Source organism: Kitasatospora sp. NPDC002551, from assembly GCF_040296005.1.
GTDB lineage: Bacteria > Actinomycetota > Actinomycetes > Streptomycetales > Streptomycetaceae > Kitasatospora.
The window spans coordinates 115,344-162,308 of sequence record NZ_JBEOWI010000012.1; the positions used below are offsets into that span (position 1 = coordinate 115,344).

42 protein-coding genes (1 of these 42 cut by a window edge) are annotated in these 46,965 nt (G+C 75.6%); 16 read left to right on the top strand and 26 right to left on the bottom strand.

What is annotated here, in order from left to right; translation table 11 throughout:
- Positions 1–129 carry the end of a nitric oxide synthase oxygenase gene (locus ABT093_RS14170; RefSeq protein ID WP_350563976.1) on the top strand. Its footprint begins 1,116 nt before the window's first position, so the window shows 129 of its 1,245 coding nt (coding positions 1,117–1,245); its start codon lies beyond the left edge, outside the window; its stop codon occupies positions 127–129.
- Here ABT093_RS14170 and ABT093_RS14175 read toward each other — a convergent pair.
- Complete coding sequence (locus ABT093_RS14175) at positions 72–767, bottom strand: TetR/AcrR family transcriptional regulator C-terminal domain-containing protein (protein WP_350563978.1); 696 nt, start codon at positions 765–767, stop codon at positions 72–74. The genes ABT093_RS14170 and ABT093_RS14175 overlap by 58 nt on opposite strands.
- A 139-nt stretch (positions 768–906) precedes the next feature.
- On the opposite strand from ABT093_RS14175, the gene ABT093_RS14180 reads away from it, so the two are divergent.
- The 5 genes from ABT093_RS14180 (at position 907) to ABT093_RS14200 (ending at position 6,690) form a co-directional block, all read left to right on the top strand.
- Positions 907–2,055, top strand: a complete 1,149-nt coding sequence (locus ABT093_RS14180) for an acyl-CoA dehydrogenase family protein (protein ID WP_350563979.1) — start codon at positions 907–909, stop codon at positions 2,053–2,055.
- Between the two features lie 77 nt (positions 2,056–2,132).
- A complete protein-coding gene (locus ABT093_RS14185) occupies positions 2,133–3,320 on the top strand; it encodes a thiolase family protein (RefSeq protein ID WP_350563980.1) in 1,188 nt (395 codons plus the stop codon).
- Between the two features lie 141 nt (positions 3,321–3,461).
- Positions 3,462–4,220 (top strand): 3-oxoacyl-ACP reductase FabG, encoded by a 759-nt coding sequence (gene fabG / locus ABT093_RS14190; RefSeq protein ID WP_350563982.1) that lies wholly within the window; start codon positions 3,462–3,464, stop codon positions 4,218–4,220.
- A gap of 112 nt (positions 4,221–4,332) precedes the next feature.
- On the top strand, positions 4,333–5,715 hold the full coding sequence (locus ABT093_RS14195) for a S53 family peptidase (RefSeq protein ID WP_350563984.1): 1,383 nt from the start codon (positions 4,333–4,335) through the stop codon (positions 5,713–5,715).
- Positions 5,716–5,994: 279 nt separating this feature from the next.
- Entirely contained in the window at positions 5,995–6,690 is a 696-nt protein-coding gene (locus ABT093_RS14200) for a hypothetical protein (RefSeq protein ID WP_350563986.1), read from the top strand.
- A 74-nt stretch (positions 6,691–6,764) separates the two neighbouring features.
- Here ABT093_RS14200 and ABT093_RS14205 read toward each other — a convergent pair whose 3' ends face one another.
- The 18 genes from ABT093_RS14205 to ABT093_RS14290 form a co-directional block, all read right to left on the bottom strand.
- Positions 6,765–6,947 carry a DUF397 domain-containing protein gene (locus tag ABT093_RS14205; protein ID WP_350563988.1) on the bottom strand — a complete coding sequence of 61 codons (183 nt, stop codon included), beginning with the start codon at positions 6,945–6,947 and terminating at the stop codon, positions 6,765–6,767.
- A complete protein-coding gene (locus ABT093_RS14210; protein WP_350563989.1) occupies positions 6,944–7,828 on the bottom strand; it encodes a helix-turn-helix domain-containing protein in 885 nt (294 codons plus the stop codon). Before ABT093_RS14210 ends, ABT093_RS14205 begins: the two co-directional genes overlap by 4 nt.
- A gap of 409 nt (positions 7,829–8,237) precedes the next feature.
- Complete coding sequence (locus tag ABT093_RS14215; protein WP_350563990.1) at positions 8,238–9,395, bottom strand: DUF6183 family protein; 1,158 nt, start codon at positions 9,393–9,395, stop codon at positions 8,238–8,240.
- Between the two features lie 53 nt (positions 9,396–9,448).
- Entirely contained in the window at positions 9,449–9,943 is a 495-nt protein-coding gene (locus tag ABT093_RS14220) for a hypothetical protein (RefSeq protein WP_350563992.1), read from the bottom strand.
- Positions 9,944–9,949: 6 nt separating this feature from the next.
- Entirely contained in the window at positions 9,950–11,815 is a 1,866-nt protein-coding gene (locus tag ABT093_RS14225; RefSeq protein ID WP_350563993.1) for a hypothetical protein, read from the bottom strand.
- A gap of 831 nt (positions 11,816–12,646) precedes the next feature.
- Positions 12,647–16,609 carry a BTAD domain-containing putative transcriptional regulator gene (locus tag ABT093_RS14230; protein ID WP_350563995.1) on the bottom strand — a complete coding sequence of 1,321 codons (3,963 nt, stop codon included), beginning with the start codon at positions 16,607–16,609 and terminating at the stop codon, positions 12,647–12,649.
- On the bottom strand, positions 16,609–17,085 hold the full coding sequence (locus tag ABT093_RS14235; protein WP_350563997.1) for a hypothetical protein: 477 nt from the start codon (positions 17,083–17,085) through the stop codon (positions 16,609–16,611). The genes ABT093_RS14230 and ABT093_RS14235 overlap by 1 nt, the downstream gene beginning before the upstream one ends.
- Positions 17,086–17,243: 158 nt before the next feature.
- The gene (locus ABT093_RS14240; protein ID WP_350563998.1) at positions 17,244–17,747 is read right to left on the bottom strand and encodes a TadE/TadG family type IV pilus assembly protein; all 504 of its coding nucleotides are present in this window, start codon (positions 17,745–17,747) and stop codon (positions 17,244–17,246) included.
- Positions 17,744–18,121, bottom strand: coding sequence for a TadE/TadG family type IV pilus assembly protein (locus ABT093_RS14245; RefSeq protein WP_350564000.1), 378 nt, complete (start codon positions 18,119–18,121; stop codon positions 17,744–17,746). The genes ABT093_RS14240 and ABT093_RS14245 overlap by 4 nt, the downstream gene beginning before the upstream one ends.
- A gap of 38 nt (positions 18,122–18,159) precedes the next feature.
- Positions 18,160–18,438 carry a hypothetical protein gene (locus ABT093_RS14250; protein ID WP_350564001.1) on the bottom strand — a complete coding sequence of 93 codons (279 nt, stop codon included), beginning with the start codon at positions 18,436–18,438 and terminating at the stop codon, positions 18,160–18,162.
- 60 nt (positions 18,439–18,498) lie between these two features.
- Positions 18,499–19,377, bottom strand: coding sequence for a hypothetical protein (locus tag ABT093_RS14255; protein ID WP_350564003.1), 879 nt, complete (start codon positions 19,375–19,377; stop codon positions 18,499–18,501).
- Positions 19,374–20,402 (bottom strand): type II secretion system F family protein, encoded by a 1,029-nt coding sequence (locus tag ABT093_RS14260; protein WP_350564004.1) that lies wholly within the window; start codon positions 20,400–20,402, stop codon positions 19,374–19,376. The genes ABT093_RS14255 and ABT093_RS14260 overlap by 4 nt, the downstream gene beginning before the upstream one ends.
- Positions 20,399–22,033: a TadA family conjugal transfer-associated ATPase gene (locus tag ABT093_RS14265; RefSeq protein WP_350564006.1), complete on the bottom strand. Its 1,635-nt coding sequence runs from the start codon at positions 22,031–22,033 to the stop codon at positions 20,399–20,401. Before ABT093_RS14265 ends, ABT093_RS14260 begins: the two co-directional genes overlap by 4 nt.
- Positions 22,023–23,426: a hypothetical protein gene (locus ABT093_RS14270; RefSeq protein ID WP_350564007.1), complete on the bottom strand. Its 1,404-nt coding sequence runs from the start codon at positions 23,424–23,426 to the stop codon at positions 22,023–22,025. The genes ABT093_RS14265 and ABT093_RS14270 overlap by 11 nt, the downstream gene beginning before the upstream one ends.
- 1 nt (position 23,427) lies before the next feature.
- Complete coding sequence (locus ABT093_RS14275) at positions 23,428–24,321, bottom strand: SAF domain-containing protein (RefSeq protein WP_350564009.1); 894 nt, start codon at positions 24,319–24,321, stop codon at positions 23,428–23,430.
- A gap of 67 nt (positions 24,322–24,388) precedes the next feature.
- Positions 24,389–25,327 (bottom strand): hypothetical protein, encoded by a 939-nt coding sequence (locus tag ABT093_RS14280; protein ID WP_350564011.1) that lies wholly within the window; start codon positions 25,325–25,327, stop codon positions 24,389–24,391.
- On the bottom strand, positions 25,321–26,058 hold the full coding sequence (locus ABT093_RS14285) for a hypothetical protein (RefSeq protein WP_350564013.1): 738 nt from the start codon (positions 26,056–26,058) through the stop codon (positions 25,321–25,323). Before ABT093_RS14285 ends, ABT093_RS14280 begins: the two co-directional genes overlap by 7 nt.
- A gap of 24 nt (positions 26,059–26,082) precedes the next feature.
- Positions 26,083–26,979 carry a hypothetical protein gene (locus tag ABT093_RS14290; RefSeq protein ID WP_350564014.1) on the bottom strand — a complete coding sequence of 299 codons (897 nt, stop codon included), beginning with the start codon at positions 26,977–26,979 and terminating at the stop codon, positions 26,083–26,085.
- Positions 26,980–27,350: 371 nt separating this feature from the next.
- Here ABT093_RS14290 and ABT093_RS14295 point away from each other — a divergent pair, with 371 nt between their 5' ends.
- The 3 genes from ABT093_RS14295 (at position 27,351) to ABT093_RS14305 (ending at position 29,811) form a co-directional block, all read left to right on the top strand.
- The gene (locus tag ABT093_RS14295) at positions 27,351–27,782 is read left to right on the top strand and encodes a pyridoxamine 5'-phosphate oxidase family protein (RefSeq protein WP_350564016.1); all 432 of its coding nucleotides are present in this window, start codon (positions 27,351–27,353) and stop codon (positions 27,780–27,782) included.
- A 138-nt stretch (positions 27,783–27,920) separates the two neighbouring features.
- The gene (locus ABT093_RS14300; RefSeq protein ID WP_350564017.1) at positions 27,921–28,373 is read left to right on the top strand and encodes a MaoC family dehydratase; all 453 of its coding nucleotides are present in this window, start codon (positions 27,921–27,923) and stop codon (positions 28,371–28,373) included.
- A gap of 250 nt (positions 28,374–28,623) precedes the next feature.
- Positions 28,624–29,811: an MBL fold metallo-hydrolase gene (locus ABT093_RS14305; protein ID WP_350564055.1), complete on the top strand. Its 1,188-nt coding sequence runs from the start codon at positions 28,624–28,626 to the stop codon at positions 29,809–29,811.
- 26 nt (positions 29,812–29,837) lie between these two features.
- Here the strand turns inward: ABT093_RS14305 and ABT093_RS14310 are convergent, their stop codons facing one another.
- The 5 genes from ABT093_RS14310 to ABT093_RS14330 form a co-directional block, all read right to left on the bottom strand.
- Positions 29,838–30,806, bottom strand: a complete 969-nt coding sequence (locus tag ABT093_RS14310; protein WP_350564019.1) for a DUF389 domain-containing protein — start codon at positions 30,804–30,806, stop codon at positions 29,838–29,840.
- A gap of 72 nt (positions 30,807–30,878) precedes the next feature.
- The gene (locus ABT093_RS14315) at positions 30,879–31,238 is read right to left on the bottom strand and encodes a hypothetical protein (protein WP_350564020.1); all 360 of its coding nucleotides are present in this window, start codon (positions 31,236–31,238) and stop codon (positions 30,879–30,881) included.
- Positions 31,239–31,303: 65 nt separating this feature from the next.
- Positions 31,304–31,828 (bottom strand): TetR/AcrR family transcriptional regulator, encoded by a 525-nt coding sequence (locus ABT093_RS14320; RefSeq protein ID WP_350564022.1) that lies wholly within the window; start codon positions 31,826–31,828, stop codon positions 31,304–31,306.
- Positions 31,829–32,018: 190 nt separating this feature from the next.
- Complete coding sequence (locus ABT093_RS14325; RefSeq protein WP_350564023.1) at positions 32,019–34,787, bottom strand: DUF6493 family protein; 2,769 nt, start codon at positions 34,785–34,787, stop codon at positions 32,019–32,021.
- On the bottom strand, positions 34,784–36,196 hold the full coding sequence (locus ABT093_RS14330; protein WP_350564025.1) for an SWIM zinc finger family protein: 1,413 nt from the start codon (positions 36,194–36,196) through the stop codon (positions 34,784–34,786). The genes ABT093_RS14325 and ABT093_RS14330 overlap by 4 nt, the downstream gene beginning before the upstream one ends.
- Positions 36,197–36,354: 158 nt before the next feature.
- Here ABT093_RS14330 and ABT093_RS14335 point away from each other — a divergent pair, with 158 nt between their 5' ends.
- Both ABT093_RS14335 and ABT093_RS14340 read left to right on the top strand, forming a co-directional pair.
- Positions 36,355–37,275 carry an acyl-CoA thioesterase gene (locus ABT093_RS14335; protein ID WP_350564027.1) on the top strand — a complete coding sequence of 307 codons (921 nt, stop codon included), beginning with the start codon at positions 36,355–36,357 and terminating at the stop codon, positions 37,273–37,275.
- Between the two features lie 125 nt (positions 37,276–37,400).
- Positions 37,401–38,054, top strand: coding sequence for a TetR/AcrR family transcriptional regulator (locus ABT093_RS14340; RefSeq protein WP_350564029.1), 654 nt, complete (start codon positions 37,401–37,403; stop codon positions 38,052–38,054).
- A gap of 68 nt (positions 38,055–38,122) precedes the next feature.
- Here ABT093_RS14340 and ABT093_RS14345 read toward each other — a convergent pair whose 3' ends face one another.
- A complete protein-coding gene (locus tag ABT093_RS14345; protein ID WP_350564031.1) occupies positions 38,123–39,442 on the bottom strand; it encodes a sulfite oxidase in 1,320 nt (439 codons plus the stop codon).
- 380 nt (positions 39,443–39,822) lie between these two features.
- On the opposite strand from ABT093_RS14345, the gene ABT093_RS14350 reads away from it, so the two are divergent.
- From ABT093_RS14350 to ABT093_RS14365, 4 genes are all read left to right on the top strand, one after another.
- On the top strand, positions 39,823–40,623 hold the full coding sequence (locus ABT093_RS14350; RefSeq protein WP_350564032.1) for an alpha/beta fold hydrolase: 801 nt from the start codon (positions 39,823–39,825) through the stop codon (positions 40,621–40,623).
- A 49-nt stretch (positions 40,624–40,672) separates the two neighbouring features.
- Entirely contained in the window at positions 40,673–41,047 is a 375-nt protein-coding gene (locus tag ABT093_RS14355; protein ID WP_350564034.1) for a MerR family transcriptional regulator, read from the top strand.
- A 197-nt stretch (positions 41,048–41,244) separates the two neighbouring features.
- Positions 41,245–42,888, top strand: coding sequence for a BCCT family transporter (locus tag ABT093_RS14360; protein WP_350564035.1), 1,644 nt, complete (start codon positions 41,245–41,247; stop codon positions 42,886–42,888).
- 148 nt (positions 42,889–43,036) lie between these two features.
- The gene (locus ABT093_RS14365; RefSeq protein WP_350564036.1) at positions 43,037–43,222 is read left to right on the top strand and encodes a hypothetical protein; all 186 of its coding nucleotides are present in this window, start codon (positions 43,037–43,039) and stop codon (positions 43,220–43,222) included.
- 764 nt (positions 43,223–43,986) lie between these two features.
- On the opposite strand, the gene ABT093_RS14370 is transcribed toward ABT093_RS14365, so the two are convergent.
- Entirely contained in the window at positions 43,987–45,783 is a 1,797-nt protein-coding gene (locus ABT093_RS14370) for a DUF2398 family protein (RefSeq protein WP_350564038.1), read from the bottom strand.
- A 294-nt stretch (positions 45,784–46,077) separates the two neighbouring features.
- Here ABT093_RS14370 and ABT093_RS14375 point away from each other — a divergent pair, with 294 nt between their 5' ends.
- Positions 46,078–46,821: a lysoplasmalogenase gene (locus tag ABT093_RS14375; protein WP_350564039.1), complete on the top strand. Its 744-nt coding sequence runs from the start codon at positions 46,078–46,080 to the stop codon at positions 46,819–46,821.
- The last annotated feature ends 144 nt before the right edge of the window (positions 46,822–46,965 follow it).

A 46,965-nucleotide genomic window follows, 5' to 3' on the forward strand; every position in this document is an offset into this window, starting at 1 on the left:
CCGACACCCGCCGACTGGAGCTGGATCGTGCCGCCGGTCTCCGGCGGGCTGACCCCCGTCTACCACCGGTACTACGACCCGGTGGACCCCGCGCTGCGCCCGGCGTTCGTGGCCCGCGAGCCCTGGTGACCCGGCCGCTCCAGCCGTTCGAAGCGCAGCTCCAGGCCGTCGAGGAGCGCCTCCAGGCCCGTCTCGAAGGCGCCCTCGTCCACCGCCGCCCGGTGCTCGGCCAGCCGGTGCGCCTCGCCGAGGTGCGGGTAGTCGGCCGCGTCGTACACCCCGGCGTCCTCCGGGAAGCCGGCCGCGAAGGAGGCCAGCGCCGAGCCGGTGACGAAGTACCGCATCAGCGCGCCGACCCTGGTCGCCTGCCCGCGCGGCCAGCCGGCCTCGACCAGGTGGCCGAAGACGGCGTCGGCCAGCCGCAGCGCGTTCGGCCGCCGCCCCGGCCCCTGGGCGAGCACCGGGACGATGTTGGGGTGGGCGGCGAGCGCGGCGCGGTAGGAGCGGGCCCAGTCGCGCAGCGCCCGCGGCCAGGGCGTGCCGGGCGCGAACATCGACAGGTCGACCTCGCCCATCACCCCGTCCACCACCGCGTCCAGCAGCTCGTCCTTGGTGGCGAAATGGTTGTAGAGGGAGGGCCCGCTCACCGAGAGCTCGCCGGCCAGCCGGCGGGTGGAGAGCGCGGCCAGCCCCTCCTCGTCGACCAGGCGCAGCGCGGCGGCGACGATGCGTTCGCGGTTGAGCAGGGGGGTGCGCGGGCGGGGCATCGGCGCGGTTCCTCCGGTGGGTGCGTCCGGTCGGGTGGGGGGTGGACCGATTCTGGCAGGTGCCCCTTCCCAGCGCGGCCGGTCGGGGCTACAGTCCCCTCGTAAAACTTGCAGCGCTAGTTTAACCGGGAGCGCCCCGATGGACCTCGAACTCTCCGGGGAACAGACCGCCGTCCGCGCACTCGCGGCCTCCTTCACCGACCGCGAGATCGTGCCGCACGCCGCCGCCTGGGACCGCGCCGAGTCGGTCGACCGCGCGATCGTCGGCAAGCTGGGCGGCCTCGGCTTCCTCGGCCTGACCATCCCCGAGGAGTACGGCGGCAGCGGCGGCGACCACCTCGCCTACTGCCTGGTCCTGGAGGAGCTGGGCCGGGGCGACTCCGCCGTGCGCGGCATCGTCTCGGTCTCGCTCGGCCTGGTCGCGAAGTCGGTCAACGCCTTCGGCAGCGAGGAGCAGAAGCGGCACTGGCTGCCCCGGCTCACCTCCGGCGCGGCGCTCGGCTGCTTCGCCCTCACCGAGCCCGGCACCGGCTCCGACGCCGCCAACCTCACCACCCGGGCCGTGCGCGAGGGCGAGCACTGGCTGCTCAGCGGCACCAAGACCTTCATCACCAACGGCACCTGGGCCGACGTCGCGCTCGTCTTCGCCCGCACCGGCGAGAGCGGCCACCGGGGCATCACCGCCTTCCTGGTCCCCACCGAGCTGCCCGGCTTCACCCGCACCGAGATCCACGGCAAGCTCGGCCTGCGCGGCCAGGCCACCGCCGAACTCTCCTTCGACCGCGTCCGGGTGCCCGACAGCGCCCGGCTCGGCGAGATCGGCAAGGGCTTCACCGTCGCCATGGCGGCGCTCGCCAAGGGCCGGATGTCGGTCGCCGCCGGCTGCGTGGGCATCGCCCGGGCCTGCCTGGACGCCGCCGTCCGCTACGCCGGCGAGCGCGAGCAGTTCGGCGCGCCGATCGCCTCGCACCAACTGGTGCAGCAGTTGCTCGCCGGGATCGCCGTGGACGTCGAGGCCGCCCGGCTGCTCACCTGGAAGGTCGCCGACCACATCGAGCGCGGCCTGCCGTTCGCCACCGAGTCCTCCGTCGCCAAGCTGTTCGCCAGCGAGGCGGCGGTGCGGGCCGCCAACAACGCCCTCCAGGTGTTCGGCGGCTACGGCTTCATCGACGAGTACCCCGTCGGCAAGTACCTGCGCGACGCGCGGGTGATGACTCTCTACGAGGGCACCAGCCAGATCCACCAGTTGCTCATCGGGCGCGCGCTCACCGGCGTCAGCGCCTTCTGACCCACGTTTCCTCGTTCCCGAAAACTCGACACCTCGACACCTCGACACCTCGACACCTCGACAAGGAGCCCGACGTCGTGCGTCCTGTCTACTTCGCCGCAGCCCGCCGCACACCCATCGGCCGGCTGCGCGGAGCGCTCGCCACGGTCCGCCCGGACGACCTCTCGGCCACCGTGCTGCGCGCCCTGCTCGCCGGCCTGCCCTCCCTCGACCCGGCCCGGATCGACGACGTCTACTGGGGCGCCGCCAACCAGGCCGGCGAGGACAACCGCAACGCCGCCCGGATGGCCGTGCTGCTCGCCGGGCTGCCCGACAGCGTCCCCGGCGCCACCGTCAACCGCCTCTGCGCCTCCGGCCTGGAGGCAGTCACCATGGCCGCCCGGGCCATCGGATCCGGCGAGGCGGACGTCGTGCTCGCCGGCGGCTGCGAGTCGATGACCCGCGCCCCCTTCGTCCTCCCCCGCCCCGACGAGGCGCTGCCGCACCGGATCGAGACCTTCGACACCCGGCTCGGCTGGCGGCTCACCCACCCCCGGATGGCCGAGCTGCACGGCGTGCTCTCCATGGGAGAGACCGCCGAGGAGGTGGCCGCCCGGTTCGGCATCACCCGGGAGCGGCAGGACGCCTTCGCGCTGCGCAGCCACCAGCGGGCCGCCGCCGCCCGCGAGGACGGCCACTTCGACGCCGAGTTGGTCCCGGTCGAGCGGCCCGACGGGGTGAGTGTCGAGGCGGACGAGTCGATCCGCGAGGACACCAGCCTGGAGAAGCTGGCCCGGCTCAAGCCCGCCTTCCGCCCCGGCGGCACGGTGACGGCGGGCAACGCCTCGCCGATGAACGACGGCGCGGCCGGGCTCGTCCTGGTCAGCGAGGAGGCGCTGCGCGAGTTCGGCCTGGAGCCGCTCGGCCGGTACGTGGCCGGCGCCTCGGCGGGCGTGCACCCGGACGTGATGGGCATCGGGCCGGTGCCGGCCACCCGCAAGGCGCTCGCCCGGGCCGGCTGGACGCTGGACGCGGTCGAGGAGGCCGAGCTGAACGAGGCCTTCGCCGCCCAGGTGCTGGCCTCCGTCGACCAGTTGGGGATCGACCCGGAGCTGGTCAACCCGACCGGCGGCGCGATCGCGCTGGGCCACCCGCTCGGCGGTTCCGGCGCCCGGATCCTCACCACCCTGCTGCACCGGATGCGCCGCACCGGCGGGCGCCGGGGCCTGGCCACCATGTGCGTGGGGGTCGGCCAGGGCACGGCGGTGCTGGTGGAGTCCGCCTGAGGGCTGAGGGCCGGGGGCCGAGGGCTCACGACTGACAACTGACAAATAACAGATGACAGCTGACAGATTTCAGATAACAGATTTCAGATAACAGATTCTGTCAGCTGTCAGCCGGACCTCCACCTCCCGAGGAGCAGCACCATGACGCGTTTCGCAGGCAGGGTCGCCGTCGTCACCGGCGGCGCGCAGGGCATCGGCGCGGCGACCGCGCGCCGGCTGGCCGAGGAGGGCGCGGCGGTGGCCGTGGTCGACCTCTCGGCCGAACGGGCCGCCGGGACGGCCGGGGAGATCACCGCCAAGGGCGGCACGGCCCGGGCGTACGGCTGCGATGTGGCCGACTACGACGCCGTCGAGGAGGTCTTCGCCCGGATCGCCGAGGACCTCGGCGGCCTGCACATCCTGATCAACAACGCCGGGATCACCCGGGACAACCTGTTCTTCAAGATGCCCAAGGCAGACTGGGACGCGGTGCTGACGGTCAACCTGACCAGCGCCTACAACTGCAGCCACGTGGCGCAGAAGTACATGGTGGCGCAGAAGTGGGGCAAGATCGTCTCGCTCAGCTCGCGCTCGGCGCTCGGCAACCGCGGCCAGGCGAACTACGCCGCCGCCAAGGCCGGGATCCAGGGCCTGACGGCGACCCTCGCCATCGAGCTGGGCCCGTTCAACATCAACGTCAACGCGGTGGCCCCCGGCTACATCGCCACCGCGATGACCGCCGCGACGGCCGCCCGGGTCGGCGCCACGGCCGAGGAGCACCAGTCCGAGGTGTCCGCCCGCACCCCGCTGCGGCGGGTCGGGCAGCCGGAGGAGATCGCCTCGGTGGTCGCCTTCCTCGCGAGCGAGGACGCCTCGTACGTCAGCGGCCAGACGCTGTACGTCAACGGCGGGGCGCGCTGACACGGGCTGACACGGGCAATTCTTCTGACGCCGGGTCAGCAGACCGTCCCTGGTGGTGGGTTACCTTCGCCGGGGACGGTCCCGACCTCTTCCCAGCGCCCCGAGGAGCCCGATGGCAAGCCCGCACCCCGTTCGCCGTGCCCTGGCCCTGCTCGCCGTCGGGGCCACCGCCCTCGCGGCCGGCGCCGTCTCCACCGGCACCGACACCCGCGCCTCCGCTTCCGCCGCCGCCCCGGCCGCCCACCGCGCCGCCGGCGTCCACGTCCGCCCCGCCTCGGCCGGCCGGGTGAGCGCCGTCGGCCGCACGGCGCCGCTGAGCACCTCGCAGTGCCTCGGCGAACTCGGTATCCACTGCTACTCCCCGCTCCAGTACCGCGAGGCCTACAACCTCGGCCCCCTCTACCGGGAGGGCGTCACCGGCAAGGGCCGCACCATCGTCATCGTCGACTCCTTCGGCTCGCCCACCATCCAGCACGACCTGGAGGTCTTCGACCGGCAGTGGGGCCTGCCCGACACCCAGGTCGAGGTGATCAAGTGGGGCGACGTCCCACCGTTCGACCCCACCAACCCCGACCACACCGCCTGGGCGGGCGAGGCCACCCTCGACGTCGAGTACGCGCACGCCATCGCGCCGGACGCCCACATCATCCTGGTCGAGACCGGCACCGCCGAGACGGAGGGCACCACCGGCCTGCCCGAGATGATGGACGCCGAGCGGGCCCTCATCCGCGCCGGCCGGGCCGACGTCGTCTCGCAGAGCTTCGGCGCCACCGAGAACACCTTCCCCGGCTTCGACGAGGGCGACTTCCGCTCGCTGACCGACCTGCGCTACGCCTTCGAGGAGGCCGCCGCGCACGACGTCACCGTGCTCGCCTCCTCCGGCGACGCCGGCGCCACCGACTACCAGCAGAACGGCACCGACCTCTACCCCTACCGGGTCAACTCCTGGCCCTCCTCCGACCCGCTGGTCACCTCCGTCGGCGGCACCCAGCTCACCCTCGACGACGCCGGCCGGCGCACCGCGCCCGACAAGGTCTGGCACGACGCCTACGGCGCGGGCGGCGGCGGGGTCTCCGGCGTCTTCGAGCGGCCGCTCTACCAGGCGGGCGTCGCCGCCGTCACCGGCAACCACCGCGGTACCCCCGACATCAGCATGAGCGCGGCCGTCGACGGCGGCGCGTGGACGTACGAGTCCTACGACCCCGCCCGGGCCGGCTGGCACCTCACCGGCGGCACCAGCGAGGCCGCGCCGGTCTTCGCCGGCGTGGTCGCCCTCGCCGACCAGCTCGCCGGCCACCGCCTCGGCCGGCTCAACTGGCGCCTCTACGCCCTCGATCTGCTCCCGGCGCAGCGGAGCGGCCTGGTCGACGTGACCACCGGGGACAACTCCTGGGACGGCGTCACCGGCTACCGGGCCACCAGGGGCTACGACCTCGCCAGCGGCCTCGGCACCATCGACGCCCACCGCTTCGTCCACGCCCTCGCGGGCCGCTGAAGCCGGTTGCGGAAGGCCGGCCCCGGGCAGGTCGGAGTTCGGTGGTGCCCTGCGGGTTCCCATGGTCCGGGCGAGGCTGCGCATGGGGGCGACGGCTTGCACCGCGTGGTGCAGGCCGTCGCCTTCCTGTCGGCGCTCTCGGACGCCGGGCGCAGGAGACACTCTGGTCGCGCAGAAACAGATCTGACACGATCTCACCCGAATCAGCGCAAGCTGTGGAGCTTTCGAGAAGATCTGAGGCCGACTTTGAAGACCTTACGCAACCGCATACCGCATCTGGTGGCGTTCGCGCTGCTGCTCCTGGGAATGATGACCGGCGCAACGGCGCAGGCACAGGCGGCTCCTCAGCAGGTCACCGCCAGCAGGACCATCTGCTCCAACGAGCCCGTCCCGACCGGGTGGGTCATCACGCACTCGTCCGGCAGCCGCAACTGTCCCAGCACCCGCGTCGAGTACTCCATCAGCGATTCGAGCGGGCAGACGTACTTCGACGTGTGCTCCTTCTCGCCCATCCCGGCGGGGTGGGCCGTCACGGGCTCGTACAGCGGCAGCATCAAGTGCGCCGGAAGCGGCGTCGACTACACCATCAAGAACACGGCCGGCCTGACCACCCCGCTCAGTGTGTGCTCCTTCTCGCCCATCCCGACCGGGTGGGTCGTCACGGCCTCGTACAGCGGCAGCCGCACCTGCGCCGGAAGCGGCGTCGACTACACCATCAGGAACACCGCCGGCCTGACCACCGCCTGGCCGTGCTCCTTCTCCCCGATCCCCACCGGATGGGTCGTCACGAGCGCGCGCAGCAGCACGACCTGCGCCGGAAGCGGTGTCGAGTACACCATCGAGAACATCACCAACAAGACGTCCGCCGTGGTGTGCTCCTACTCCCCCCGTCCGGCGGGGTGGGTCGTCACCGGCTCGTCCAACAGCAACGTCTGCGTCGGCACCAGCTACGTCCTCTCCATCAGCAGGACCTGACCAGCGGGTCGGCTTCGACCAGACCCGAGCCGCAGAGCGGCCGTCCGCCGACCGGCGGACGGCCGCACGCACCGTCAGACCGACTGCGCGAACTCGACGAAGGACTCCCAAGCAGCCGACGAAAAGGTGAGCCGAGGACCGGACTTGTCCTTGGAATCACGCACCAGGACGGATTCGGTGGTCTCGGCGACCTCGACGCAAGCGCCGCCCTCGCCGCCGCTGTAGCTGCTCTTGAACCACACCAGATCGCCGCTCATCGCTCTCCCAGCATCTTCTCGATCAACGACAGGGAATCCTGCGGAGAGTGCGCCTGCGCCCTGAGGGTGCCGTACCGCACGTTCAGGAGACGGACCTCCTCCGCATCCGTGATGAGCCTACCGTTCATCTGGACTTCCATATAGCCGGTCTGCGGGCGTCCCTTTGGCGTGATCAAGATGAACGAACCGTCCATGCCGGCGTTCTCGGCGCGGTCCATCGGCATGATCTGAAGCGTCATACCACGGGTGTCCCCGATCTCCAGGAACCGTTCGAGCTGCCTCCGGTGCACCTGCGGACCACCGAGCCTCCGGTGCAAAACACCCTCGTCGATCACCCAGCTGAAGACCGCATGGGGCCACCGGGCAAGGATCTCCTGTCGCGCCATCCGGGCCGCCACCCGAATCTCGACCATCTCCTCCGCCAGCAGCGGCTGCCGCATCCGGAACACCGCCCGGGCGTAGTCCTCCGTCTGGAGCAGTCCCGGCGCCAGGTAGGCACTCCAGTCATGGTGTTCGAGGGCCGACGCCTCCAGGGTGGCGTAGTTCCGGAACCACTCGGGGTGCCGCACGCGCACCCTGGCCTTCGCCCGCTCGATGTCCTCCGCGATGACGAGCAGCAGCCCTCTCGCGTCCAGGACCCTCTCCGCCGCCACCAGCAACTCCCGCTGCGGCGTCCGCTTGCCCTGCTCCACCGCGCCGATCAGGCTCTCGGTGTAGCCGACCTCCTTGGCGAACTCCTTCTGCGTCAGCCCCGCCAGCTCACGCAGGACCTTGATCTGCCGACCGATCGCCCGCAGGAAGTCCGACAACCCCGACAGGTCCTCGTCCAACAGCGGACGCGTCACGTCGCTGCTCTCGCCGCCGCCCTGAACCTCATCCATTTCGGCCTCCCCTGCTCTCCGCCACGCCGCACTGTCCGCACACGCGCAGGCACGCACCGTGCCCGCCGAATGCATCGTCAGCGTAGTCCGGGAGAAAGCCTGTTCCCCCACGGCCCTGCAGCTCCCCTCGACGCACCTGAGTCACCTTCCACCTCCGAGGGCCGCCACCGGGCCGCCGTCCCCCCGGACCACAGGCGACCACCCCGATGCTCAACTCCCTTGGGCTGACGGCTCTTCCACTCACATCACCCGCAGTCGAGGAGCCAACTGGCACGCCGGGGCGCGGGTTCCCTTCGCACCTCGCGCTCACCCCCGCGCGCCGGGCGTGCACCACCGTGCTCCGCACCTGCCGGTGGTCGTGGGCGGGCATGACGGAGTGGGAAGTCGGACCGGCCGACTTCCCACTCCGTCAGTCAGTGGTCGTCGCGGCCAGGACGGCCAGCCGGCGGCGGTCCGGGGCAACGGCCAGCACGCCCAGGTCCCACACCACCCGGTGGAACCACGGAGTGGCGGCACCGAACCGGTACCAGGCACAGCCCCGGACGTACTCCTCGACCTCGCCCGCCGAGGCGTCCGCCGGCGCCCCGGCGAGCGCGGCGAGCGAGCGCCACGCGCGGAGCCGACCGTACGCGCCGTAGCGGCCGGGCGCGTACGCGCCGCCGGTGGAGGCCGCGGCGAACAGCACCTGCCAGACCTCGGCCGGCTCCACCGCGACCATCCCGAAGGCGGTCTCCTCGCCCGGCCCCGGCAGGTCGCCCAGGTCCACCAGGCAGTCCAGGCCCAGCGCGACGAGGGCGCCGGGCACCGCGTCCGGTTCCAGGGGGTCCGCGAAGGCGAAGGTCCGCGCCTCGACACGGCCCTCCGGCTCCTCCGGGTCGTCGGACCAGTCCGCCACCGCCGCAGCCATCGCGGCGGTGGCGGCGGCGGTCGTCGTCTCCACCGCCGTCGGCACCCGGGTGTCCAGCCGGGGTGCCGGGTGGCGCTCCTCCGGGTCCCAGTACGGCAGCCCGTGGCTGCTGCCGTCGACCGAGTAGTGCGGCAGGTCCGGCTCCCGTTCCGCCGCGATCGGCGCCAACGGCAGGCCGCCCAAGGGGTGGTCGCGCCAGTGCGGCGAGGTCGCCCACCCGGCGATGCCCGGCATCTCCGCCACCGGGACGCCCCTGATCACCAGCTCGTGGACCAGACAGGCCCGCAACTCATCCGAGACGGCCACACCCCCAGAGCCTCCGTCGAACACCACGGTCAGGTCCTCGGGTCGCCGGCAGGCCGCCAGCATCGAGGCGACGTAGCGGTCGAACGCCGGATCGTCCGGCCTCCCCGCGGCGAGCATCCGTACCAGCTGCCCGACGGGCTCGGCCCCCGGCGTCACCGCGAGCAGCCGCACCAGCCGGTCGAAGAGGCTGTCGAACTCCGTCGCCGAGCGGTGGTGTCTCGCCAGCCCGATGCCGAGGTCCGCCACGAAGGCCACCTCGCCGTGCTTGAGCCGACGGCGCGCCAGCCTCTCCAGCTTCAGAGCGTTCCGGCTGGTCAGCGGCTTCGCCAGGATCTTCGACAGCGCATCGTCCACGGCGGTGAGCATAGGTGGCCGCCGGTCCGTGGTCGCCCGGTTTTCCCGGTCCGTCAGTGCTCCGGCGCCCGGTCCCGGGCCATCGCCCGGGCCTCCCACGGCTCGAACCCGCCCCCGAAGACCCGTGAGTCCCGCCACGTCCCCTCCCCAGCCAGCGGGACGCCCAGCAGCACATGCCCGCCCGACGGCGACAGGGTCACCTCGACCTCACTGGCAATGACGGCCTGGAGGAACTCAAGCACGAGGCACGTCGGCACCCAGTCGAAGACGTAGTCGTCGAACACGATCCGGCAGGCGTTGTGGCCGTCCACCACCATGACGATGAAGAAGTGCTCCTCCGAAGCCTCCAAGCGGAGGTCGACGAGTCGTGGCGGCTCGACCGGCACCACCTCCACCGACTCGAAGAGGCCCGACGCCTCGACCTCCGCGACGAACGCGGCCACGTCCGTCGGCGGCCAGGGCTCACCGGTCCGCCGGGAGCGCTCGGCGTGGCGGCGGTTCGCCTGCCACCGGGCGAAGGCGTTCGCGACCGCCGCCAGAACGCCCAACCCGGATCAGGCGGAGTCGGATCGAGGGCCGGCGAGTGTCGCGAGGTGGCGTTCGGCGGCGCGGAGCTTGCGGCCGTCGGGGCCCGGGAGGTGGGCGCGCAACTCGATGATCTCCGGGGCGATCCGGAGGGCCTCGGCGCGGTCCCGGATCGCCCGCCAGCAGGCCTCGGCGTTGGTCGCCGCGTGCTGGGTCTCCGGGTGCTCGGCGCCCTGGGTGCGGAGCAGGGAGAGGGCGACTTCGCGATAGAGGTCGGCCGCCTCGGCCGGCCGCCCCGCGAGGCGGGAGACGTGGGCACGGACCTGACGGACCTGCAGCACCGGAGCGGAGACCGGGCCGTGCTCGGCGATCGCCTCCAGTTCGAGGGCGAAGGCCAGGTCGGTGGCGGCCGCGTGGTCGCCGGCGTCGGCGCTGCGGACGATCCGGCCGATCACCTCGCGGTAGTCGGCGCGGGGCTCGGTGAGGTCCGGGGCCGGGGCGGCCTCGGCGGGGGCGGCGGGCTCGGCGGGGGCGGCGGGCGCCTTCTCGTCCGTCGGGAACGGCTCGGGCTCGGGCTCGGGGACCGACTCACGGGCCGGCTCCGGCTCGGGGGTCGGCTCGGGCTCCGGGGCCGGCTCCGGCTCGGGGGTCGGCGGCTGCCAGGCGCCGGCCTTCACCAGGTCGACGGGGTGCGGCGGGAGCGGCGGCGTGGGCGGCACGCCGGGCTTGACCAGGCTGACCGGCCCCTCGACCACCGGCGCGGCGGCAACAGCAGCCGCAGCAGCAGTGGCTTCGGCGGCGGCCGGCTTGTCCAGGACCACGGCCGGCCGGGGCGCCGCGTCACGCGGCGGCTCGCCCCACGACCGGTCGTCCGGCCAGGCGGCCTCCTCCTCGGCGGAGGCCGCGGCTGGGCGGGGCAGCATGGCCGCCGGGCTCGGCCCCTCGTACGGAACGGCGTCGACGAGCGGGCCGTCGCCGCGCCGGGCGGTGTTGCGGAACACCGGGCGGTCCGGCGCGTGAGTACTGAGCACGATCACGTCGGGGCGGAGCACCGAGTACACCTGCTGGCGCAGCTGCTCCGGAGCCAGGACCGCCTCGGCGCCCGGGCGTCCACCGTGCAGGGCCTCGATCAGCGCGCGGGTGAAGGTGCCGATCTGCTCCGGATCGGGGCTGATCACCGCCCACAGCGGCAGGCCCTCGCCGAGCGGCGAGACGGTGCCCTGGAGCAGCGGCCAGGCGTTCTGATCGGCACTCAGGTCGGCGATGACCAGGGTCTGCCAGTCCGCCGGGCGGTGCCGCAGTTCGCCCGCGATCGCCTGCCAGGCGAGGCCGTCCTGGCGGATGCTGCCGGGCTTGGAGTCCCGCAGGGTGAGGTGGAGCTGGCCGCCGCGCTTGTCGGCGAGCAGGTGGCCGCCGAGGTGGACCAGCAGCGGCCCGGGGTGACGGGCGGCGGCGCGCAGGTGGGCGAGGACGGTGTGCGGGTCGCTGGCGCCGGGCAGGTGGACGGCGTCCACCGCGTCGGCGGCGAGCAGCACCTGCGGCGAGACGGCGGCGAGCATCGCGGACAGCACCGGTGCCTGCGCCGCTCCGCCACGACCCCAGGTGCGGCGGCCGGACGTGCCGTAGCCGCCCTCGACGACCAGGATCCGGCCGCGCGGCCCGCCGGCCAGCCCGCCGATGCCGGGCAGGCCGTGCGCGGGGGTGGCGCCGGGCGGGGTTCCGAGGGCGGCGCCCATGGCCGGCATGCCGGTGACGGTCCATCCGGTGGGCGCCGCGGGCGGTCCGGGTACCGGGCCGGGGGGCTCGTACAGGGCGGCCGGGCCGGGCGGGTGCTCCTCGTAGGCGTTGCGCGCGGACGGCGGCGGCACGGCGTCCCGGGGACCCGCGTCCGGCACGGGCTCGGGACCTCCGGGGACCGCCCTCGTCTCCGCCATCTCCAGGTCACCGCCCCGCCCCGCCGCCCAGCGGCGTTCTGCTGCCTCGTACCCCGCGTGGTGCCTGTCACCACACCGGTGTGCGCCACCCTACGAGATCCCGCCACACCCGATCCAGGCCGGGTCGACCTTGCGCGCCCCCCGCCGCCCCGCCCCTCCGAGTGACCACCACGCAACAGCCCCGAAGCCAGGCTCCGAGCTTCTCCCCAACAGGCAATCACCCACCGCACCGCGCCCACCGAAGTGCCCGGAGGGGCACAGCGACACCGGACCCCACATGCCCCGGGTACCCCACCGAGCGAGCAGAGGCCGCCCCGCCTGTCGGAGCGGGAATTCGGCCAAGCCGACCTCCAACAGGCAGGGCTGCCGCGCGGGATGGAGGTGGACCAGAAGCCGGGAGATCGGCCGAGCCGACAACCCACTCCAACAGGCCGGACAAAGCGGTGGCGAGCCAGGACGCCCTGGAAGTCGACCAGGCCGACTTTCCGCTCCGACAGGCGGGGCGGCCGTCGGGTGCGAGGCCGCCAGGCAAGGTGCAGGTGGGTCAGGACGCCCATGAGGTCCGCTCGCCCTTCCACTCCAGCGGGGTGGGTGGCACGCCGGGCGGGATGGAAGCGGGCCAGGAAGCTCAGGAGATCGGCCGCCAGTGAGCAGGGCCGCGCCGCCACCGGGCAAGGTGGGGGCGGGCCCGGGAAGCACAGGAAGTCGACCAGGCCGACTTCCCGCTCCAGCAGGCGGGGTGGTGGTGGAGTAGGAAGTCGGCTGGGCCGACTTCCTACTCCGGGGGCGGGGTCAGGAGCCGGCGAGGAGGTCGCGGAGGAGGGCGACGGTGTCGGCGTCCAGGTCGCGGCCGGTGCGGCGGCTGAGGGCGTCGAGGCGGTTGACGGCGCGCAGGAGCTGGTCGCGGGCGCCGGCGGAGGCGTAGGCGTAGAAGAGGTCGCGGTGGAGGAGTTCGACGTCCGGGGCGACGGCGAGGCCGCGGAAGACGGCGGCCTCGGCGCTGCGGTGGTCGCCGTACTGGAGGCGGCGGGCGGCGAGTTCGTGGGCGGTGTCGACGATCGCGGCGATCATGTCCTGCCGCTCGCTCTCGGCCCAGCCGAAGGCGGCGGGCGGGGCCTCGGCGAACGGGGCGCCGCGGACCAGGGCGAGGGCGTGGGCGAGGGCCGCGTCGGCGGTGGCGCTGGTGCTGCGCATGCCGCGCCGGTAGAGGCTGCGGAACTCGTCCCAGTCGCAGGTGACGGCGGGCGCGAAGGTGTAGCCCTCGGTCGAGTCGGTGGCCAGGAACGGCCGGCCGTCCGGGGCGTTGCCCAGCCAGGCGGCCAGGTCGGCGAGCTTGTCGGGCAGCGGACCGCGGGCGTCCGGGGTGGTGGGGTGCGGGTCCAGGTGGGCCGCGCCGGGGTGGAGGTCGTGGTCGAGGGCGAGGTGGTCGGCGCCGGGGCGCAGCACCAGGTAGGCGGCGAGCTCGGTGAGCCGGAGGACCGCACCGGGTTCGGCGCTGCCGCCGGTGCCGGCGACGTCGACCGGGCCGAGCAGGCGGATCCGGGGGGTGCTGCGGGTGGCGTGCGCCTCCGGGGAGCGGAGGATGGCGAGCAGGTCGTCGCTGTCGCTGCGGCCGGGGGTGGTGCGGGCGACCGGGGCGGACGCGGCCGGGCCGGGCTCGGGGCGGGCGGGGACGCGCGGGTCGGCGGCCGCGGGCGGCGCCGGGGCCGGGTCGTGCGTCGGCACCGGCTCGGGCACCGGAGCGGGGGCCGGGGCAGGAGCGGTCTCGGGAACGGGGGCCGGCTCGGGGACGGCGGTCGGGACGGGCGCGGCGCCGAGCGCGGGCACCGCGGCCACCGGTTGGACGGGCGCGACGGCGCCCGGCAGGCCGAGGTTCTGCGTCGTCTCGTCCCCATCACCGGAGTCGGAGCCGGAACCGGAACCGGTGTCGGTGCCGGAGCCCTCCACCGCCGGCTCCCCGGTCGCCGGGGCGACCGGGAACGCGGCGGCCGGGCCGGTCGGCACGGCGGAGGCGCCGACCTGACGCCCGAGGCCGTTGATGAGGTGCCGCGGAGCCGGCAGCGCGGCCGGTCCGGCGGCGGCCGGGATCGGCGCCACCGGGTCGGTGCCGGCGAACGGGCTGACGCCCGTGCCGATCACCCGGGCCAGCAGGCGCGGCCCGGCCGCCCCCGGGCCGCTGTCGGTGTCCTCGTCCGGATCGTCCGCGGCGTCCAGCGCCTCCAGCGCGGCGAGCGAGAAGGCCGCCGGGCCGTCCGCGCCCGGGCCGCCGGCGGCGCCGACGCCCGCGAGCACCGGCACCGGCAGGTCGGCCGGCTCCAGTTCCTCGCCGTCCAGGGTCCAGGCGGGGGCGGGGTGCTGGGTGATGTCGTCGGCGGTCCGCAGCAGCTCGGTGACCTGCTCGTACTGGCCGGTGGTCAGCCGCTGGAGCTCCAGGGTGAGGTGCAGGCCGGGGATGACGGCCTGGCCGGTGGCCGGGAGGGTCCAGCGGGCGACCGGGCCGGTGCCGCGCTCGGGCGCCCGGGTGATCACGGCGACGCAGGTGCGCGGGCGGGCGTCGAGCAGTCGGCCGAGCTCGGCCGGCACCTCCCCGCCGGGCTGGTGGGCGCAGAGCACGATCTCGGGGACCCAGGACTCGTCGGCCAGGCCGCGGCTGCGGGCCTCGCGGGGGCTGGCGGCCTCGGCGGCCACCAGCGTCGCGCGGGCCTTGGCGGTGCGCGGTCCGAGGGCGGCGAGCGCGGCCTCCAGGGTGGTGTGGCGGTGGATCCGCTCGGCGGCGGGGCCGCTGATCGGCACCTCCTCGGCGAGGTCGACCAGGTGCAGGTGGAGGCGGTCGGCGAGCGGGCTGTGGGCGAGTTCGAGGGCGAGGGTGCGCAGCACGTCGCGGGCGTCGTCCGGGTGGCCGGACAGGTGCAGCAGCCGGACGGTCTCCAGGTCGGCGAGGACCACGGAGCCGTCGGCGGCGGAGCCGAGGGTGACCAGCGCCGGGTAGGGGGCGGCGGTCTTGCGGGCCTGGGACGGGGAGAGCAGGCCGTCGGAGTCGGCGGCGCACCACCAGATGTTGGGCGCGTGGGCGGCGCGGAACGGCGCGATGGGGGCGGCGGCCCCGGAGAGGTGGAGTTCGATCGTGCGGCCGGGGGTGATCCGGGCGGCGACGATCGCGGGCAGCCGCTTGCCGCCGCGCACGGTGTTGCGGGCCATGCTGCGCAGGGCGCGGTCGAGCAGGTCGAGGCCGGCGTCGTCCTGGCGGGCCTTCAGCTCGGCCTCGAAGGCGGCGGCGGGGGCGGCGGGCAGGGCGATGCGCTGCAGCGGGCGGCGCAGGCGCAGCTGGCCGCCGCGCTTACGGGCGACGGCGCCGACCATGATCGCGGCGAGCAGCACGCCGACGGTGGAGGCGGCGAGGGCCACCGTGTAGTCGTCGTCCGGGGCCTGCTCGGCGTGGGCGGCGGGCGCCTGCGCGTCGGCCTGCGGCGCGGGCGGCTGGGCCTGGGCGGGCGCGGACGCCGGGGCCTCGGCCGGGGCCGGCGCCTCGGCGGCGGGCGGCTGCGCGGCGGGCGTCTTGGCGGCCGGCGCGGAGGGCGCCTGGGTGCCCGGTGCGGGCGGCGGCGGGGTCGGAGCCGGGGCGGGCTCGGCGGCCGGCGCGGGCGCCTGGTCGGGGGCGGGCGCCGGCGCCTGCGCGGCCGCGCCGGGAACGGTGAGGACCATGCCCGGCACCACGACGTTCGGGTCGGTGAGCCGCTCCCCGTCCGGTGCCTGTGCGCCCTTGTTGGCCTCGAACAGCCGGGGCCACGCCTCGGCGTCCCCCAGCGCCCGCTCGGCGATGGCGGACAGGCTGTCGCCGTCCTGGACCGTGACGGTGCCGCCGGCCTGGGCGCTCTGCGGTGTCCCGGCCTGCGCGGGAGCCGGCGCGGGCGCGGGGGTGGCGGCCTTGGCCTCGTCGGGCTTGGCGTCGGCCGGCATCAGCAGGGTCCACCCGGGCTGGATCGGCCGGTCCGCGTCGAAGCGGGTGCCCGAATCGTCCATCGCCCGGCCGTCGTTGAGCTTGGCGATCTCCACCCACCGCTCCCCCGAGCCCAGTTGGCGCTCGGCGATGGTCCAGAGACTGTCGGCGGGACGGCTGTCCCGCACGGTGTAGGAGGCCTGCTGCTCGGCGCCGGGCGCCGCCGACGGCGCCGCCTGCGCGGCGGGCAGGGCGGCGCGCTGCGGGCCGGCCGTCACCGAGGCCGCCGCGGCGGCGGGCGCCGGGGCGTGCTCGGCCGTGGCGGCGAAGGCCCCGCCGGCCACCGGCAGCAGCGCGATCACCGCGCCGACCAGGCCGGCCGCGGCCCGCTGGCTCCAGCCGAAGGCCGGGATCCGCCGGGCCACCCGGCCGCGCAGCTGCGCCGGGATCTCCAGCAGCACGGAGAACGCGAAGCAGGCCCAGCCGACCCAGCCGACCACCACCAGCAGCCACAGGAACAGCCGCCCGTCGTCGGGGCTGGTCAGCAGCGCGCCGAGGCCGTCGGGGGCGAGCTCGCCCATGTCGGCCACCGCGCGGGTGCCGTAGAGCAGCAGCGCGGGGACGCCGACGAGCAGTCCGAGCAGGGTGATCAGCGCCGCGAGCGCGGCGAGCACGGCGCCACCCCGGCCACGCCCGCCGCCGCCCGCCCGGTGGGACGGCTGCGGCGCCGGCCGACGGCCGGACGCGGGGGTGGTGGTGGGCACACCCCGGGCCGGACGCCCGGCACGGGTCTGGTCCTTGACGCGTGGCGCGGCCATCAGTCGGTCTCCGCTTCCTTGACTCCGTGGACGAGGGTGGCGCTCCCCTTGCCCGTGACCTTCACCAACCCGAGGTCGCCCAGCATGATGGGGCGGAACTCGGCCCGCACCGTGATCACGACGGTGGCGCCGTCGTCCAAGAACTCCACCTTGTAGGCGTTCAGGCCGAACAGCTTGAGGTAGCTGTTGGCCGCCTCCTCGACGTACGCCCGCTTCACCTTGTAACCCTCGCCCTGCAACAGGGCCGCCTCGTCGAGCTGCTGACCGCCCACCCGGGCGGCCTCCTGGGCGTAGCCGTCCACCCGCTCCGCCAGCCGCAGCTTGCCGCCGGCGTCGATGACCAGGGCGATGACCAGCACCACGTAGCCCGCGCACATGGCGACGAAGATCGACAGCGCGCCCCGGTCGGTGCGTGCGCCGAACGGCCCGCCGAGCCGGGCGCGGCGCAGTTGCCGCACCGCGCGTCCGCGTGCCATGGCCTTCCCTCCCCACCGGTCCGTCCGCCCTCCCCAGGGCGCCCTCCGCATGCGTCTCCCCCGCCCGACGGCTCCCCAATCCCCGTCCGGCCCGCTCGTCCTCACAACCCCGTCACCACCCGACCCACGACCTGACACATCCTCACCCACCGGCCGGCTCACCGCCCGCGGTACCGGTCGACCACCGAGACGAACCGGCCGGTGAGGGTCTTCGACAGCGGCACGCTCGGCCCGCCGACCAGGTCGCCGAGACCCACCTCGCACCGCACCGTCACCTCGACCGTCGCCAGCGTCGTCCCGTGGCTGACCAGTTCGCCGTGCCGGACCTCCACCTCGCTGCTCCGGCAGTGCACACCCTGCTGCTGCATGGCGTCCTCGGCGGCCTTCTTCGCCACGCCGTCCATCCCGTCGGCGCTGCGCGCCAGCGAGGCCGTCCGGGCGGCGGAGCGGGCCGCCGCCTCCACCGTGCCGGCGGCGGTCTGCACCCGGCCCGCCGCGACCGCGACCAGGATCAGCGCGACCACGGCGGGCGCGACGATCGCCGCCTCGATCGCGGCGCTGCCGCCGTCGCGCCCGCGCGCCGACCGGCCGGGCAGGCGCGCGGCGAACCGCCGCACCCACCCGGCCGGCCGCGCGGACCGGCACCGCACCCGAGCGCTCACGGCCCCACCACCTCCGGCGGGACGAAGCGCTCGCGCGGTGCCTCGGCGAACTGGGTGACGGTCGGCGACGTGATGAACGGCACGATCACCGGCGCCTTCACCTCGACGGTCACCCGGATCAGCTCCGGCGAACTGCCGTCCGTGACGACCCGGTGCTCCCGGCTGCCCTGCCGGTTGAGGAAGTCGTCCGCCTGCCGGCGCGCCGCCTCGTTCTTCTGCTCGTCGCTCCGGTTCCCCTGGATCCGCCCCGCGTCGACGCCCTCGCGGGCAGCGCTGAGCGCGAGTTGGCGCTGGTACCACCACAGCCCGGTCTGGGCGACGGCCAGGACCAGGAGCAGGACGACCGGGAAGACGATGGCCAGGCTCAGGCTCATCGACCCCCGGTCGGAACGGCGGAGGCGACGACGGCGGGTCACTTGGGGCCGTTCTCCCCGTGGTAGTCCGGGTCCTCGTTGACCTTGCCGACGACCCTGTCCTTGAGGCCCACCAGCGCGAACGTCACCAGACCCGCGATGAACACCAGCGCGATGACGGCGAGCGCCAGTTCGATGCTGATGGCGCCCTTGTCGCCGCGGGCCCGGGCGGCCCTGGCCCGGCCCATCCGGATGTGGAACAGCAGCAGGGCGAGCTGAATGGGCAGCAGGGTCGCGCCGGCCAATCGTCCGATCAGTGCTTTGAGATGAGCGTTCATCAGAGTGCTCCCAGGGATGTGGTGTGGTGACGGAGGTTTCGGCCTCCGCGGTGGTGCTGATCAGTTGAGCATCTTGTAGAGCGCGGGAAAGATGATCAGAACGGTCATCAGCATCGTCAGGGCGGAGCCCGGCGCGACCATCCGCTCGCTGTCGGCGTTGGCCCGGGCCAGGTCCTCGGCCATCAGCTCGCCGCGGAGGCCCTTGGCCCGGGCCCGCAGCGTGTCGTAGACGGCTGCCCCGTCGGTGCCGGAGATCCGCATGATGTCGGCGAGGTCCTGGAGCGGGGTCAGACCCAGCTCCACGGCCAGCGCGTCCAGTCCGGCCCACGGCGGCAGCCGGTCGGTGGCCGCCCGGTCCAGCGCGTCGCGGATCCGGAGGAACACCGCACCCCGCCCGACCGCGGCGGCGCGGCGCAGCGCCTCGGCCGGGCCGAGGTCGGCGGCCCGCTCCATCGCGACCAGCTCCAGGTAGGCGGCGATGCCGTGCAGGTACTCGACCCGCGCCTCCTTGGCCTCGCCGCGCACGATCGCGTCCGGGACGAACCAGAGCATCGCGGCCAGCAGCGGCCCGACCACCAGCGGGAGCGCGAACGGCAGGTTGACGTCCATCAGCAGCGCCGCCACCACCAGGTAGGGCGGCAGCACCAGGCCGAGCAGGGCGAACAGCAGCTTGTGCGCCATGAACCGGGCCGGGGTGCGGCCGATCAGGGCGAGTTCCCGCTCGGGAACGCGCACCCCGCGCAGGCGGACGGAGCGCTCGCCGATCCGGTCGAACCAGCGCGGCCGCTCGTCCGGGTCGGGGGTGCGGTCGGCCGGGGAGCGGTGCAGCCGGTCCAGGGCCTGGCCCAGGTCGGGCGGCGCGGGCCGGAGTTCGGCGATCAGCATGGCGACGCCGCCGGCCGCCACGGCACCGGCCAGTACGGACCACGGGGAGATCATCGCGCCTCCCCGAGCAGCCGCGCGCCGCTGTCGGCCCCGGCCGCGGCGCCGGGATCGGGCGCGTCGCCCGCATCGTCCGTGCCCTGCGCGCCGCCCGCGCCGCGCCGACGCCGCAGCGACCGGCCGGGACGGCTGCGCCGGTCCGGCTCCAGCAGCCGCGGCACCGGCGGGTACGAGGCCAGCGCCCGCATCCAGGCGATCACCGCGACGAACAGCGCACAGACCACGCCGAGCACGATCTGCCCGAGCGCGGTGCTGTACGGGCGGGTGTACTCGGTGTTGAACGAGCCCACCACCACGACGAACAGGATGATGCCGACCAGCCAGCGGATGGTGGTGCGGTGCTTGGCCCGGTCGGCCTCGATGGTGCGCCGCTGGCGGACCTCCTCGCGCACCGAGTCGGCCATGTCGGCCAGCGCCCTGGCCAGGCCCGGCCCGCTGTCCCCGGCCCGCAGCAGCAGCGCGGCCAGCACCTTGTCCGCGGTGGCGTCGGCCATGCTGTCGGCGAACAGGCGCAGGGCCTCCTCCGGCCGCCAGCGGGCCTGCAGCCGGGCGGCCAGCTCGCCGACCTCGGCCTCGATCGCGGCGGGCGCGGTGCGCCGGCTGGTCACGATGGCCTGGTTGAGGCCGACGCCGAGCAGCAGCACGTCGGCGATCCGCTGGGTCCACTCGGACAGCGCCTCCAGGCGCTCGATCCGGTCGGTGTCCGAGCGGGTGGCGTCGAACAGCCAGGGCAGGCCGAACACCCCCAGCGGCACCAGCAGCACGGTCAGCGGGATGCTGGTGAACAGCCAGGCGAGCGGCGCCCCGATCAGCGCGAGCGGCACCTGGACGCGGCGCAGCCGGGCGACCCGGTGCGAGGCGGTGCCGGGCGCGCCGTACCAGAACACGTGCAGCCGGGAGGCCAGCGGGTTGGGCTCGTGGGCCTCCTCCTCCCCGGCCGGGTCGCTGCCGCGCGCCCAGACCGCCAGGGCGACCAGGCCGGCCGTGAGGGCCAGCCCGCAGAGGACGAAGAGCGGCATCATCGGGCGCCACCGCCGATCCGGAGCTGCAGCGGTGCGGCCCAGCTGCCGTACCGGGAGCCGAGCAGCGCGGCGTCGAAGCCGGCCCGGCGCAGGTCGTCCAGGCACTGCGGCGGGGTGTGCGGGACGGCGCGCGGCTCGCCGAGGTCGGGTCGCGGCCCGAACACGGTGTTCAGCGCGGGCCGGCCGCTCTCCCCGAGACCGGCGACCTCCAGGACGTGCGAGACGAAGCGGTGCCGGCGTCCGCCGACGTGCGTCTCGTCGACCATCGCCACGTGCACGATGAGGTCGACCGCGTTGGCGGTGAGCCGGTAGGCGAGCGCGTCGGTCATGTGCGAGCCGTACTCCAGGCAGAGTTCGGCGATGCGGTCGACGACCATGTGCGGGCCGCGCGCGTGCAGGGTGCACATCGAGCCGCCCTCGCCGTTGGTCATGACGCGCAGCATCGGGACGACCTCGCCGGAGCGGACCTCGCCGACGATGATGCGCGAGAGCGTCATCCGCAGCGCGGCCGGGATGAGGTCGCCGATGGTCAGCTCGCCCGCCGAACGGCCGTCCACCCGTTCGCCGTTGCCCTCGCGGGCCTCCATCGGGACGACCTGGCGCAGGTGGCCGAGGGTGTGCAGCCAGAGCTCGAACTCCGACTCCAGGGTGCCGATCCGCTCGTCCGGCGGGATCTCGGCGGCCATCGCGCGCAGCAGGCTGGTCTTGCCGACGCCCTGGGTGCCGGTGATCATCACGTTCTTCCGGGCCCGGATGGCCGAGGCCAGGAAGGCGGCGAGGGTGGTGTCCAGGGTGCCGAGGCGGACCATCTCGGGCAGCGTCGCCGAGGCCACCCGGTGCCGGCGGATCGCCACGTACGGGCGCGGGGTGACCTCGGTGAGCGCCTGGAGGCGCATGCCGCCCTCCAGGCGCAGGGCGAGGGTAGGGCTGGCGGTGGACAGGGTGCGCTCGCCGCCGCCGTGCTGGCGGGCCAGGTCCTGGAGCAGTTCGACGAGTTCGGCGTCGCTGTCGGCGACCGGCGGGACCTGGCGCAGCGGCTGGTGGACCCGGGAGACCCAGACGTCGTCGCAGCCGTTGATCAGGATGTTCTCGATCTCCGGGTCGTCGAGGTAGGGCTGCAGCCGACCGGCCCGGAACAGCAGGTCGAAGACGGCCTCGGCGAGCGCGCGGTCCTGCTCCCTGGTCGGCGGGATGCCGTGGGTCTGGGCGTAGGCGTCGGACCAGCGGGCCACGGCCTCCTCGATCAGCGCGCGGCCGCGCTGGCGACGGGTGGCGCGGTCCGGCTCGGTGCCGGAGCCGGCGGTCAGCCGGGTGATCTGCTGGTGCAGTTCGGCGGCGACCTGGCGCTTGATCTCGCGCGCGACCTGCGGGTCGACGGCCGGGCGGGTGCCGGCGCCGCGCAGGTCGAGCGAGGGCAGCGCGGAGGGGACGGCGGTGGGCGCGACGGTCGGCACGGCGTGGCCGGCCGGGGCCTGGGGCTGGGCGTAGGCCTGGGCGGCCTGCGGCTGCGGCTGGTCGGCCGGGGCGACCCGGCCGGGTGCCACCGGATGGACCGGACCGGGCAGCGGCGTCGCCCAGGGCAGCGCCGCCGGGTCGGTCGCGGGCTGCTGGTGCAGCGGGCTACCGCGCACGGAGCACCTCCCCGTCGACGGGCTCGTGGTGGGCTTGGGCCCCCGGGTACGGCTGCCCGGGGTGGGGCTGTCCGGCCTGGGGCTGTCCTGTGTGGGGCTGCCCGGCGTGGGGCTGTCCCGGGTACGGCTGGGCGGCGGTCGCCTCGGCGCCCGGGTAGGGCTGCCCCGGGTACGGCGCCGCCGGCTGCGGCGGGCCGCCGTGCCCGGGGAACGGCGCGGGCGCGGCGGGCTGCGGCGCCAGCCCGGCGAGCGGCGCCACCGGACCGGTGGTGATCACCGGCGGCACCGGGCCGTACGGCTGCTGGTGCTGCTGGTGCTGCGGGTAGTGCGGCTGGGGCTGCTGGTACGCCTGGGACGACCCGTACGCCTGGGACGACCCGTACGGCTGGGCCGACTGCGGCGGCGGGACCTGCTGACCCGGCTGGACCGGCTGGCCCTGCTGCCCCGGCGGCGCGGGCTGCGGGACGGCGCCCGGCGCGGGGCGGGCGTAGTCGTACCCCGCCGCGTCCGGCTGCGGCGCGGACGCGGCGACCGGCCCCGGGGCCGGCACCGGGGCCGGCGGCGTCGGCGCCCCCGCCGCGAGCTGCGCCGGCTGGACCGGGGCGGGCGCGAGCCGCTGGCGCCGCCGGCGGACCGCCAACTGGATCTCGTCCGCAGCCGAGCGCGCGGTGCGCATCAGCTCCGAGCGGACGAACCGCCGGTCGGTGACGTCCCCGCCGTCCGACAGCACCCGGGCGGTGCGCTGCGCGTGCGGCAGCAGCCCGAGCACCGGCAGCCCGAACTCCCGGGACACCTCGGCCCCCGAGTACGGCCCCTCGGCGATCAGCAGCAGGCCCAGCGCGTCCGCGCCGGTGCCGGCCGTGGCGAGGTCCTCGGCCAGCAGGGTCAGCCGGGGCCGCACGGCGCTCAGCCCGCGCAGGGTGGTGCGCACCGTGGCGGCCACCACGTCGGCCCGGCGGGCCAGCACCGCGCTGGTACCGGTCGCGCCGGAGCGGCCGAGGTCGAGGATCACGTCGTAGCCGTGCGGCTCCAGCCCGTGCAGCACCTCCATCAGCGGCTCCCAGGTGTAGGCGAGGCCGGGCGCCTGGGTGGAGTCGGTGAGGCCGGGCAGCAGCAGGCGTTCGCCGTTGCCCTCCGGCGAGATGTCGATCAGCTGCTCCCAGATGGCCTGGGCGAGCAGCCCGCGCCGGTCGGCGACGGCGAGGTTGCGCAGCCCGTAGACCGCCTCCACCCGGCCCTCCAGGGCGCCGGCCAGCACGGCGCCGCCGTCCGGGTCGCACTCGACGAGCAGGATGCGGCGGCCGGGCCGCAGCGGCCAGGCCAGCAGCAGCGCCAGCGCCGTCGTGGTCGCGCCGGGTGCCCCCGGAGCGCCGACCACCGCGATGACGGCCATGTCAGTTCCCACCCGCCCCGGCCGGGGCGCCGGACGCGGCGGGGGCCGCGGGCGCGCCGGACGCGGCGGGGCGCGCGGAGGTGGACTGCGCACCGGAGGCAGGGGCGCCGGAGGCAGGGGCGCCGGACGCCGCCGCCCCGGTGGCCGGGGCGCCCGGGGCGGAGGCCCCGGCGGCGGGCGTGCCGGCCGCCGCGCGCGGGGCCACCACCACCTGGATCCGCCCGGTGGACACCCAGGCGGCGAGCTTGCCCGCCTCCGCCTGGTCGACGACGGCGTCGAAGACCTGGCTGCCGTCGGGGTCCACCCGGCCGACCGCGTAGACGGTGGCGGCGAGCGACTCGGACCGCGCGCCGTCCGGGGTGTAGACGACGATCACCGGCTGCCCGGGCTGCAGCCGGGTGGCCGGCAGCTGGGTGCGCCGGGCCGAGACGCCGACCAGCAGCTGACCGGGCTTCAGGACGAGCGACTGCGCGAGGTCCGCCTTGGTCAGCAGCCCGCCCCGGTGGAGGTCGGTGGTGGCCCGCATCCCGACCGCGCTCGCCCGGTCGGCGGCGTCCAGCGGCTTGAGCGCCGGGTCGCTCGCGATCCGGACGACCACCAGGTCGGCCTCGGTCAGCGCCTGGCCCCACGGCACGTCCCGGGCCAGCGCCAGCACCGCGACCCGCTGGCCGGTGCTGTTGTACAGCACCGCGCCGCCCAGCCCGCCGGCGGCTATCAGGGCCACCGCCATCGCCAGCACGGCGGGGCGCCGGCGCCGCGCGCCGAGCGTCCGCCCGGGGGTGCGGGGCGCCCCGCGCCGCTGCTCCGGCACGGCCGCGGGGGCGGACGCGGCGGCGCCCGCGCTCGCCGTGGCGGTCGCGCCGGGGCCGGGCGTGGCAACTGTACGGTTCTCCACCGGGCTTCGGCCTTCCTGCATCGTTCGTCGGGGTTTGCTGTGCGTGCCGCCGTGGTCGGCGGGCGGGCTAGTTGAGGACCTGGACCTCGGCGACCCGGAAGCTGACCTGGTCCACGTGGACCCGGATCTCGATCGGGTCGACCTTCGTGCCGTCGGACACCTTCACGTCGTTCATCCACACGACCTCGACATTGCCGGTGAACAGGCCGTTCTTCTTCGTACCGGAGCCGGTCTTGAAGACGTGGCCGCAGGTGGGCGACGGGGCTGCGCCGTACTTGACGTCATACGGGGTGCCGACCGCGGCCTCTCCCTTGCAGGTCACCTTGGTGCCGTCGCCGAGGTCCCACTTCACCGAGGCCACCCGGGGGGTGACCGTCACCTTGAGAGTGCCCAGGTCCAGCACGTCCGTGGCCGGCTTCTTCGGGTCCTCCAGCCAGAGCCAGACGTTCCCTCCCACCACCGGGTCCTTCTTGGGCGCGAACCCGAGCACCGGGGGCTGGAAGTACATCTTCTGGTGGACGTACCGGTCGGCCTCGGCCCGCGGGTCCGGCGGTGCGGGAACGGGCGCCTGGGCGAGGAACTTCGACTCGGTCGGAGTGATCGAACCGTCCGAGGAACGGCAGGTCACGTTGTAGACCGTCCCGTCCTTGGGGTCATGTCCCTCCCAGCTCCGATCCCCGGCCGGGGGCTGCGGGTTGAGGGCCCGGTAGTAGCAGCCGCTGCTGGCGCTGAACCAGCCCAGCTCCGGGTCGTTGCAGGCGAGGACCTGACCGTTCCAAACACAGAGCTGCGGCCCCGAGGTGCCCCCACCCCCTCCTCCGCCACCGCCGGAAGGAGGTGGCGTGCTCCCGTGCTGGCCCCCGTCGTTGCAGATGACGGTGATCTCGCAGTGCGTCGCGCCCCCCGTGGGGTTGGGAGGATCGGCCGCCGCGGTGCCCGTCGGAGCCAGGAGTAATCCGGCGAACAGCGGCGTGCCGATCACCAATCGCCGTACCGGTTTCAGCATGTGCGTCCCACCTCCCGCTTGAACTCGTTGATCAGCCAGCGCGTCTGGAACAGTCGCAGGGAAACGGTCGCCACGTACCGGTTGAGCCGGTCAGGCGGATCCTTCACCGCGAGCGTGGCGGCGTCCGCCTGGTGCCACCCGGACACGTCCAGGCAGTCCTCGATCACGGCGGTGTGCGGATCGGCGGTCAGGTCGAGGGACTTCACCACCGCGGAATTCCGCGGCTCACCCGTCATCACCAGTTTCGCCTCGTGCAGCTGACGGAGATTCACCAGGGCTTCGGTCAGCGCCTTGCCCGAGGCGAAGATCTCGAATCTGGAACCGTCCGAATCGGCCCTCCCGAACGCCTCCGTCTGCGCCTGCCACCAGTCCTGATAGGCGCTCAGGGCCGCTCTCGCGGCGGCCCCTTCGGGCCCGTCGGTCGGCGCGTTCCCGACGTTTGCGGAACCACCCGAAGGAGGGACCGCCGTCACCCCCGCAACCGTGGGCGCATTCGTCCCCAACCGATCGGTGGAACCACCGGACCCGCTGCCCGCGCAGCCGCCCAGCAGCAACGCCAGAACCAGCCCACCGGCCCCAACGGCCCCAGGGCGCAACACAATTCCGCGCTGCCGCATCGCCCCACCTCGTCGCAGCCGACCCCGGGTGTGGTCCGGGGTCGCCAGAAGAATTCCGCCGTCCCGCCGGCGCTCTCCCGCGAACATCGATTCTTCGCCAAACCGGGCCTTCACGGCAACACCTCGGGCTTCCTGACCTTACGCGGAAGGCGGATCCGTCGGTGTGTTTTCCCGCCACAGAAGGGCCAACAGTTCCTCGGAAAGCGACAATCCGGCCAATGCGCCCCGAACCGCCGCCCGATTGCGCATCAGAAGGCGCCCGCCCTCCGGCGGAACGAGCAGGCGCACACCCGGCGCGTCGTGCTGGTTCGACGGCGCACCGGCGCCGGTGCCGTCGTGCGGGGCGCCGCCGTCGAGCAGGGCGCCGACGGCCGGCTGCAGCTCGTGCGGTCCGACGGCTGCGGGCGCGCCCGGGACGCCCTGACGGAGCACGGTGGTGAGCGCCTGGCTGAACGAGCCGGGGCCGCCCGGCAGGACGGCGTCCCGGCCGCGTCTGCCCGGGGTGTAGCGGCCCGGCGCGTGGCGGCCGATCCGCCCCCAGAGCGGGACCCGCGGGTAGCTGAGCAGTTCGCCCGCGCCGTCCTCGCCGCCGCCGCGCTCCAGCGCCGCCCAGGTGTCCTTGTCGGCCACCGCGTCGACCAGCAGCAGCGCCTCCTCCTGGTCGCCGTGCACCATCGCACTGACCACCCAGTCCCAGGCCAGACCGCGCCGGTAGGCGTTGTCGGCGGTGGAGCCCGCCGTCACCAGGGCGAGCCGGCGCCCGCGCGGGTCGGCCACCAACTGGCCCACCAGGCAGACCAGCAGCCAGCGCCCCGGACGGGCGGCCGCCTCCCGGACGGCGGTGAGCATGGTGTTGGCGTCCGCGCGCGGGTCCACCACGGCGACCCGGCTGCCGGCCGCGCCCGCGTCGAAGCACATCCCCGGCAGCACCTCGGCCAGTAACCGGGCGCCCCCGGCCGCCTGCGCGGACGCCCCGAAGGCGCGGTCCGGCCCGCCGTCCGCCCCGATGACCACCAGATCGACCCCGCTTGCCACCCGCACCGCCCCCTCCTGCCCGGCCCCGGCCTCCCGGAGCCGCCGAACCGTTCCGCCGTCCGCTGCGCCGTCCGCCCCGGCCCTGCCGCGCGCCGTCCGCCTGCTGCGGCGGCGCCGTACGGCCCCCGGCACGCCCGGCGTGCCCCGGTGCCACCGCCGGGCAGGCTACCGTCCCGCCCCGCCGCCACCGGGACTCCGGGTCGGCGTTCCGGGCCGGATCCCGCGTCCGGCCGACCACCCGGGCGCCGTCGGGCACCGTCCGGGCACCGTCGCGGCCTTCCGGCGGGCGCCGGGAGGCGTGCCGCAAGGCCCTGCCGCACCGGGACCATGGGCCCTGTCGGTCCGCTCCCGGGAGGGGGACCATCGGACCCATGGACCGTGACGACCAACTGGAGGAACTCGGCGCGGACACGTGCCTGCGCCTGCTCAGCACCGTGCCCGTCGGACGGGTGGTGTACACCGAGCACGCGCTGCCGGCCGTGTTGCCGGTCTCCTTCGAGGTGGCGCCGGACGGGCGCCTGCTGCTGGCCGTGCGCCGGGGCAGCGCCACCGCGCGCGGGTTGGACGGCACCGTGGTCGCCTTCCAGGCCGACCAGCTGGACCCGGTCACCCGGACCGGCTGGAGCGTGCTGGTGCACGGCCGGGCGGACGTGCTGCGCGATCCGGAGCAGGTCCGCCGCGCGCTGCGCTCCGGCCTGCGGCCCTGGGTCGGCGAGCCGGACCCGATGTTCGTCTCGCTGGTGCCCGAACTGATCAGCGGCCGCCGGCTGAGCCCCTCCGGACGCCCGGTCCCGCACTCCTGACGGCCGCCGCCCGAGCGCGGGCGGGCGGCCTTCCGGGGAACCCCTGACAGGTGACCGGCGAGTAGGCATACTCTGCGGAGTTCGCAGCACCAGCAGCACCCGCACCGCCGACCCTCCCGCCTGCCCCAGGAGCGCCCTGTGACGACCTTCGCCTCCCTCGCCGAGCTGACCGCCGCCGTCGGCACCGAGCTGGGGACCAGCCGGTGGCACACCGTCGAGCAGGCCCGGATCGACCTGTTCGCCGAGGCGACCGGCGACCACCAGTGGATCCACGTCGACCCGCAGCGGGCGAAGGAGAGCCAGTTCGGCTCGACCATCGCGCACGGCTACCTCACGATGTCGATGATCCCGGTGCTGGCCAAGGAGTGCTACGGCGTCGAGGGCGTGCGGATGGCCCTCAACTACGGCTCGGAGAAGGTCCGCTTCCCCGCCCCGCTGCCGGTCGGCACGGCGATCCGGGCCAAGGCCGAGCTGGTCTCCGCCACCGAGGTGCCGGGCGGCGTGCAGGCGGTGGTCCGCTTCACCATCACCAGCGCGGAGAGCGCCAAGCCGCACTGCGTCGCCGAGACGATCACCCGTTTCTACGCCTGATCACGGGGGAAGGCCCCTGGTCGGCGGACGGCGGCCGCCGCTCGCCGGGTCCGGAGAGCCGAGCACGAGTAATCTCCGACGAGATGGTTGTCGTACCGAACCGGCGCGCCGGTCGGCGGTACGCGCCCCGGCATGCCAGGTATCCGTTGCCGTCCTTGGAGGTGCCGTGCCCCGCCCAGCCGCCCCGTGGTACTCCCGCGCCCTCGGCCTGTCCTCGGCCCTGTCCGCCGCCCTCGGCGCGTCCCCCGGCCTGGCGGGACTGCCCCGGGCGGCCTGGCACCGGGTCCGCACGGACGCCTTCGGCGCCGAGCCGCGCGGCGAACGGCTGGCCCGGATCCGCCGCTCGCCGCAGTTCACCGACGGCGCCTTCCGCAACCCCGTTCCGACCCGCCGGCTGGTCTCCGCGCGCAGCCCGCTGGAGATCACCCGGGCCCAGCTGGCGGCCGACCGCGCCCGCCGGCTGCCGGCCGCCGCCGTGCCGCTGCACCGGCTGCTCCCCGCCGACCTCGCCGAGCCGCCCGCCTCCGGCCTGCGGCTCACCTGGCTCGGCCACGCCACGGTGCTCGCCGAGATCGGCGGCCGCCGGGTGCTGTTCGACCCGGTCTGGGGCGAGCGCTGCTCCCCGTTCTCGTGGACCGGGCCCAAGCGGCTCCACCCGGTGCCGCTGCCGCTCGCCGAACTCGGCCCCGTCGACCTGGTCGTCGTCTCCCACGACCACTACGACCACCTCGACATGGACACCGTCCGGGCGCTGATCGGCACCGGCGCGGCCTTCGCCGTCCCGCTCGGCGTCGGGGCGCACCTGGAGCACTGGGGGGTGCCGCCCGGCCGGATCGTCGAACTCGACTGGTGGGAGTCGGCCGAGGTGGCCGGCCTCACCCTGACCGCCACCCCCGCCCGGCACTACTGCAGCCGCGGTCCGCGCACCAGCCCGCTGTTCCTCTGGGCGTCCTGGGTGGTGGCCGGCGGCGGGCGCACCGTCTTCCACAGCGGGGACACCGGGTACTTCGCCGGCTTCGCCGAGATCGGCCGCCGGCTCGGCCCGTTCGACGCGACGATGATGCAGGTCGGCGCGTACAGCGACTTCTGGCCCGATGTGCACATGACGCCCGAGGAGGGCGTGCGGGCCCACCTCGACCTGCGCGGCGAGCTGCTGCTGCCGATCCACTGGGCCACCTTCAACCTCGCGCCGCACCCGTGGGAGGAGCCCGCCGAGCGGGTGGTCGCCGCCGCGCGGGCGCAGGGTGCCCGGGTGGCGGTGCCGCGGCCCGGCAAGCCCTTCGAGCCGGCCGCGCCGCCCGCGCTGCGGCGCTGGTGGCGGGCGGTGGCCGCGCCACCCCGGGACGGCGCGGCGCTGGTGGTGCCGGACGGGCCGCCGGCCGCGGCGGACGGCTCGCGGTCCCGGGCGGCGGCCGGGGGCGACGGCGTTCCGGTCTGACCAGGCGGACAGGCGGATCCGGCCGTTCAGGCGGACCGGCGACTCGCGGCGGACCGGCGGCTCTCGGCGGCCCGGGCGCGGATGCGCCGCCAGGCGCCCTGCTGCACCAGCAGGGTGAGCACCCCGGCCAGCACGATCCCCGCCATGTTCAGCAGCAGTTGCAGGCTGGAGCCCCAGAACTGCCGGAAGTCCCCGTAGCCGAGGGCGACCGCCGCGTTGGCGGCGGCGGGCACCGTGGTCACCGAGATCGCCACGCCGACCAGCATGCCGGCCTTGGCCGAGGTCAGCGAGAGCAGCCCGGCGATGCCCGCGAGGAACGCCACCACGAAGGAGGTGGCGTCCGGCTGCCAGATGAACGAGGTGTTCGGCCGGGCCGCGTCGAACCGCTCGTGACTGAACAGCCCGAGACCGTCCATCAGCAGCGAGAACGCGACGGTCAGCGCCATCGCCACCGCGAAACCGGCGACCAGCGCGTTCAGGGAGCGCAGCGCGGGCCGCGCGCGCCGCTGCACCAGGGCCACGCAGAGTCCGGCGAGCGGCCCGAACTCCGGCCCCACCGCCATCGCCCCGACCACCAGGATCGCGCTGTCCAGCACCGCGCCGCAGGCGGCCAGCATGGTCGCCACGGTGAGGAAGGCCAGGTAGACGCCGGTGAGGGTGGACTCCTCGTGGGTGATCTCGGAGACCGACTCCCACACCAGCGCGTCCGCGCCCTCGCCCGGGGCGAGCCGCTCGGCCTCGTCGGCGGCGGCCGAGATCGTCAGTTCGACCTCCTGGACGTCGATCGCGCCGCGGTCGGGCAGCCCCGTCGCGCGCAGCCCGGCCAGCACCTCGTCCGCCGACTCGCGGGCCACGTCGCACAGGACGACGTCCCCGGCGGGCCGGACGGCCGCGTCGGGCAGCAGGACCACGTGGGTCACGCCGACGCAGTCGTCCAGGCAGGTCAGCACGGTGTCGCGCAGGTCGACGGGGACGATCAGACGAAGGTGCAGCACGGGTGCTCCGGTCGGGGGGCGCGGCGGTGGGTCCCGTTCACCCTAGGGGCCGCCCGACGTCCCGGCGCGCCGTCAGGCGGCGGGCCGCTTGGCGTGCTCGACGAGGTCGACGGTGGCACGCGGGTCCTCGACCTCCACGATCAGCCGGCTGTAGCGCTCGTCGGCGAGTTCGATCACCACGGCCTTGGCCGGGTTCTTGACGTCCCAGAAGACCCACTCGCCGCCCGAGCGGAAGGTGCCGGCGGTGATCACCCCCGGGAAGTGCGTGCCACCGACCTTGATCCCCTTGGGCTCGCGGAAGATCCCGGGGTCGACGGTCGCGCCCCGGACGTTGCCGAGCGGTATCTCGATCCGGCTGCGGATCGCCCAGAGCCGGTCGAGGCCGTCGATCTCGACGACGAGGGTGTGCTCGGTGATGCTGACACGGGCCATGGAACTGTTTCCTCCCACTGACTGATGGACTGTGTGAACCGGCAGGTGTCCGGGCCGGCCGGGGGTCAGCCGACGCGGCCGGCGAAGGCGAGGACGGCGTCGGCGGACGGACCGCCGAGACCGGCCCGGGCCCGCAGCCGCAGGCCGAGGACGGTCGCGGCGAGGACTCCGGAGGTCCCGCTCCCGGCGCCGCCGACCGCCTCGACCGCGCCGTCGAGCGCCGCCATCCCCTCGCCGACCAGCGCGCCGACCTCCGGATCGCTCCCGGCCCGCTCCACGGCGGCCGACAGCAGCAACCCGGCGGCCGGTCCGCCGTCGAACGCGGCGACCGCCTGCGCCAGCAGCGTGCCGAGCCCGTCCGCCTCCCGCAGCGCCGCCGCGAGCGGCAGCACCTCCTCGTCGAGGTGCCGGCGCAGCGCGGCGAGGTACAGCCCGCGCTTGCTCCCGAACACCTTGTAGAGGCTCCCCCGGTGCACACCGAGCCCGGTGACGAGATCGTCCACCGAGGTCCCCTCGTACCCGCGCACGGCGAACAACTCCGCCGCCGCCCGAACAGCCTGCTCCTCGTCGAAGGCGCGTGGTCTTCCCATGGCCAGGACTCTACGAGTTAAGGAACGCTCGGTCAAGAACGACCGTTCTCAAACATCGGTCCGCGGGAGCGCGCCCCCGGGGCAGTCCGCCCCGGCGGCCGAGGCGCCGGGGCGGAACACACGAGGCCACCGGGCCGGCCGGTGAGCGCGCCGCGCAGGCCCGCCCGAGGGGGGAGTGTGCGGGGGTGGGTCAGGGGGTGGCGAGGAGGTCCCGGAGGGTGCGGGCTTCCTTCAGGAGGCGGCTGGTGCCGGGGCGGGCGGCGGTGTCGGTGACTTCGGGGATCGGGCCGCGGGCGGCGCTGCGGCGGGCGGCGTCGGCGGCGAGGGCGACGAGGTCGGTGGTGCCGCGCGGGGCCTCGCCGCCGAGGAGGGACGGCAGGGCGGCGGCCAGCACGGACCAGACGGTGGTGTGGGCGCCGGTGTCGGCGGCAGCGGTCAGGGCCTGGGCGAGGCGGGTGGGCTTCACCGCGCCGAGCGCCACCAGCTCCCCCAGCTCGCGGCCGAGCATGGCGCCGTCCAGGTCACCACGGGCGGCGAGCACGAGCAGGGCGTCGACGGCGGCGGCGCGGTCCTCCGGGTAGCGGGCGCCCAGGCCGTAGCCGAGGGCGAGGTGCAGGGCGAGCCCGGCCGGGCCGCCGGCCTCGGCGAGCACCACCAGCATCGGCGCGCCACCGCGCCGCTCACGGTCGGCGCAGTCGGCGATCCGGTCCAGCCAGCGGGCGGCCAGCTCCTCGCGGTGGTGCGGCAGCATCGCGGCCCAGTGCGCGGTGGGCTCCCAGAGCCACTCGTTCACCCGGCGGGCCCGGGCCACGCTCGGCTCGGTGCCCTCCAGCAGCGCCCGGAACTCGGCGGGGAGCCGCTCGCGCGCCGGACCGGCCGGCCCGGCGCTGCCCGGCTGGGCGACCGCGACCCGCTTGACCTCCTCCCACCAGCGCTCCGCGTAGCGGTCGGCGTGCGAGGAGCCGGCGCCGGGCGCGAAGAGCACCCGCTCCGAGGGCTGGTCCGGCAGACCGCCGTCGCGCAGCCAGGCGGCCGCCCACCGCCCGGCCGCCGAGGTCAGCCGCCCGGCCGCCGCCCGCACCGCCGGGTCCGCCGTCGGGGCGACCCTCAGCAGCGCGGCGCCCAGGTCGGCCGGCCCGGCCGTGACACCGGCGGCCTCGTACCCGGCGAGCCGCTCGACCAGCGCGGTCGCGGTGATCGCGCCGGTGGCGTCGGTCGGCGTGGCGAGCAGATACGGCGGGCGGTCGGCGGCGACCCGCTCCGCGGCCTCGAGGATCCGGGCGGCCAGCACCTTGCCGTACTCGGTGTTGTGCGTGCCGTGCAGCGGGTTGCGGCCCTTCCTGCGGAAGAGGCCGCCGCCCCGGTGCGGGTCGGCCCGGCCGGCGATCACCGTGGCGAGGTACAGCGCGTCACCGGGACGGCAGTCCCGCCAGCGGCCGACGTCCTGCCACGGGTTCACCCGCAGCACCGGCTCCAGCGCCACGGCGAGCGCCGCCCGGTCGCGGTGGGCGTGCCGGACCAGGCCGTCCAGGACGCGCTCGAAGACGGCGACGTCCGGCTGTTCGGCGGCCAGCAGCACGGCCAGTTCCTCGGCGACCTCGACCGGCGTGGCGAGCGGTGCGCCGAGCGGGGCGGGCACCGGGACGGGCGGCAGCAGTTCGTCCCACGCGGTGTCGTCGTCCCCCGAGCCGCCCACCGGCGCGCCGAAGAGCTCGCTCGCCCGGGCGTGGTGGGCGGGGTTGAGCGCCTCGGCGGCGAGCAGCAGCTCCGGCAGGACGGCCCCGCCGGCGGCCTTGAGCCGCCGGGCGACCACGTTGAGCGCCCGCTCCTGGACGGCGCTGTCGGGGTGGCCGAAGGCCTCGGCGGCCGCCAGCACCACCGGGCCGGACCGCTCGGGCGAGCGCTTGGCGGCCTGCTCCAGCCAGGCCAGCTGGGCACGAACCAGCTTCTTCTCGGTGCGGAACAGCACCACCGCCGAGGCCTCGCCGGCCACCTCCGGCTCGATGAGCCCGGCCTCGTCCAGACCGGCGAGCACCTGCTGGGCGTGGCCGGCCAGCACCGAGGGCCCGTCGAGCAGCGCCAGCAGGTCGCGGACCCGGGCCGCGTACTCCTGCGGGGTGGGCGCGAGCGCGGTCAGCACGGCGAGGAACGCGCGCTGGTCGGCGATCTTGCCGCCGCGCACCAGGCGGCCGAGGCAGAGGTCGATCAGCTCCTCGCGCCCGAAGTGCCCGGACTCGGCGAGTCCGGCGATCGCGTCCGGCCAGTTGTCACCCGAACGGGTGGTGTAGGCGCGGTCCAGTGGCCACGCGACATCGTCGAGTTCGAACACCCGGGGCAGCAGGGCGCGGGTGAAGGTGTCCGTCCGCAGCCGCTCCAGCAGGGTGGTGAAGGTGCCGCGCGGGCCGTTCTCCGCCCCGGCCGCCGAGCGCAGCCACTCGGCGGTGAAGTCGTCGGAGGCCGGCACCGCGCAGCCGGTGCGCCGCACCACCCGCTCGATCAGCGGGTAGAGGTCCCAGCTCCAGCCGCTGCCGCGCTTGGCCGCGAGCCGGCCGACCACCTCGATCTGCCACTCCACCGGCTGCGCCTCGACGACGTCGGCGAGGGCCGGGTGACGGGCCCAGGAGCGGCCGCTGAAGTCCCGGGCGCCGATCCAGGTGGCGGCGCCGGCCGCACCGGGGTGGCAGCCCGCGCCGGCCACCAGCAGCGCGCCCATCCGCTGCTTGGCCTCCCCGGACCAGTCGCCGCGGTTGGTGCGGCGCAGCTCCTTGAGCGCGGGGACGCAGGAGCGCCGCTCGGCCGGCCCGAGCGCGGCGAGCAGCCCCGGCACCTCCCCGGTCCGGCCCTCGCGGACGGCCGCCAGCAGGGCCTCCACCGCCTCGGCCGGCTCCGCGGTCCCCCTGGTCCCCGCGGTCCCCGCCGGCCCCGTGGTCTTCGTGGTCTTCACCGTTCCGGTGCTCATCGCGCCGCTCCCTCCCGCACTTCGCCGACCGTCCCGTCCTGCGTCCGCGCCTCGCGGACCATGCCGACCGCCAGCACGTGCTTGCACGGCCCGCGCCCGCCCCGGTACTTCGCCCACCACAGGCAGGTGCAGCCGACCGCGCCGGCCGCGTCCGTACGCACCCGCTGGACGTGGTCGTCCACCGTGACGAGGGCCGTCGCGCCGCCCTCCTCCAGCCGGACCGCCCCGGCCCCGACCAGCGCGCGGGCTGCCTTCAGCCGCGGGTTGGCCGCCTCCGCGCGCCCCGCGTCGTACGGGAGCTGCCGGTGGAAGTACGCGGCCTCGGCGGCGTCGTAGCCGATCTGCCCGGCGGTGCCGAGCCGGGTGAGCGCGGCCCGCACCCGGGCGGCGTCGAGCCCGGACTGCTCGGCCAGCTCGGCGATCTCGATCCGCGGCTCCCAGGCGAGCAGCGCCGCGACCAGGTCGGCGTCCTGCTCGGCGGTCCCGGTGGCGAGCGCGCCGAGCACCCCGCCCTCACCGCTGAAGCCCCGGGAGGCGTCCGGCGAGAGGGTGAGGGTCAGCCGCATCCCGGGCAGCTCGACCTCCCAGGCGGAGGCCGCCGGGCCGGTGCCGGCGACCGGCGGGCCGTAGACCCGCAGCGCCCGCGCGTGCCGCAGGACCCGCTGCAGGGCGGCCAGCCGCTCGGGCCCGGGCAGGCAGACCGCGCCGGGCACCGGCCGGGTGGTGGGCCGCAGCGTCCGCCCGGCGGGGACCACCCACTGGGCGACCCGGGCGCCGGCCCGCCCGCCGCCGCGCGGCAGCGAGCGCAGGAAGCGGACCGCCTCGGCGGCGGGCAGCTCGGCGCGCAGGTCGAAGCCGGCGGCGGTGACCTGGGTCTCCGCGAAGCCGCGCAGCCAGCGCTCGGGCAGCGGGACCTTCTTCTCGACGACCGGCCCGTCGAAGGTGGTGACCTCCAGGGCGTCCGGGCCGACGGCGAGGTGCAGCGGCTCGGCGGGGCCGATCCGGGTGAGCGCCTCGCGCAGCGGGTTGTTGACGTCGACGTTGGTGGTGCCGTGGCCGATCTCGTCGCCGTCCAGGCCGGCGGCGAGCACGTCGAGGCGGGCGTAGACGCCGCAGCAGCCGGAGAAGGACTCGAAGCGCAGGCGGTCGCCGTTGGCGGTGACCACCGGGTCGAGCGAGGCGCGCAGCTGGGGCTGGTAGTAGCGGGCGGCGGCGACGTCGGCGACGGCGAGCAGCGCGGCGGCGGCCGGCGCGGGCTCGGCCAGGAAGCCCGCGAAGAAGCGCGGGTGGGCGGCCGCGCCCAGGGGCGTGGTGCCACCGGAGGTCTCCAGGGCGAGGCGCCGGCCGGCCTCGCCGTCGAGGACGGCGGACGGGCGCAGATAGGCGTACGCGTGTGCGGATTGCGACATGCCGAGCACGTTAGGTCGGGGCACTGACAATCACCCCCGGGCCACTCCTCGACCCCCTCCCGGTCTTCGAATTATGGAACACGTTCTAGCAAGAATGTTCGCCTTCCGGGTTACCCAGGTCACACCGGCGTACCGTCCGGGTCTGCCACTATGGGCTTGTGACAGAGCTGACCGAACAGGACAGGCGGGCCACCGGCACGGTCGGCCCGTTCGCCGAGCTGCTGTGGATCGAGCGCCTCGACGAGAACACGTTCCGCGGCCACTGCCACGCCGGTGCGCCGATGCGCGCGTTCGGCGGGCACGTCGCCGCGCAGGCGCTGGTGGCGGCCGGGCGGACGATCGGCGCGGACCGCTCGGTGCACTCGCTGCACGGCTACTTCCTGACGCCGGGCGACCCGACCCGCCCCATCGAGTACCGGGTGGACCGGGTCCGCCAGGGCACTTCCTACGCCACCCGGCGGGTGACGGCGGTCCAGCGGGGCGAGGCCGTCTTCAGCCTCTCCGCCTCCTTCAAGCGCCCCGAGCCCGCCGCCGACCGCCACCGCGAGGTGCCCGGGCTGCCCGGCCCCGAGGACCTGCCGGACGCCTTCTCGTTCTGGGACGAGGAGTCCCGGGCCGCGCTGGCCGACAGCGGCTTCGGCGCCCTGGAGCTGCGGTTCGTCCCGCCGGACGCGCCGGGCGTGCCGCCGGCCGTGCCCGGCATGCCGCAGCAGTTCGTCTGGCTGCGCACCGGCTCGCCGCTGCCCGCCGACGACCCGCTGCTGCACGTCTGCGCGCTCACCTACCTCTCGGACCTCACGCTCGCCTCGACGGCCGGGCTGCACGTCCAGCCGAACTTCTTCCAGCGCACCGGGCAGCGCGCCGAGCCGCCCCGGCTGCTGATGGCGTCACTCGACCACGCGATGTGGTTCCACCGGCCGTTCCGGGCCGACGAGTGGCTGCTGTTCGCGCAGCGCAGCCCGTCCTCCTCGGACGGGCGCGGGCTGGCGCTCGGCGAGTTCTACGACCGCGAGGGCCGACTGGTGGCCTCCGCCGTCCAGGAGGCGCTGATCCGCGAACGCCTGGTCGCACCGCGCTGAGCCGCGCCCGCACCGGCCGGCCGCCCGCTCCCGCCCCCCGCCACCACCCGGTGGCCGGGGGGCGAACGGCGGGCGGCCGGTCGGCGTCATATTCCTGAGCGGCCCCGGCCCGTATCATGGTGCGGGTGACCAAGGTTGACCTGTCACCACGACCGGTGGAGGCGATGTCTCCGCGTCAGCTCGAACGCCGCGAAAGCCTGATCGCGGCCGCGCTCGCCCTGGTGAACGAGATCGGCGTCGAACGGCTGCAGATGAAACAGGTCTGCGAGCGGTCCGGAGTCGCCCTGGGGACGGCGTACCGCTACTTCTCCTCCAAGGACCACCTGCTGGCGGCGGCGATCGCCGAATGGCACCGGCTCCTGCTGGCCGACCTGGTGGCGGAGCTGCGCGGACCGCGTGCGGGCCTCGGCGCCACCGACCGGGTGGCGCGGTTCGTGCGCGGCGGCATGCGGGCCTACCAGCGCCAGCCCGAGCTGGCCCGGCTGCGGGTCGCCGTCGCCGCCTCCACCGACCCCTTCGCCAGCGAGGCCCTGCAGGGCATGGCCCGGGCCGACAGCACGGCGCTCCAGGCGGTGATGGCCGACGAGGTGCCGGCCGCCGCGAGCGACCTGGTGCGGCACATCGTCGGCCACGCCTGGCAGGGCGAGCTGACCGCCTGGGTGACCGGCCGCACCACGCTCGGCGACGCCCGGCGGCGGCTGGAGGACGTGGTGCGGCTGGTGCTGACCCCCTACGAGCCCGCCTACCCGGCCCCGTACGAGGTCCCGTCCAACGTCTGACGGACGGCGGGACCGCGGGACGGCGGGACGGCGAACGGGGCGGCCCGAGCGGTCGGGGCTCCGACGGCTCAGGCCGCCGTCACCGGGTGGACCACCACCGCGTCGAACAGGTAGCCCTCGCGGTTGAACACCGCCGTCTCGGGCTGGGTGCCGCCCAGGCGGTCGGTCGCCCGCGCCCGCAGCTCGTACCGGCCGGGCCGCTCCGGGCGCCAGTCGACGTGCCAGCGCGTCCAGTCGCCGTACCGCGGCTCGTCGCGCAGCTCGGCGCGCCGCCAGCGCCGGCCGCCGTCGACCGACACCTCGACCCGGCGCACCGGGGCCGCGCCCGACCACGACCGGCCGTGCAGCCGGTGCGTGCGGCCGGCCGGCAGGACGGCGTCGCGGGCCAGCTCGAAGGCGCTCTTCACCACCTGCGTGGTGAGCGGGGCGCTGCCGCCGGGCGGGTAGTCGGGGCCGAACAGGCGGTAGGAGTCGGTGTTCCACGGCGAGAACAGCGGCCGGTCGGCGACCTCGACGGTACCGACCCACTTGATCGAGGCGATCCCGACCCAGCCCGGCACCACCACCCGGACCGGCGCGCCGTGGTCGGGGGTCAGCGGCTCGCCGTTCATCTCGTAGGCGAGCAGCACGTCGTCGAGCGCCTTGGCGACCGGCAGCGGCCGGCGGACCCGGCCGAGTCCGACCCCGCCGACCACCGGCTCCGGGTCGAGGCCGGCGGGCATCACGTCCACCGCGTCCGCCGTCAGGCCCGCCCGGCGCAGCACCTCCGCCAGCCGCACCCCGCGCCAGCGGGCCGAGCCGATCCCGCCGAGCGTCCACGGGGTGCCGGGCACGCTCTGGTGCTGCTGGCCGGTGAAGAAGCTGCGGCCGTTGCCGGCGCACTCGATCAGCGCCGTCGTCGTGTGGGACGGCAGGGCGCGCAGCTCCGCGAGCGAGAACTCGACCGGGCGCTCGGCGGTCGGGGCGCCGCGCAGGCCACTGCCGAAGAGCCTGAGCCGCCAGGTGCCGGCGTCGATCAGCGGGGTGCTGGTGTGGTTGCGGACGAAGAACCGCTCCACCGGGACATGCCGCCCCACCGGCCGGCCGTCCGCGCCGGCGCGCAGCGCGTCGAACCGCATCTCGGCGTTGGTCCCGCGCGGCACGAACCACTCGGCGGGCAGCGGCTTGACGATCCCGGGCACCGGCCCGGCCGCCGGCCCGGCCGCCGGGGGCGGGGCGGCGGCGGGACCGGCCGGGGCGGCGGCGGCGCGCCGCGCCCCGGTCAGTACGCCCGCGGCCGGGGCGGCGGCCCCGACGGCGAGGAGTCGCAGCAGCTCACGGCGTTCCCAGCCGTCTCGGCGGCCGGCCGTCGGCTGGTGGGCGGCTTCCGAGGGGATGTCTGCGGACATCGGCACACTCCCGTTCGCGTCATGGTGATGATGGGGACGACGGTCGCTGTCGGAGCCGTGGTCACGGCCCGGGTCTGCCGCACGGGCGGCTGCGGACGCCCGGCGGCGAGCGCGGGCTCAGCGACAGCGGCGACAGCTGAGGCAACAGCCGCGACAGCGGCCGCGACGGGACCGGACGGGCGCGCCCGCGGCGCCGGCGGCGGCCGAGGGCCGCCCGGCGGGTATCACGGCGCGGCATCCCCCGGTCACGCTCGGATCATAGGCGCGCCACCGACGCCGCGTCAGGCGATCCCGGGGCTTGACCCTGACACCGGTGTGAACTCCTACCGTGCGGAGCGGGCCGACCGGCCCGAACCGCCCAACCGAACAGGAGCACCGCCATGGCCGCCTCCCCCGCCCCCGCCGCGCCCCTCGCCGCCGTCGTCCGGGGCACCGGCCCCGGACTGCTGCTCGCCCACGGCGCCGGCGGCAGCGCCCGCGACAACTGGGGCCCACTGCTCGACGACCTCGCCGCCCACCGCACCGTCGTCGCCCCCGACTACCCCGGCTCCGGCGACAGCCCCGACGAGCCGGGCACGCGGCACTCGCTCGACGAACTGGCCGACCGCCTGGTGGCCGCCGCCGACGCGGCCGGTCTCGCCGACTTCGACCTCGCCGGCTACTCCCTCGGCGCCGCCGTCGCCGTCCGGATCGCCACCCGCCACCCCGGCCGGGTCCGCTCCCTGCTGCTGCTCGCCGGCCTGGCCGGCGGCTCGCAGCGGTTCCGGCTGCTCGCCGACCAGACCGTCGCCCTGAGCGCGCACCCCGCGCTGTTCGCCGACCACTCGCTGACCGTGGGCTTCGGCCGCAGCTGGGTGGACGCGCTGCCCGCCGCCCGGCTCGCCGAGCTGCGCGCCGCCCTGACCGCCGCGCCGGTCCCGGCGGGCATCGGCTGGCAGTTCGGGCTCGGCGCGGACGCCGACGTCCGCGCCGAGCTGGCCGGCGTCGGCGTGCCGACCCTGGTCGTCTCCACCACCGAGGACGACCTGGTGGCGCCGCAGCAGCACCGCGCCCTGGCCCAGGGCATCCCCGGCGCCCGGCTGGCCGAGCTGACGTCCGGCCACCTGCCGATGGTGGAGCGGCTTCCCGAGCTGCGGAAGCTGGTGCTGGACTTCCTCACGGACACCGCCGCCCGGGCCTGACGGGCCCGCGGAGGGGAACACCCGGCGGGGGCGGCGGCGTTCACCGACCATGCGCATCGGAGAACTCGCCCGCCTGACCGGGGTGTCCACCCGTCTGCTGCGGTACTACGAGGAGCAGGGCCTGATCGAACCCACCCGTTCGGCGGCCGGCTACCGCGAGTACGGCGCGGGCGACACCGTCCGGGTCCGCCAGATCCGCAGCCTGCTCGCGGCGGGCCTGTCCACCCGGGTGATCGCGCAGATCCTCCCCTGCGCGACCGGACCGGTCCCCGCCCTGGAGGCCTGCCCCGAACTGCTCGGCACCCTCCGCGGCGAACTGGCCGAGCTCGACGCGCGCATCGACGAGCTGAGCCGCAGCCGGGACGCCCTGGCCGGGTACCTGGACGCCGCCCTGCCGCCGTCCCGCCCGTACGCGGTCGCCTGACGTCCGGCGTACGACGTCCGGCGTACGACGTCCGACATCTGACGTCCGACATCTGACGCCTGTTCAGGTCACACCTCTTCGGCGTGCCCTGCCCGCCCTCCCGGCGAGAACTGGACATAGTACGACATGTATCCCCTTTCCGATCATGTCGTCGCCGTATTGCCGTCGGCCTGCCAGTTCGCCGCGAGAGGTACCCCATGACCAGTCAGCCGCCCGAGCCGCCCGACGAACCCGCCGCCACCCTCCCCGTCGACCGGGTCGTGTTCGGGGTCGGCGCCGTCGCCGTGCTCGGGGTCGTCGCCTGGGGCGTCTTCGCCGAGGACTCCCTCGGCCGGACCTCCGGGACCGCCCTCGGCTGGGTCCTGCACAACTTCGGATGGCTCTTCGTCGTCGCCGCCGACGTCTTCCTCGCCCTGACCGTCCTGCTCGCCTTCAGCCGGTTCGGCCGGATCCGGCTCGGGCGCGACGACGACGAGCCGGAGTTCTCCACCACCGCCTGGGTCGCCATGATGTTCAGCGCGGGCATGGGCATCGGCCTGATGTTCTACGGCGTCGGCGAACCGCTCCAGCTGTTCGCCGCCCCGCAGCCCGGCTCCGGCCTCGAACCCGAGTCGGCGGCCGCCGCCCAGCAGGCACTGGAGTTCTCGCTCTTCCACTGGACCCTGCACCCCTGGGCGATCTACGCCGTCGGCGGCCTCGCGCTCGCCTACACCACCTTCCGCAAGGGCCGGGGCAACCGGATCTCCGCCGCGTTCGTCCCGCTGATCGGCGAGCGCGGCGCCAACGGCTGGAAGGGCCGGGCGATCGACCTGCTCGCCGTGTTCGCGACCGTCTTCGGCTCCGCCACCAGCCTCGGCCTCGGCGCCCTCCAGGTGGCCGACGGCCTCGGCTACATCTCCGACGTCAACAACAGCGAGCGCACCCAGCTGGTGATCATCGGCGCGCTCACCGCCGCCTTCGTGCTCTCCGCCTTCTCCGGCGTGCACCGGGGCGTCAAGTGGCTCTCCACCGCCAACGTCGTGCTGGCCTCGCTGATCATGGTCTTCGTCTTCCTCGTCGGCCCGACCGTGTTCGTGCTGGACACCGTCCCCTCCACCGTCGGCGGCTACCTCTCCGACCTGCTCGTCATGTCCTCCCAGACCGGTGCCTTCACCGACGAGGAGTGGCTCGGCACCTGGACCATCTTCTACTGGGCCTGGTGGCTGTCCTGGGCACCGTTCGTCGGCACCTTCATCGCCCGGATCTCGCGCGGCCGCACCGTGCGGCAGTTCCTGCTCGGCGTGCTGCTGGTGCCCAGCGGGGCCACCGTCTTCTGGTTCTGCGTGATGGGCGGCACCGCGATCCGGCTGGACAGCACCGGCGCCGCCGACCTCGTGGCGACCATCCCGCGCGGCGCCGAGGCCTCGCTGTTCGAGATGCTGCGGGCCCTTCCGGGAGGCGCGGTCACCAGCGTGATCGCGGTGCTGCTGGTGATGACCTTCTTCATCACCAGCGCCGACTCCGCCTCGCTGGTGCTCGGCTCGCTCTCCAGCCGCGGCTCGCTGCACCCGCGCACCTGGCTGGTGGTCGTCTGGGGCGTGCTGATGGGCGGCGTCGCGGCCGCGCTGCTGCTGGCCGGCGGGCTCACCGCGCTGCAGAACGCCACCATCCTGGTCGCGCTGCCGTTCGTCGCGGTGATGCTGCTGCTGTGCGTGGCCCTGGTGAAGGAACTGCGCGCCGATCCGTCCGCCGGCCCCTCCCGCTTCCACCCCGCGCACGGCCTGCGGGACGCCGTCCGGGTCGCGGTCGGCGAGGCCCTGGCCGATGTCCGCCGGGGCAACCGGCATCCCCCGAACGGGTGAAAAACCGCTCCCCGGGAGGATCGGCCCGCCACCTCCCGGGGGGCTTGACCTGCGACGTTGCACATGGCGCCCAAGCCGACGCCCACCTCCCATCCGGACTTCACCCGCATGTAGCGACCGTTCACACCGCCCTGGAAGCCTCCGTGTCATGAACGCCAACCCTCCGGCGACCCTCCAGGAACCGCGCTTCCCCCTGCCCAAGCGCCACCGCCGCTTCCTGGCCAGCGCCGCCGTCCTCGCCTCCGTCGCCCTCGGCACCCTCGGCGTCGGCGCCACCGTCGAAGCCGTCCAGCACGGCACCGTCGCCACGGCCACCGCCACCGTGCGGAGGTAGACGGCCGGCACCCGCCGACAGACCGGCGCGCGGGGATGCCCCCTCGCCCACGGCCTCCGGCACCCCGGCCCGCCCGGCGCGGCGGCCCCCGAGCAAGCCGCCCCACACAGCGGCGCCACCCGACCGGCCGACGCCACCACATCCGGCCCACCGGTGTGCTCCCTCGGCCCCACGTCCAAGGCATCGGCCGATCCCGGCCCCGGCGAACCCGATCCGCCAGGAACCGACTCGATCCGGTGATCCGTCAGCGAGCTCATCGGTGTCCGCCTTGATCGGGGTGTCCACCGAGTTCACGACACTCCCGCGATGGTCGTCCGATGCGAAGGCGAGCACCCGGCTCGGGGCAGCGAACCCGAGCGGGCGGCCCCCCGGGCGGCAGTGAGGTCCGGGGTGGCCAGGACAGGCGGGCAGCCGAGGTCGGGCAGGGGCGGGATTGTGAAGCCCCGGGCCGGCAAACCGGGGCTCCTCGGGCGGCCGTGGTACCCGCGACACGGCGCGCCCGTCCGGCCGGCTGACCGGCCCGGGGCGGAAGGTCCGCAGCAGGAGCGGCCACCGACGCCGAGGCGGGGCCAGTCGCCGTCGGGCAGGGTGCATCAGGGATCAGCGCCGACCGGTGGCCGGGCAGTCGTGATGCCCGGGTCGCACGGGAAAGGCGCGGGGCGGGACGCAGCCGCCGTCAGCCGGAGCAGCTTCCCCGGGGCGGGCCGGCGGCGCGGCTGCGCGCGGCCGGGGGAGGCGCACCGGGCCCGGGGAGGTGGTGGCAGTCAGGCCGGGAGGCCGGCGTGGGGGGTGGCGGGGGCGGGGATGGTGAGGTCGGGGTCGCGGCGGGAGTGGCGGCCGGTGCCCGGGGCGGGGAGGAGGTCGGGGGCCGGGGCGTAGCGGGCGGCGGGGGCGCGCAGGAGCCAGCCCGAGGGACGGGTGGTGATCAGGCCCATCCGGTGGAGCAGGTCGAGGGCGTCGCGGCGCAGGGCGGTGCGGTCGGCGAGGTAGTCGCGGCGCCAGCCGGACGGGAGGCCGTACTCGTCGGCGATGTCGCCGAGCACGCCGTCTATCAGCGCGTCCGGGACGGGCACGTCGGCGCCGGTGGTCTCGCCGGGCAGCGGGCGGACCTCCTCGACCAGCCGCTCGACCAGCAGCAGGGCGGCCTGGGCGGCCGTCCCGGCGCCGGACAGGGCGAGGTCGGTGAGTTCCTCCGCCGGGTCGAGGAGGGCGACGCCCTCGGCCCGCTGCTCCGCCTCCAGGCCGAGGAACTCGGCGAGCGCGGCGGGGCCGGAGTACCGGTGGTCGCGCAGCCAGGCGCGCTGGTCCTCGGGCAGGTCGGCGGTCAGGACGGCCGGGGTCTCGGCGAGGCGGCGGCGGACGGCGGTGCCGGGCTCGGCCTCGGCGGCGTGGCGGATCAGGTCGGCGGCGTCGTCGGCGAGCGCGGGCGGGCCGGCCGGGACGGCGCGGGCCAGCTCCCGGTCGACCGTCAGGACGGCGGACGCGTCGGTGAGGTCGGCCGGGACGTCGGCGAGCACCTGCCAGTCGGCGAGCACGGCGAGCGCCATGGCGAGGTCGGAGAGGTCGCCGGTCCCCGTGGCCGGGCCGGGGTCGGCGTTGTCCATCGCGGCCAGCAGGCGGCCGAGCGGGAGCTGTTCGGGGGCGTCGACGAGCAGGGCCAGCGCGAGGGCGAGCCGGGTGTAGCCGCCGGGGGTGAACGGGGCTCCGGTGGCGGGGTGTTCGAGGCGGCGGACGGCGCCGGGGCCGGGGCCGGCCTTGTGCAGCCGGGCGTGCCAGGGGCCGACCACCAGGGGGTAGCCGAGCAGGGTGTCGAAGCGCTCGGCGAGCCAGTCGCGGTGACGGCGGATCAGCGGGAAGCCGTCCGCGTGCGGTCCGGAGGCGGTGACCAGCGGGTGGGCGAGGAGCAGCCGGGCGGCGATCCGGCGTTCGGCGGCGGTGGTCGCGGCGGAACGATCCTGCGGTACGAGGGGGACGGCGCCCCGGGAGCGCTCGGGCCTTCGGTGCCGCCCGGGCTTGCCCTGCTTGACGCCCGACAGGACGACGGGCAGGGCGGCGGCGTCGCGGCGGGCGCGGCGCAGACCGGGGGCGGTGCGCGGTTCGCGGGCGCGCGGCGGCGCGGGCGTGTGCGCGGTGGGGCCGTGCCACCAGCTGACCTCGTCGCCGGACGCTCCGCCGGACGTTCCGCCGGACGGCTCGGCGGCGGCGCCGAAGTGACGGGCCGGGTAGAGGCCGAAGGCGGCGGCGCAGAGGTCGTCGGCGGTGCCGGGGGCGGCTTCGGCGAACCAGCGCGCGAGCCGCAGCAGCCCGGGGTCGGGCGACAGCTCCCCGGGCAGGAGTCCCTCGGGCGACAGCTCCCCGGGTGGCGCGGCCGCGGCGTCGGCGTCCTGCGGGGCGTCAGCACCGGCCGCGCCACCCGGTACGGGGCCGGCCCCGGGACCGCGAGCGGGTTCGCGTACGACGACGACGGCGTCGGTGGTGCTCCGCCCCGCCCCGCCCGTGCGCCCGTCCGACGTGCCACCGGCCGTCCGTGCGGCGCCGGTCGCGTACTCCTGCTGCTTCATGTCGGGGACCAGACTAGACGCTGGGCGCGGCCCTCGCTGGCAGCCGCCCGGCGCGCGGCGACATCCGGCCGGACGGCGCGCCGGCCCCGACCGGGCCCCTGCCGATCCCCCACTGATCCCCTACCGATCCCCGACCGGGTCACCACCGGACGGCGGGTCGTCACCCCGGTGACCCCACCGGACCTACGCACCGGTAACAATCTCTTCCGAACCCCGTTCCGGTCCCCTATCGTGCCCGGCACGGGCCGACCGCCCCGCAGCCCACTCCCCCACCCACCCGGAGGACACCGCCGTATGAGCATCCGTACGACCACCCGCGCCGTTCTCGGCGGCCGGCTGCGCTCGGCCTCCGGGCTGCTCGCCGGCTTCGCCACCACCTCGGCGGCCCACCTGGGGGCGCTGCTGACCGACACCCAGGTGCTGCGGCACGCCACCAAGCCGGCGCTGATGCCGCTGCTGGCCGCGCAGAGCCTCGCCAGTGCCGCCGCGGCCGGCCGGCAGGCGCCCAGGCTGCTCGCGCCGGCGCTGCTGCTGAGCGCGGGCGGCGACGTGCTGCTGCAGCTGGGCCAGGACCCGGCGTTCCTGGCCGGAATGGGCTCGTTCGCGGCGGCGCACGTCTGCTACGTGACGATGTTCGTCGGCCAGGGCGCGCTGACCGACCGGCGCCGGACGCTGGTGGTCGCGGCGGCGTACGCGACGGCCTGGGCGTCGATGGTGAGCCTGCTCTGGCCGGATCTCGGGGACCTGCGGATCCCGGTGGCCGGGTACAGCCTGCTGCTCGCCTCGACGGCGGTGACCTCGGCCGGGCTGAACCTCCGGACCGGGCTCGGCGGGGCGCTGTTCCTGCTCTCCGACACCCTGATCGCCACCAAGCTCGCCAAGTGGCGGGAGCTGCCGGGCCACGAGGTCTGGATCATGGCCACCTACATCCTGGCGCAGTACCTGCTGGCGACCGGCGCACTGCGCGCGGACGAGGCGCAGGAGGAGCGGGAGGCCCAGGAGTTCGGCTCGGCCCTCCGGGCCGGCGGCGCGGTCTGACGGGACGGCCGCACGGCACGGCCGCACGGCACCGCCCCACCGCGCGCGGGTGCCGGCCGCCGCCGGTTTCGGCGGGAGCCCCCCCCCCAGACCCGGTGCTCGCGCCCCTGGGGGTTCGGGCTCCCCCCCCCCCCCCCCCCCCCA

Excerpts from the sequence above, each read along its gene's own strand:
- ABT093_RS14175 (WP_350563978.1), bottom strand. The coding sequence starts at position 767 with ATGCCCCGCCCGCGCACCCCCCTGCTCAACCGCGAACGCATCGTCGCC.
- ABT093_RS14180 (WP_350563979.1), top strand. The coding sequence starts at position 907 with ATGGACCTCGAACTCTCCGGGGAACAGACCGCCGTCCGCGCACTCGCG.
- fabG (WP_350563982.1), top strand. The coding sequence starts at position 3,462 with ATGACGCGTTTCGCAGGCAGGGTCGCCGTCGTCACCGGCGGCGCGCAG.
- ABT093_RS14195 (WP_350563984.1), top strand. The coding sequence starts at position 4,333 with ATGGCAAGCCCGCACCCCGTTCGCCGTGCCCTGGCCCTGCTCGCCGTC.
- ABT093_RS14205 (WP_350563988.1), bottom strand. The coding sequence starts at position 6,947 with ATGAGCGGCGATCTGGTGTGGTTCAAGAGCAGCTACAGCGGCGGCGAG.
- ABT093_RS14210 (WP_350563989.1), bottom strand. The coding sequence starts at position 7,828 with ATGGATGAGGTTCAGGGCGGCGGCGAGAGCAGCGACGTGACGCGTCCG.
- ABT093_RS14230 (WP_350563995.1), bottom strand. The coding sequence starts at position 16,609 with ATGGCCGCGCCACGCGTCAAGGACCAGACCCGTGCCGGGCGTCCGGCC.
- ABT093_RS14235 (WP_350563997.1), bottom strand. The coding sequence starts at position 17,085 with ATGGCACGCGGACGCGCGGTGCGGCAACTGCGCCGCGCCCGGCTCGGC.
- ABT093_RS14245 (WP_350564000.1), bottom strand. The coding sequence starts at position 18,121 with ATGAGCCTGAGCCTGGCCATCGTCTTCCCGGTCGTCCTGCTCCTGGTC.
- ABT093_RS14250 (WP_350564001.1), bottom strand. The coding sequence starts at position 18,438 with ATGAACGCTCATCTCAAAGCACTGATCGGACGATTGGCCGGCGCGACC.
- ABT093_RS14255 (WP_350564003.1), bottom strand. The coding sequence starts at position 19,377 with ATGATCTCCCCGTGGTCCGTACTGGCCGGTGCCGTGGCGGCCGGCGGC.
- ABT093_RS14260 (WP_350564004.1), bottom strand. The coding sequence starts at position 20,402 with ATGATGCCGCTCTTCGTCCTCTGCGGGCTGGCCCTCACGGCCGGCCTG.
- ABT093_RS14270 (WP_350564007.1), bottom strand. The coding sequence starts at position 23,426 with ATGGCCGTCATCGCGGTGGTCGGCGCTCCGGGGGCACCCGGCGCGACC.
- ABT093_RS14280 (WP_350564011.1), bottom strand. The coding sequence starts at position 25,327 with ATGCTGAAACCGGTACGGCGATTGGTGATCGGCACGCCGCTGTTCGCC.
- ABT093_RS14295 (WP_350564016.1), top strand. The coding sequence starts at position 27,351 with ATGGACCGTGACGACCAACTGGAGGAACTCGGCGCGGACACGTGCCTG.
- ABT093_RS14315 (WP_350564020.1), bottom strand. The coding sequence starts at position 31,238 with ATGGCCCGTGTCAGCATCACCGAGCACACCCTCGTCGTCGAGATCGAC.
- ABT093_RS14320 (WP_350564022.1), bottom strand. The coding sequence starts at position 31,828 with ATGGGAAGACCACGCGCCTTCGACGAGGAGCAGGCTGTTCGGGCGGCG.
- ABT093_RS14325 (WP_350564023.1), bottom strand. The coding sequence starts at position 34,787 with ATGAGCACCGGAACGGTGAAGACCACGAAGACCACGGGGCCGGCGGGG.
- ABT093_RS14330 (WP_350564025.1), bottom strand. The coding sequence starts at position 36,196 with ATGTCGCAATCCGCACACGCGTACGCCTATCTGCGCCCGTCCGCCGTC.
- ABT093_RS14345 (WP_350564031.1), bottom strand. The coding sequence starts at position 39,442 with ATGTCCGCAGACATCCCCTCGGAAGCCGCCCACCAGCCGACGGCCGGC.
- ABT093_RS14350 (WP_350564032.1), top strand. The coding sequence starts at position 39,823 with ATGGCCGCCTCCCCCGCCCCCGCCGCGCCCCTCGCCGCCGTCGTCCGG.
- ABT093_RS14355 (WP_350564034.1), top strand. The coding sequence starts at position 40,673 with ATGCGCATCGGAGAACTCGCCCGCCTGACCGGGGTGTCCACCCGTCTG.
- ABT093_RS14360 (WP_350564035.1), top strand. The coding sequence starts at position 41,245 with ATGACCAGTCAGCCGCCCGAGCCGCCCGACGAACCCGCCGCCACCCTC.
- ABT093_RS14365 (WP_350564036.1), top strand. The coding sequence starts at position 43,037 with ATGAACGCCAACCCTCCGGCGACCCTCCAGGAACCGCGCTTCCCCCTG.
- ABT093_RS14370 (WP_350564038.1), bottom strand. The coding sequence starts at position 45,783 with ATGAAGCAGCAGGAGTACGCGACCGGCGCCGCACGGACGGCCGGTGGC.
- ABT093_RS14375 (WP_350564039.1), top strand. The coding sequence starts at position 46,078 with ATGAGCATCCGTACGACCACCCGCGCCGTTCTCGGCGGCCGGCTGCGC.